At 51.7% G+C, this 56,570-nt stretch carries 57 protein-coding genes and 1 other annotated feature (2 of these 58 cut by a window edge); of the genes, 38 read left to right on the top strand and 19 right to left on the bottom strand.

Annotation, left to right across the window (positions count from 1 at the left end; genetic code table 11):
- From ACFSUF_RS00995 to ACFSUF_RS00975, 5 genes are all read left to right on the top strand, one after another.
- Positions 1 to 848, top strand: partial view of an ABC transporter permease gene (locus tag ACFSUF_RS00995; protein ID WP_377599228.1) — the 3' portion only. The gene continues 253 nt to the left of window position 1, outside the view; only the last 848 of its 1,101 coding nucleotides appear in the window; the start codon falls outside the window, past its left edge; the stop codon is at positions 846 to 848.
- Between the two features lie 87 nt (positions 849 to 935).
- Entirely contained in the window at positions 936 to 1,142 is a 207-nt protein-coding gene (locus ACFSUF_RS00990) for a hypothetical protein (RefSeq protein ID WP_377599225.1), read from the top strand.
- A gap of 193 nt (positions 1,143 to 1,335) precedes the next feature.
- Positions 1,336 to 3,102, top strand: coding sequence for a B12-binding domain-containing radical SAM protein (locus tag ACFSUF_RS00985; RefSeq protein ID WP_377600195.1), 1,767 nt, complete (start codon positions 1,336 to 1,338; stop codon positions 3,100 to 3,102).
- A 652-nt stretch (positions 3,103 to 3,754) separates the two neighbouring features.
- Positions 3,755 to 5,485 (top strand): outer membrane protein assembly factor BamB family protein, encoded by a 1,731-nt coding sequence (locus tag ACFSUF_RS00980; protein ID WP_377599224.1) that lies wholly within the window; start codon positions 3,755 to 3,757, stop codon positions 5,483 to 5,485.
- A gap of 80 nt (positions 5,486 to 5,565) precedes the next feature.
- Positions 5,566 to 5,817 carry a hypothetical protein gene (locus tag ACFSUF_RS00975; RefSeq protein WP_377599223.1) on the top strand — a complete coding sequence of 84 codons (252 nt, stop codon included), beginning with the start codon at positions 5,566 to 5,568 and terminating at the stop codon, positions 5,815 to 5,817.
- A gap of 67 nt (positions 5,818 to 5,884) precedes the next feature.
- On the opposite strand, the gene ACFSUF_RS00970 is transcribed toward ACFSUF_RS00975, so the two are convergent.
- Positions 5,885 to 6,208 carry a 2Fe-2S iron-sulfur cluster-binding protein gene (locus tag ACFSUF_RS00970; protein ID WP_377599221.1) on the bottom strand — a complete coding sequence of 108 codons (324 nt, stop codon included), beginning with the start codon at positions 6,206 to 6,208 and terminating at the stop codon, positions 5,885 to 5,887.
- 122 nt (positions 6,209 to 6,330) lie between these two features.
- Here ACFSUF_RS00970 and ACFSUF_RS00965 point away from each other — a divergent pair, with 122 nt between their 5' ends.
- On the top strand, positions 6,331 to 6,630 hold the full coding sequence (locus tag ACFSUF_RS00965) for a hypothetical protein (RefSeq protein ID WP_377599220.1): 300 nt from the start codon (positions 6,331 to 6,333) through the stop codon (positions 6,628 to 6,630).
- Between the two features lie 66 nt (positions 6,631 to 6,696).
- On the opposite strand, the gene ACFSUF_RS00960 is transcribed toward ACFSUF_RS00965, so the two are convergent.
- The 4 genes from ACFSUF_RS00960 to ACFSUF_RS00945 are packed head-to-tail and all read right to left on the bottom strand — an operon-like array spanning position 6,697 to position 9,701.
- The gene (locus ACFSUF_RS00960) at positions 6,697 to 7,662 is read right to left on the bottom strand and encodes a type I phosphomannose isomerase catalytic subunit (RefSeq protein ID WP_377599218.1); all 966 of its coding nucleotides are present in this window, start codon (positions 7,660 to 7,662) and stop codon (positions 6,697 to 6,699) included.
- 36 nt (positions 7,663 to 7,698) lie between these two features.
- The gene (locus ACFSUF_RS00955; protein WP_377599216.1) at positions 7,699 to 8,091 is read right to left on the bottom strand and encodes a VOC family protein; all 393 of its coding nucleotides are present in this window, start codon (positions 8,089 to 8,091) and stop codon (positions 7,699 to 7,701) included.
- A gap of 54 nt (positions 8,092 to 8,145) precedes the next feature.
- A complete protein-coding gene (locus tag ACFSUF_RS00950; RefSeq protein WP_377599213.1) occupies positions 8,146 to 8,742 on the bottom strand; it encodes a tRNA (mnm(5)s(2)U34)-methyltransferase in 597 nt (198 codons plus the stop codon).
- Positions 8,743 to 8,744: 2 nt separating this feature from the next.
- The gene (locus ACFSUF_RS00945) at positions 8,745 to 9,701 is read right to left on the bottom strand and encodes a TIGR01212 family radical SAM protein (RefSeq protein ID WP_377599211.1); all 957 of its coding nucleotides are present in this window, start codon (positions 9,699 to 9,701) and stop codon (positions 8,745 to 8,747) included.
- 263 nt (positions 9,702 to 9,964) lie between these two features.
- On the opposite strand from ACFSUF_RS00945, the gene ACFSUF_RS00940 reads away from it, so the two are divergent.
- Both ACFSUF_RS00940 and trmB read left to right on the top strand, forming a co-directional pair.
- Positions 9,965 to 10,135, top strand: coding sequence for a hypothetical protein (locus ACFSUF_RS00940; protein WP_377599209.1), 171 nt, complete (start codon positions 9,965 to 9,967; stop codon positions 10,133 to 10,135).
- 192 nt (positions 10,136 to 10,327) lie between these two features.
- Positions 10,328 to 11,032, top strand: coding sequence for a tRNA (guanosine(46)-N7)-methyltransferase TrmB (trmB, locus tag ACFSUF_RS00935; RefSeq protein WP_377599208.1), 705 nt, complete (start codon positions 10,328 to 10,330; stop codon positions 11,030 to 11,032).
- 689 nt (positions 11,033 to 11,721) lie between these two features.
- On the opposite strand, the gene ACFSUF_RS00930 is transcribed toward trmB, so the two are convergent.
- Both ACFSUF_RS00930 and ACFSUF_RS00925 read right to left on the bottom strand, forming a co-directional pair.
- Complete coding sequence (locus ACFSUF_RS00930) at positions 11,722 to 12,867, bottom strand: MGDG synthase family glycosyltransferase (RefSeq protein WP_377599206.1); 1,146 nt, start codon at positions 12,865 to 12,867, stop codon at positions 11,722 to 11,724.
- A 61-nt stretch (positions 12,868 to 12,928) separates the two neighbouring features.
- Entirely contained in the window at positions 12,929 to 13,456 is a 528-nt protein-coding gene (locus ACFSUF_RS00925) for a phosphatase PAP2 family protein (RefSeq protein ID WP_377599204.1), read from the bottom strand.
- A 163-nt stretch (positions 13,457 to 13,619) separates the two neighbouring features.
- Here ACFSUF_RS00925 and ACFSUF_RS00920 point away from each other — a divergent pair, with 163 nt between their 5' ends.
- From ACFSUF_RS00920 to ACFSUF_RS00895, 6 genes are all read left to right on the top strand, one after another.
- Complete coding sequence (locus ACFSUF_RS00920; protein ID WP_377599202.1) at positions 13,620 to 14,798, top strand: glycosyltransferase family 4 protein; 1,179 nt, start codon at positions 13,620 to 13,622, stop codon at positions 14,796 to 14,798.
- Between the two features lie 155 nt (positions 14,799 to 14,953).
- On the top strand, positions 14,954 to 16,189 hold the full coding sequence (locus ACFSUF_RS00915) for a glycosyltransferase family 2 protein (RefSeq protein ID WP_377599201.1): 1,236 nt from the start codon (positions 14,954 to 14,956) through the stop codon (positions 16,187 to 16,189).
- 59 nt (positions 16,190 to 16,248) lie between these two features.
- Positions 16,249 to 16,374, top strand: a sequence feature (ribosomal protein L20 leader region).
- Between the two features lie 55 nt (positions 16,375 to 16,429).
- Positions 16,430 to 16,948 carry a translation initiation factor IF-3 gene (infC, locus tag ACFSUF_RS00910; RefSeq protein WP_377600194.1) on the top strand — a complete coding sequence of 173 codons (519 nt, stop codon included), beginning with the start codon at positions 16,430 to 16,432 and terminating at the stop codon, positions 16,946 to 16,948.
- Between the two features lie 25 nt (positions 16,949 to 16,973).
- Positions 16,974 to 17,171: a 50S ribosomal protein L35 gene (gene rpmI, locus ACFSUF_RS00905; protein ID WP_377599199.1), complete on the top strand. Its 198-nt coding sequence runs from the start codon at positions 16,974 to 16,976 to the stop codon at positions 17,169 to 17,171.
- Between the two features lie 31 nt (positions 17,172 to 17,202).
- Positions 17,203 to 17,562 (top strand): 50S ribosomal protein L20, encoded by a 360-nt coding sequence (gene rplT / locus ACFSUF_RS00900; RefSeq protein ID WP_377599196.1) that lies wholly within the window; start codon positions 17,203 to 17,205, stop codon positions 17,560 to 17,562.
- 175 nt (positions 17,563 to 17,737) lie between these two features.
- The gene (locus tag ACFSUF_RS00895; protein WP_377599193.1) at positions 17,738 to 18,034 is read left to right on the top strand and encodes a hypothetical protein; all 297 of its coding nucleotides are present in this window, start codon (positions 17,738 to 17,740) and stop codon (positions 18,032 to 18,034) included.
- Here the strand turns inward: ACFSUF_RS00895 and ACFSUF_RS00890 are convergent.
- Positions 18,031 to 18,483 (bottom strand): GNAT family N-acetyltransferase, encoded by a 453-nt coding sequence (locus ACFSUF_RS00890; protein ID WP_377599190.1) that lies wholly within the window; start codon positions 18,481 to 18,483, stop codon positions 18,031 to 18,033. The two genes, ACFSUF_RS00895 and ACFSUF_RS00890, sit on opposite strands and share 4 nt — an antisense overlap.
- Positions 18,484 to 19,097: 614 nt before the next feature.
- On the opposite strand from ACFSUF_RS00890, the gene ilvB reads away from it, so the two are divergent.
- The 6 genes from ilvB to ACFSUF_RS00860 all read left to right on the top strand — a co-directional run bounded on the left by ilvB (position 19,098) and on the right by ACFSUF_RS00860 (position 26,123).
- On the top strand, positions 19,098 to 20,846 hold the full coding sequence (gene ilvB / locus ACFSUF_RS00885) for a biosynthetic-type acetolactate synthase large subunit (RefSeq protein WP_377599188.1): 1,749 nt from the start codon (positions 19,098 to 19,100) through the stop codon (positions 20,844 to 20,846).
- Position 20,847: 1 nt separating this feature from the next.
- Positions 20,848 to 21,339: an acetolactate synthase small subunit gene (gene ilvN / locus ACFSUF_RS00880; protein WP_377599187.1), complete on the top strand. Its 492-nt coding sequence runs from the start codon at positions 20,848 to 20,850 to the stop codon at positions 21,337 to 21,339.
- Between the two features lie 116 nt (positions 21,340 to 21,455).
- Positions 21,456 to 22,448 (top strand): ketol-acid reductoisomerase, encoded by a 993-nt coding sequence (gene ilvC, locus ACFSUF_RS00875; RefSeq protein WP_377599185.1) that lies wholly within the window; start codon positions 21,456 to 21,458, stop codon positions 22,446 to 22,448.
- A gap of 111 nt (positions 22,449 to 22,559) precedes the next feature.
- On the top strand, positions 22,560 to 24,107 hold the full coding sequence (locus ACFSUF_RS00870; RefSeq protein ID WP_377599183.1) for a 2-isopropylmalate synthase: 1,548 nt from the start codon (positions 22,560 to 22,562) through the stop codon (positions 24,105 to 24,107).
- 213 nt (positions 24,108 to 24,320) lie between these two features.
- Positions 24,321 to 25,397: a 3-isopropylmalate dehydrogenase gene (gene leuB, locus ACFSUF_RS00865; RefSeq protein WP_377599181.1), complete on the top strand. Its 1,077-nt coding sequence runs from the start codon at positions 24,321 to 24,323 to the stop codon at positions 25,395 to 25,397.
- 177 nt (positions 25,398 to 25,574) lie between these two features.
- Complete coding sequence (locus ACFSUF_RS00860; RefSeq protein WP_377599179.1) at positions 25,575 to 26,123, top strand: peroxiredoxin; 549 nt, start codon at positions 25,575 to 25,577, stop codon at positions 26,121 to 26,123.
- A gap of 39 nt (positions 26,124 to 26,162) precedes the next feature.
- Here the strand turns inward: ACFSUF_RS00860 and ACFSUF_RS00855 are convergent, their stop codons facing one another.
- Positions 26,163 to 26,831 (bottom strand): helix-turn-helix domain-containing protein, encoded by a 669-nt coding sequence (locus ACFSUF_RS00855; protein WP_377599177.1) that lies wholly within the window; start codon positions 26,829 to 26,831, stop codon positions 26,163 to 26,165.
- Positions 26,832 to 27,000: 169 nt separating this feature from the next.
- Between ACFSUF_RS00855 and ACFSUF_RS00850 the strand changes: the two genes are divergently transcribed.
- A complete protein-coding gene (locus tag ACFSUF_RS00850) occupies positions 27,001 to 27,219 on the top strand; it encodes a hypothetical protein (protein WP_377599176.1) in 219 nt (72 codons plus the stop codon).
- A 32-nt stretch (positions 27,220 to 27,251) separates the two neighbouring features.
- Here the strand turns inward: ACFSUF_RS00850 and ACFSUF_RS00845 are convergent, their stop codons facing one another.
- The 3 genes from ACFSUF_RS00845 to ACFSUF_RS00835 form a co-directional block, all read right to left on the bottom strand.
- The gene (locus tag ACFSUF_RS00845) at positions 27,252 to 29,222 is read right to left on the bottom strand and encodes a glycoside hydrolase family 15 protein (protein ID WP_377599175.1); all 1,971 of its coding nucleotides are present in this window, start codon (positions 29,220 to 29,222) and stop codon (positions 27,252 to 27,254) included.
- 260 nt (positions 29,223 to 29,482) lie between these two features.
- On the bottom strand, positions 29,483 to 31,357 hold the full coding sequence (locus tag ACFSUF_RS00840; RefSeq protein ID WP_377599173.1) for a glycosyltransferase: 1,875 nt from the start codon (positions 31,355 to 31,357) through the stop codon (positions 29,483 to 29,485).
- Between the two features lie 112 nt (positions 31,358 to 31,469).
- A complete protein-coding gene (locus ACFSUF_RS00835) occupies positions 31,470 to 31,676 on the bottom strand; it encodes a hypothetical protein (protein WP_377599170.1) in 207 nt (68 codons plus the stop codon).
- A 389-nt stretch (positions 31,677 to 32,065) separates the two neighbouring features.
- On the opposite strand from ACFSUF_RS00835, the gene ACFSUF_RS00830 reads away from it, so the two are divergent.
- From ACFSUF_RS00830 to ACFSUF_RS00810, 5 genes are all read left to right on the top strand, one after another.
- Complete coding sequence (locus ACFSUF_RS00830) at positions 32,066 to 32,494, top strand: hypothetical protein (protein ID WP_377599168.1); 429 nt, start codon at positions 32,066 to 32,068, stop codon at positions 32,492 to 32,494.
- Positions 32,495 to 32,730: 236 nt separating this feature from the next.
- Positions 32,731 to 33,540: an RNA polymerase sigma factor SigI gene (sigI, locus tag ACFSUF_RS00825; RefSeq protein WP_377599166.1), complete on the top strand. Its 810-nt coding sequence runs from the start codon at positions 32,731 to 32,733 to the stop codon at positions 33,538 to 33,540.
- Positions 33,533 to 35,242 carry an anti-sigma-I factor RsgI family protein gene (locus tag ACFSUF_RS00820; protein WP_377599164.1) on the top strand — a complete coding sequence of 570 codons (1,710 nt, stop codon included), beginning with the start codon at positions 33,533 to 33,535 and terminating at the stop codon, positions 35,240 to 35,242. Before sigI ends, ACFSUF_RS00820 begins: the two co-directional genes overlap by 8 nt.
- A gap of 205 nt (positions 35,243 to 35,447) precedes the next feature.
- Positions 35,448 to 36,989 (top strand): leucyl aminopeptidase, encoded by a 1,542-nt coding sequence (locus ACFSUF_RS00815; RefSeq protein ID WP_377599162.1) that lies wholly within the window; start codon positions 35,448 to 35,450, stop codon positions 36,987 to 36,989.
- Positions 36,990 to 37,066: 77 nt separating this feature from the next.
- Positions 37,067 to 37,651 carry a sulfite oxidase-like oxidoreductase gene (locus tag ACFSUF_RS00810; protein WP_377599160.1) on the top strand — a complete coding sequence of 195 codons (585 nt, stop codon included), beginning with the start codon at positions 37,067 to 37,069 and terminating at the stop codon, positions 37,649 to 37,651.
- A gap of 68 nt (positions 37,652 to 37,719) precedes the next feature.
- Here ACFSUF_RS00810 and ACFSUF_RS00805 read toward each other — a convergent pair whose 3' ends face one another.
- Positions 37,720 to 37,884 carry a helix-turn-helix domain-containing protein gene (locus ACFSUF_RS00805; protein WP_377599158.1) on the bottom strand — a complete coding sequence of 55 codons (165 nt, stop codon included), beginning with the start codon at positions 37,882 to 37,884 and terminating at the stop codon, positions 37,720 to 37,722.
- Positions 37,885 to 38,036: 152 nt separating this feature from the next.
- The gene (locus ACFSUF_RS00800) at positions 38,037 to 38,909 is read right to left on the bottom strand and encodes an AraC family transcriptional regulator (protein ID WP_377599156.1); all 873 of its coding nucleotides are present in this window, start codon (positions 38,907 to 38,909) and stop codon (positions 38,037 to 38,039) included.
- 134 nt (positions 38,910 to 39,043) lie between these two features.
- On the opposite strand from ACFSUF_RS00800, the gene ACFSUF_RS00795 reads away from it, so the two are divergent.
- The 7 genes from ACFSUF_RS00795 (at position 39,044) to ACFSUF_RS00765 (ending at position 45,227) form a co-directional block, all read left to right on the top strand.
- Positions 39,044 to 39,868 (top strand): phytanoyl-CoA dioxygenase family protein, encoded by an 825-nt coding sequence (locus ACFSUF_RS00795; RefSeq protein ID WP_377599154.1) that lies wholly within the window; start codon positions 39,044 to 39,046, stop codon positions 39,866 to 39,868.
- Between the two features lie 116 nt (positions 39,869 to 39,984).
- Entirely contained in the window at positions 39,985 to 40,908 is a 924-nt protein-coding gene (gene phnD / locus ACFSUF_RS00790; RefSeq protein ID WP_377599152.1) for a phosphate/phosphite/phosphonate ABC transporter substrate-binding protein, read from the top strand.
- Complete coding sequence (phnE, locus tag ACFSUF_RS00785; protein WP_377599150.1) at positions 40,909 to 41,661, top strand: phosphonate ABC transporter, permease protein PhnE; 753 nt, start codon at positions 40,909 to 40,911, stop codon at positions 41,659 to 41,661.
- Position 41,662: 1 nt separating this feature from the next.
- Positions 41,663 to 42,436, top strand: a complete 774-nt coding sequence (gene phnC, locus ACFSUF_RS00780) for a phosphonate ABC transporter ATP-binding protein (protein ID WP_377599149.1) — start codon at positions 41,663 to 41,665, stop codon at positions 42,434 to 42,436.
- 16 nt (positions 42,437 to 42,452) lie between these two features.
- On the top strand, positions 42,453 to 43,508 hold the full coding sequence (gene selD, locus ACFSUF_RS00775) for a selenide, water dikinase SelD (RefSeq protein ID WP_377599147.1): 1,056 nt from the start codon (positions 42,453 to 42,455) through the stop codon (positions 43,506 to 43,508).
- Between the two features lie 39 nt (positions 43,509 to 43,547).
- Entirely contained in the window at positions 43,548 to 44,594 is a 1,047-nt protein-coding gene (gene mnmH / locus ACFSUF_RS00770; protein ID WP_377599145.1) for a tRNA 2-selenouridine(34) synthase MnmH, read from the top strand.
- Between the two features lie 117 nt (positions 44,595 to 44,711).
- On the top strand, positions 44,712 to 45,227 hold the full coding sequence (locus tag ACFSUF_RS00765; protein ID WP_377599143.1) for a DUF2179 domain-containing protein: 516 nt from the start codon (positions 44,712 to 44,714) through the stop codon (positions 45,225 to 45,227).
- Positions 45,228 to 45,301: 74 nt separating this feature from the next.
- On the opposite strand, the gene hxlB is transcribed toward ACFSUF_RS00765, so the two are convergent.
- Positions 45,302 to 45,859 carry a 6-phospho-3-hexuloisomerase gene (gene hxlB, locus ACFSUF_RS00760; RefSeq protein WP_377599141.1) on the bottom strand — a complete coding sequence of 186 codons (558 nt, stop codon included), beginning with the start codon at positions 45,857 to 45,859 and terminating at the stop codon, positions 45,302 to 45,304.
- 7 nt (positions 45,860 to 45,866) lie between these two features.
- A complete protein-coding gene (gene hxlA, locus ACFSUF_RS00755) occupies positions 45,867 to 46,499 on the bottom strand; it encodes a 3-hexulose-6-phosphate synthase (protein ID WP_377599139.1) in 633 nt (210 codons plus the stop codon).
- Between the two features lie 149 nt (positions 46,500 to 46,648).
- Between hxlA and ACFSUF_RS00750 the strand changes: the two genes are divergently transcribed.
- The gene (locus ACFSUF_RS00750) at positions 46,649 to 47,002 is read left to right on the top strand and encodes a winged helix-turn-helix transcriptional regulator (RefSeq protein WP_377599137.1); all 354 of its coding nucleotides are present in this window, start codon (positions 46,649 to 46,651) and stop codon (positions 47,000 to 47,002) included.
- 70 nt (positions 47,003 to 47,072) lie between these two features.
- On the opposite strand, the gene ACFSUF_RS00745 is transcribed toward ACFSUF_RS00750, so the two are convergent.
- Positions 47,073 to 48,347, bottom strand: a complete 1,275-nt coding sequence (locus tag ACFSUF_RS00745; RefSeq protein WP_377599136.1) for an erythromycin esterase family protein — start codon at positions 48,345 to 48,347, stop codon at positions 47,073 to 47,075.
- Positions 48,348 to 48,542: 195 nt separating this feature from the next.
- Between ACFSUF_RS00745 and ACFSUF_RS00740 the strand changes: the two genes are divergently transcribed.
- A complete protein-coding gene (locus ACFSUF_RS00740) occupies positions 48,543 to 50,168 on the top strand; it encodes an HD-GYP domain-containing protein (RefSeq protein ID WP_377599134.1) in 1,626 nt (541 codons plus the stop codon).
- 65 nt (positions 50,169 to 50,233) lie between these two features.
- Here ACFSUF_RS00740 and ACFSUF_RS00735 read toward each other — a convergent pair whose 3' ends face one another.
- Positions 50,234 to 51,103 (bottom strand): helix-turn-helix domain-containing protein, encoded by an 870-nt coding sequence (locus tag ACFSUF_RS00735; RefSeq protein WP_377599132.1) that lies wholly within the window; start codon positions 51,101 to 51,103, stop codon positions 50,234 to 50,236.
- A gap of 226 nt (positions 51,104 to 51,329) precedes the next feature.
- Between ACFSUF_RS00735 and ACFSUF_RS00730 the strand changes: the two genes are divergently transcribed.
- The 3 genes from ACFSUF_RS00730 (at position 51,330) to ACFSUF_RS00720 (ending at position 55,983) form a co-directional block, all read left to right on the top strand.
- Positions 51,330 to 53,522: an alpha-galactosidase gene (locus tag ACFSUF_RS00730; protein WP_377599130.1), complete on the top strand. Its 2,193-nt coding sequence runs from the start codon at positions 51,330 to 51,332 to the stop codon at positions 53,520 to 53,522.
- Positions 53,523 to 54,048: 526 nt separating this feature from the next.
- Entirely contained in the window at positions 54,049 to 55,035 is a 987-nt protein-coding gene (locus ACFSUF_RS00725) for a Gfo/Idh/MocA family protein (protein WP_377599128.1), read from the top strand.
- A 15-nt stretch (positions 55,036 to 55,050) separates the two neighbouring features.
- Positions 55,051 to 55,983, top strand: coding sequence for an aldo/keto reductase (locus ACFSUF_RS00720; protein ID WP_377599126.1), 933 nt, complete (start codon positions 55,051 to 55,053; stop codon positions 55,981 to 55,983).
- An 84-nt stretch (positions 55,984 to 56,067) separates the two neighbouring features.
- Here ACFSUF_RS00720 and ACFSUF_RS00715 read toward each other — a convergent pair whose 3' ends face one another.
- Positions 56,068 to 56,570 carry the 3' portion of a choice-of-anchor J domain-containing protein gene (locus tag ACFSUF_RS00715; RefSeq protein WP_377599124.1) on the bottom strand. 1,534 nt of this gene lie beyond the right edge of the window, so the window shows 503 of its 2,037 coding nt (coding positions 1,535–2,037); its start codon lies off the right edge, out of view; the stop codon is at positions 56,068 to 56,070.

Here is a 56,570-nt window from a genome sequence, read left to right as displayed (position 1 = left end):
AAGCGCTTGAAATGTTGAAGCAGGGAGACCTGCAGACCGTTATCATGATTCCCAAAGGGTACGGCGAACAACTGGGCCGCAAAGATCCGTCGGCCCCTGCGGAAATTACTGTCTATTATGATCAGACGAATGTAACGGAATCGCAGCTGGGTTTAACCGTGATTCAACAGTCCATTGACGGAGTCAGCAAAAGCATTTTGAATTACAAGCCCGTTACATCGTTGAAAACGGAAGGTGTGCAGTCGCTGAACCTGAAGTATATTGATTTCCTGGTGCCGGGTATCGTAGCCATGATGATTATGAATAATAATCTGAACGGTGTCGCCGGCCAGATCGCTGCTTGGAGGGAACGGGGCATTTTGCGCAGAATGCAAAGCACGACTCTGCAATCCGGGACATTCATTGCGGCTCAAATTACAGCGAGGTTAGTGCTGAACGGTCTGCAGGCTGTCATCGTGCTGCTGATCGGCAATTTGGCGTTCGGGACGCAGGTTAACGGTTCTTGGCTCTTATTACTAGCTTTCGTTATTCTTGGGACACTTGCTTTCATGTCCATCGGTTTTATTATCGCCGGATTGGCCAAAACACCGGAAAGCGCCGGTCCTATCGCGGGCTTTATTTCCTTTCCGATGCTGTTTCTTGGCGGTGTGTTCTTCCCGATCCGAAGCATGCCGGATTGGCTGCAAGGTTTTGTGAAGCTGCTCCCGATTTCACATCTGTCTACGGCGCTGCGGCAGGTGATGAACGTGGGGGCAGGCGCTGCCGAACTTTGGGGAGAGCTCGCGCTTCTCGGAGGCTGGATGCTCGCAGCCTTTATTATTGCCAGCTTTACTTTTAAGTGGGAATAAGATGAAATGCCGGCGGCTGCATACATGTTTCAGGTGAAATATGGGAATACAGAGGATAGGCGCATATTCGTAAAGGGGCGACTATCCTTGATTCTATATCAACTGACTTTGTGGATGGAAGAGTATAAGACGGTAAGCAAAGCGATCCGTTTGACCGATGGGGACACCGGACTGTTGGAACATCGGCGGGAGGAAGTGCTGGGTTCCATGCTGGAACAGACTTACAGGTGGCTCCACCCGGGGAAGCCGGTGCTTTCCGAACCGGAAGAGCGCTACAGCCAGACCGCCAATTAAAAGATTCCGTTTAGCGGGATCTTTTTTTTCGTATGATGCTCGGTAAAGAGTGTTTTGCTGGAAGTTGAGGAGAGCTCTTTGTCTAATCGAAAGTTTCCATGTAGAATGGGTAATACCAAGTCTCACTATCTAAACAGAAAAGGAATTTTATATGCATATGCCGAGCACACACAACCAAATGGAAACGAGACAGCTGAAAACCGTACTTGCGACATTGAACGCTAAATATATTCATACTTCCCTGGCTCTGCGCTTTTTGAAAGCGTTCAGCGAGAAGGATTTCGATATGGAGATTGCCGAGTATACGATCAAGGATCCGATCATGAATATAGTGTCCGACCTGTTTCAGCGGGATCCGGATGTCATCGGGTTTTCCTGTTATATATGGAATATCGAAGAAACGATAAAAGTGATCGAGATGATCAAAAAAGTGAAGCCGGAGATCACGGTTATTTTGGGCGGACCAGAGGTATCTTACGATACGGAGTATTGGATGCAGCGGATTCCGCAAGTAGATTTTATCGTCATGGGAGAAGGGGAGGAAACGCTCCATCATTTGCTGTCGGAGTTGTCATCTACCCGCAAATTCCACTTTGTGTACGGCATTGCATACCGCAAAGGGGAAGAGATTGTGCTTATGCCGGGACGCCCTAAGCTGAACTTAGCGGAGCTGCCGTCGCCGCACCGGTTTCAGGAGGACATTCCGAGTTTAGCCAACAGGGTCGTGTACTTTGAGACGAGCCGCGGCTGTCCGTTCTCCTGCCAGTTCTGCTTGTCCAGTATTGAGGTGGGGGTCCGTTATTTTGACATTGAGCGTACGAAGGAAGATATTCTATATCTCATCGCCAACGGGGCTAAGTTGATCAAGTTCGTGGACCGGACTTTTAATATCAAAAGAGATTACGCGTTGGAAATCTTCGAATTTCTGATTGCCAATCACCAGGGCTGTGTGTTCCAGTTTGAGATCACGGCTGACATTATGCGTCCTGAAGTACTGGATTATCTGGCGGAGCATGCTCCACCCGGTGTCTTCCGATTCGAGATCGGGGTCCAGTCTACGAACGATCCGACCAATGCTATCATTCAGCGGAAACAGAACTTTACCAAGCTGTCCCGTACGGTGAATAAGATCAAGGAGAGCGGCAAAATCGATCAGCATTTGGATCTGATCGCGGGCCTGCCTTTGGAGGACTACGCCACCTTCCGCAAAACGTTCAACGACGTCTTCGCCCTGCGTCCTGAGGAGCTGCAGCTGGGCTTCCTGAAGATGCTGCGCGGAACGGGGATGCGGAATGACGCGCCTAAGTATAACTATATTTACATGGACCACGCTCCTTATGAAATTTTGGGCAATGATCTTCTTCCATTCTCGGATATTGTGCGGATCAAACGGGTTGAGGACGTACTGGAGAAATACTGGAATGCGCACCGGATGGACCGGACGCTGGAATATTTGATGGAGCGGGAGTTCGAATCTGCCTTTGACTTTTTCCAGGAGTTCGGGGATTACTGGGAGGGACGGGGCTGGCAGAAGATCGGGCATCAGCTGGAGGACCTGTTCCTTCGTCTCGTCGCGTTCCTGGAAGATCGGGAAACGTCGAACATGGATGTGGTCATGGGTCTGATGAAGTTGGACTACTACATGAACCATAAGTATAAGCCGCGCAAAATCTGGTGGGACTTCACGATGGAGAAATCCGACTGGGCCCGGTATATGAAGCAGCTTGCAGCCCGGCCGGAGCTGGCTTCGGAAGGCTTTACCGCGCTCGGCGCGGATGAGAAGGAGCTGCAAAAACATGCCGTGCTTGAGGTGCTTCCGTTTGATCTCGGGCGCTACCTTGCGGACGGTACAGTGGACCGCTCCACGCCGGTCCTGCTGATCGCCTACTATCAAGGAGATGAGAAGCGGGCGGCACAGTACTTCACTGCCCCCGCCGAGCTGGCGGAAGCGTCGGTGTAATTGCAGAGGGAACAGGAAAGAGCTGCTGATGCGGCTCTTTTTCTTTTTTTGGTAGCTATTCCGCTGCATTTCGCCCCAAACCCCGCTAAACGAACCAAATAGCGTGTCTGTAGTTCGTTACATTCCAAGAGTACCCAAAACAGAGCAAATAGCGTGTCCTGGACTCGTTAGGGCAGGGTTCACTATGGAATTTGTATGCGTAAGAGTCACTCGGTGGTAACACATTGGTTTGTTTCGTATTAGAGGTTACTTGGGCAATTTCGGGTTGAATTGTTTGCGTAAGAGTCACTCGGTGGTAACACATTGGTTTGTTTTGGATTAGAGGTTACTTGGCGATATCAGGTTAATTGTTGCAGTTTACTGTTTGGTAATGATTTACCTTATTCGGTTGTGAGATTACTATAAACATGGGATTTGTTGGAGTTCAGGCATATGAAACGACCATGGATTTCCTTAAACTTACATTAGGACAACACAATAAGGAAAATCAAGGTTGATTTGTTACTGAGTGTAGCCGAAATAGGCGGAATTAGCATAATGAGGCAACGGTATAAGGTAATCTGTTACCATCTTGCACACCGTGGAATTTCACAATCTAACGATGCACAAATTTCATCCTATCCGTGAATACACTTTACGGGAGGGGTTGGATATGAATTGGAGAGCGGCGGGGCTAGTGGTAATGATGATTGTTGGCGGCTGTTCGGAGAGTTACGGAGAGAGCACCGCTGCAACGGAAGCTGGACGGGAGCAAGTGAAGCAAGAGGCAGAAAACCAGGCGAAGAACCAGGAAAAGAACCAGGCAAAGAACCAGGCAAAGAACCAGACAGGGGACCAACCAGGGGACCAGTCAACAGCAAACCATGTCGAGGTGCCAAGGAAAGAAAACACCTCCGCTTCCCAAAAGGATGCGGGCCAATTGCAGGAAACCTGGCTGCCTCTCAAGCCTGCCGTGCGGCCGGGACGCATCCAAACGGAACGCTCAGGCACGGTAACACCGCAGCTGTTTCCGGAAAAATACACACATGTCCCCGGGGTGCTCACGTTTCGAGGGAATGCGCTTAGGGATACTCCTGCATACGGTACAAGGGTGATCCGTCAACGGAAACTGGAAACCGTCTGGTCGTTCACGACGAGCAGCAGCTCTTGGGGCGGGGGAGCGGGATGGACCGGGCAGCCGGTGCTGGTGCAATGGAGCGAGGAAACGAAGCTGGCGATGAACCTGAAGGCAGTGTATAAAAGCCAAAAGAACTTCGTAGAAGCGATTTACGCTTCTTTGGACGGGAATGTTTATTTTCTGGATCTCGAGACCGGCCGGCAAACCCGATCACCCATTCGCACCGGGAACCCGATTAAAGGCAGTCCATCACTTGATTCGAGAGGCTTTCCTCTGCTTTATGTAGGTGAAGGAATTCCGGAAAAAGGGACCATCGGATTTGGCTTATACAGCCTCCTGGACGGGAAGCGCCTTTATTACCAAAAAGGGATCGACCCTTTCGCCCCCCGGAAATGGGGAGCTTTCGACTCCTCGGCTTTGTTTAACCGCAGCGCGGATACGCTGACTGTAGGCGGGGAGAACGGCTTGCTTTACACTCTAAAGCTGAATACACGCTACGATCCCGGGAACAAGGTTTTAAGCATATCCCCTCAGCCCGTAAAGTACAAATATGCGATCGACGGCAAAAAGGGAAATCCGTACCAAGGCATCGAGAACTCTGTGGCCGCCTATAAAAACCTCGCTTTTTTCAGTGACAATATGGGCTCCTTACAGGCGGTCAATCTGCAGACGATGACACCGGTCTGGTCCAACAACCATACGGACGATACGGATTCTACGATCGCGGTGGAGGTGGAACAAGAACATCCTTACCTGTACACAGGAACGGAAGTCGATAAGCAGGGCAGCAAAGGGGACGCACAGCTGCGCAAAGTGGATGGCATAACGGGGGAAACGCTGTGGCGCCTGCACGTTCCCGCTCTAACCGTGAAAGGGGAGCATCCGGTAAATGGAGGGCTTTTGGCAACGCCGGCCTTCGGGAAGGGGAAGACAGGGCATCTCATCTTTTTTACGGTGGCACGATACAAAACCTTAAACGGCGGGCTCCTGCTTGCAATAGATAAGCGGACGGGCAAAGAAGTGTGGCGGTGGAATATGCCGAGCTATGCCTGGTCTTCGCCTGTTGCAGTTACCGACAAATCAGGAACAGCGTATCTGATCCAGTCCGATTCTGCAGGCAGCATGTATTTACTGGACGCTCTTCAGGGGAAAGTTTTGCATAAAATTAATCTCGGGGCCAACATCGAAGCATCTCCGGCAGTTTTTGACGACATGCTGGTTGTAGCTACACGGGGAGGTAAAATGTACGGAGTACGGATGAAATAAGAGGACTTGGGCGGATAATGCGAAACCTTTGGATTGTTGCGAACGTTTATAGAGGAAAAGCTGTTGTGGAGGGATCATCCATGGTCATTGTCCTGGCCGTTCTTCTAGTTGTGTTTCCTGTATTGGCTGCCTGGAAAAGGCAATGGGTCGCTGCCGGTTTGTTCGCGGCGGGATATGTCGTGTTCGGCTATTACTTTTTTAAGGATTGGGAATCGATGGAGGATTTGGCGGCCGTTGCGGCGTTTCTAGTGCTGGTCGTTCCTCTGTATGTGCTTGGTCTCGCTGCCAGTGTCATTACCTATCTGCTCGGGAAACGTAAAAAGGTTGGATGAACCGGCAGCAGGACAAGAAGAAAGCCCCGGAGCACACCAGATGGCAGTGCTCACGGGGCTTTTGCTGTTAGTCCTGGGGACGGGTTCCCGGTTCCAGTCCGGACGAGGAAGCTGTCATCAGCGGTTGTACCGTCAAATCGGACTCTACGCGGATTTGGCAGGACAAGCGTACGTTCGGCTCTGTAATACCTTTGGCTGCCAGAAGTGTGGCTTCCGCTTCACCTACGGCTCCGGCATCGCCCTCCAGCACCTCTACGCGGCAGGTCGTGCATCTGGCGTTACCGCCGCAGCGGTGAAGAATGTCCACCCCATGGTCTTCTAATGCGAGCACCAGCTTTGTTCCGGCTTCCGCTTCAAACGGGTTTTGTCCGGGTACTTGAATTGTTGGCATAATGATTCCTCCTTTTTCCTGACTACTAGTAGTTTACCTTATTTCGGCTTTGTGAAACGTATTTTGTTGGATGTATAATAAAAAGAACTTTTACTATTAAACATAGATGGGAAGCGGCAGACATGGCATTCGGTATCGACCGGGAGGAATTGGCACGATGGAAACAGGCCGTCAGCAGAGGAGAACTTGCGTATTTGACGCACTATTGGCATGATCCGCGGATGCCTCATATCAAAACGGTCACCAAGGTGGGCTGTTCCAATCTCACTCTGCTCCGGCAATGGTGTGAGCGACATGGGCTTCCGTCCCGGTATATTCATCATCGGCCGCCTTACCCGCATTTTGATCTGCTAGGCGACAAGCAAAAAGAGATTCTTCTCAACGAAGGCCAACGGGAACAAATTGAGAGATTCCGCTTGTAACCACAGTTACGGAATAAGTAAAGCTAAGACCTCGTGGAGACGACGGCCTTAGCTTTTTGTGCTGATTTAGGGTACCATGCTGCGAAGCACGGTAAAGCTGCCTTCCAGGGCATAACCGCCCAGGCTGGCAGGCAGCAGGAAGCAGTCTCCCGGTTTCACCTCAAGGCTTCCTTCGTCCCACGTCAACGCTCCGGTTCCCTCGCAAGCGATCAGGATCACAAAGCTGTCCGCCGACGTCTGCAGACTCCAGCGGCCCTCCACGCGCCCTTTGTCCGTAATGAAGTACGGGGAAGAGGCGAGGCGCAGCCATTCGTTGTGCGCTTGCAAATCGGTTTTCATCCGGGTCGCGGATTTGCCTTCGTAATCTGTCACGTTGAGAGAATCCTCTACATGGAGTTCACGAAGTTTTCCGTCCAGGCCGGGTCTTTTGTAATCATATAAACGGTAGGTAGTATCTGAGTTTTGCTGAATTTCCGCTACGAGCACGCCTGCGCCAAGGGCATGAACGGTTCCGGCAGGAATGTAAAAAGAGTCTCCAGCTTCGACAGTCACTTCCTGAAGCGTGTCCATAATGCGGTCTTCCTCGATGGAAGCTTGAAAAGCTGCTTCGTCCGTGCCCGGCTTCAGGCCGTACACGATTTTTGCGCCCGGTTTGGCGTCCAGGATGTACCACATCTCGGTTTTGCCCAGTTCGCCTGCAGGCAGTCCGGCATAATCATCGCTCGGATGAACCTGAACGGACAAATCATCATTACAGTCTAGCAGTTTGATCAGGAGCGGGAAACGTCCGGATTTTTCCGAAAATCCCTTGCTTCCGAAAAGCTCCGCACCAAATCGTTCCCGGACTTCATCCAGGCCCAGCCCGGCAAGCTCCCCGTTCATTACTTTTGTCGTTCCGTTCGGGTGGTCTCCGATCATCCAGCCTTCGCCGATCGAGCCGTCAGGCAGCTCCAGACCGAATTGCTCCAAGGCTCTGCCGCCCCATACACGTTCTTTCATCTCCGGTTTAAACTGCAGCGGATAAGGTTTCATTTGTTATAGGTACCTTCTTTCATTTCCGAATAGGATTTAAAGAGTGCCGGGCTGGAACATTTCGATCCGCTCGCCGTCCGGGCCGTAAAAGAAGAAATAACGCGCGCCGTTGGACAGCGTCGTAATCTCCGTATCTAGGAAACGGACGTCCAAGCCTTTCAGCCGATCCCATTCTTCCTGAATGTCATCCACCGTAAAAGCCAGATGATGCACTTTGCCCTCTTCCGGAAGGCCGGCGTTGTACCCTTCGATCAGCTCGACCTGTGTCTCCGGATAGCCCGGAAACGAGAGAAACGCCAGCTTGATCTTCTCATTGTTATGTACCAGAAAACCTGCCTGCTCGAGACCGATCACTTCCTTGTAAAAAGCCGTCGAAGCCTCGATATCCTTGACCATAATGCCGACATGCTCCATTTTTCTTACAGCCATGAATTTCTCCTCCACTTCCACCAAAAGAGTTATGTATAAAATCTATCAGCTCTATTATACCTTTTCGACGGCGATAAGGTAGGGGGCGGATGCGGTTTGGTTCATAAATTGGTACTTTAGTACCCGTCCCCGAGTTTGGGGTACCGCCGCGGCCCAGGCGGCCACCGCATCGCCTTCGGCCGCACCGCCCGCATGCCCCGTGTACACCGCCACGGTCAGCACGCCGCCAGGCCGAAGCAGCGCCAGCGCAGCCTCGAGCGCGGGCAGCGTCGATGAAGGCGTGGTCACCACGCCTTCATCGGCGCCGGGCAAATACCCGAGATTGAACATGACGGCTCCCGCCGTGCCATGTTCCTCCTCGGGTATTGCCCGCAGCAGCTCCGCGTGGCTGCGCAAAAGCAGGTGCACATTGGTGCACCTGCTTGGTTTGGCGCCGGCCGCGCCCGGCGGGCCGGCGAGCCGCCGCTGCGCGTTCTCGAGCGCTTGCGGCTGAATATCGAAGCCGTAGACGGTCCCGCGGTGGCCGACCGTTTCGGCGAGAAACAGCGTATCGACGCCGTTGCCTACGGTGGCGTCGACCGCCATCTCCCCTGGCTGAACCCGCTCTTTCACAAGCCTGTGGGCAAACGACAGGATGGAGAGGAAGCCCATGGTTACTTCCCCCTCCAGTATTTGCCCTGCCAGGTATCGCGGTTCTTCAGCTCCGCATCGATGGCGTTGAGCACTTCCCATTTCTTGAGGCTCCACATGGGCCCGATCAGCAGATCGCGCGGGGCGTCGCCCGTCAGCCGGTGAACGATCATCTCCGGCGGCAGAAACTCCAGCGTATCGACGACCAGCTTGATGTACTCGTCCATTTCGAGGAAGCGGAGCAAGCCGGCCTCATACTGTTTCACCATCGGCGTTTTGCGCATCAAATGAAGCAGGTGGATTTTGATGCCCTGCACATCCATTTGAGCAACAGCGCGGCCGGTATCCAGCATCATTTCATGCGACTCCTGCGGCAGCCCGTAAATGATGTGCGCGCAGACGCGAATGTTGTGCTTGCGCAGCTTTTCAACCGCCTCCAGGTAACACTGCGTATCATGGGCGCGGTTGATCAGAGTGGACGTGCTCTCGTGAACGGTCTGCAAGCCCATCTCGATCCAAAGATAGGTGCGCTGGTTGAGCTCGGCAAGATACTCCACAACATCATCAGGAAGGCAGTCCGGCCGCGTGGCGATAGATAAACCGACAACACCAGGCTGCTGCAGAATCGCCTCAAAATACTCTCTTAACTCCTCAACAGGCGCGTACGTGTTGGTGTAAGCCTGGAAGTAGCCGATGTATTTGGCGTTCGGCCATTTCAGATGCTGCAGGTCCCGGATCGTGTTGAATTGAGTAACCAGATCGTCGCGGCGGCTGCCGGCAAAGTCCCCAGACCCCCTCGCACTGCAAAACGTACAGCCGCCTTTGGCAATGCTGCCGTCCCGGTTGGGGCAGGTGAACCCTGCGTCCAGCATGACCTTGAATACTTTTTCATTGAACTGGTCGCGCATTTCATAATTCCATGTATGGAAACGTTTATCCCCCCAAAGGAGAGGAGTACCGTTGTTTACTGCTGTAGACATGATTGACAATCTCCCTTCGTTGCATGTCTTTTTACCCGGAAAAAGGCACGCTGTCTCTATTGTATCCAAATATGCCGGGGATTGCGAACCGTTTTGCGAAGCTGAAAAAGAAATAAAATTAGGCTGAAAGGATATTGCTATACCTTACATGATGTGTTATATTAAAAACGAGGAATGATAACGCTTTCCGCCTTCGTCCCTGCCTTATAAAATAAGGAAATGCGGGGCACACTGAAGGTAAAACTACGGTGAGGTGATACCCAATGGCAATGCACGACAACAATACACAAGGCAACGAAACAATTAACGTGCAGTTAACCGTGAAAGAAGCGCTGGCGCTGACCGGCACGAGGTTCAACCATAACCACGAGATCGCGGTGGATGCTAAGAAGAAGCTGATGAAGAGTTTAGAGAAGAAGTTAATTTCCAACTAATTTCAATATATAAAGCTTGAGGGGTGTGAAGCCGTAACATGGCGGACCACTCCTTTTTTCAAAATATCTGAATGTACAACAGGCGTTCATCAAATGCTTTACTTTTCCGCGAATTGTTGGCACAATGAAAGATATTTTGCGTGGGACGGAAATTTCGTTGGCCGCAAGCACATGATGGAGGAATTGAGAAGCATGCGATTAAGAGGCCGAAAAGGCATTAAGGAAGAATTAGAGGCTCAAAAAGATCTTTGTCTGCTGGAGCCCCAAGAGTATAAAGGTGGCTGGAGAGAATTTTTCGGTAACGATAAGCCGATTCATGCTGAGTTGGGTATGGGAAAAGGCCGCTTTATCAGCCATATGAGCAAACGCAATCCCGATGTAAATTACATTGGCGTAGATATGTACGATGAATTGGTTCGCAGAGCTAGTGTAAAAGCCCGGGCGCTTTGGAGCGAAGAAGAGGATATGACGCCGCCGAATTTGGCTCTGGCCCGATTTAATATTGAGACGATCGAAGACATTTTTGCAGAAGGGGAACTGGAGCGCATTTATCTGAACTTCAGCGATCCTTGGCCGAAAGCCAAGCATGCCCGCCGCAGGCTGACGCATGCCAACTTCGTGAACAAGTATAAGAAAGTACTGAACGAGAACGGAGAGATTCACTTCAAAACGGACTCTGAGACGCTGTTTGAATTTTCCCTGAACTCGTTCTCCGAGATGCGCTTGCAGATGAAGAACATCAGCCTGAATCTGCATCGTGAAGGCGTAACCGAGGATATGCACGTCATGACGGAATACGAAACGAAGTTTACCAAACAGGGCATGCCGATCTTCCGCTGCGAAGTGCTGATTGGACAAGCTGCCTCCGAGAAGTACAACCGCTCTTTGAGCGAATAGATATGCACTCAGAACGCCGATTTCGGCGTTCTTTTCATTTTTCAGCACCCTGGTATCCTTTAAAAACTACTCAGTAATACCCTATGGTAACTCCAATAGCTCAAGTACCTTAATAACTACCTCCACGTTTCTCAGTAACTCCACGTTCCTCAGTAACTCCACGTTTCTCAGTAACCTCCAAGTTCTTCTGTAACGTACGTCCCCAGTATATTGATTAGTTTAAAGTAACTCCATGCTCTTATGGCACCGCACCCCCGGCTAACGAACTCAGGACACGCTATTTGGCCCGAAAACGGCAGTTTACCATTCTAACGAATCGAGGACACGCTATTTGACTGAAATACTCTGAATTTTACGATTTTCATAGCAAATAACGATATCACGATTCGTTAGTGCGAAAATCAGCCGATTTCCCCCGAAATAAGGCTCCTCCAGTTCGTTACAGCTTGGAGCAGCCACTTAGGCCGTTAAGCTCAGAGCAACGCCTGCAGCGGCATCCAACTAACCCCGAACGCTGCTGGAAATCCCAGCCACGCCCCTTACTAGTTACTCCGGTTCGTTAGCAATGAAAGCACCAGCGGCGACAGGTACTAAGCAGAGTGGACTAACCAACCAAACAACAAAAAAACCGGCCCAAGAGGGTCGGCTTTATTAATCCCGGTATCGAATCGATCCGGTTCATTTATTTTCTATGGCGCCAGGTTCATCACGGTGCTGCCGCGTTCCAGCAACTGCATAATCGCCAGGGCGGAGTCGCTCGGGTTGTAGCGGTTGATCGTGCGGATCATCTCGCTGCGGCGGGCGGCGACGGTGGCATAATCGTCACGCAATGTGTTCAACCAACGGTCAACGGTCACGAAGGAAGAAATCTGCTCTCCATAACCGAGCTGGGTGAAATACTGGGCGTTCTCTTCTTCCTGCCCGGGAAGCGGTTTATAGAACAGCATCGGGATGCCTTTGGCCATGCCTTCCGTACAGGTCATGCCACCCGGCTTCGTCACCAGGAGATCCGATACTTCCATAAGTTTGTCGACTTCCTTGGTAAAACCGAGCAGATGAATGTTCTCTTTGCGGAACACCGGATTCTGTTCCAGCTCCGCCCGGGCTTTCTCATTGCTGCCCAGACAAATAATCATCTGCACGTCTTGATTCCAGTTCGCCATATACTCGAGCAGTTCCTGGTTGCTGACGAGGCCCCAGCCTCCGCCCATTACCAGAACTGTGGGCATATTCTTTAACCCGAAGCGCTGCCGGATTTCTTCTTTGTTATGCTGCTCCCAAAAATTCGGATGCACCGGAATGCCGGTTATCTGAATTTTGCCGGAAGGGACGCCGCGTTGCAGCAGCTTCTGTTTCACCTCGGCGGTAGAAACAAGATATTTATTTACTTCCGGATACATCCAAGTACCGTGGGCGTCGTAATCGGTAATCACCGTCACCAAAGGAACGTTCAGCCCAAGACGCTTCAGTCTGGAAATCACGGCGTTCGGAATCGGATGAGTACATACGATCGCGTCGGGACGGAGCTGCCGGATGATCGTCGTAGCCTGGGTATAGAAAATACGATGAAGAGCCAGCTGCGTAAAACGGTTCAAAGACTTCTTATAATTGGACCTGTACATCATCCCGACAAGACGGGGCTGTGATGTTACGGTTTTCCGGTAAGCGGAAAGGATCCAAGGGCCGATCGTAGGATGAAGGAAACTGCCTAATTCGAAAACACGGGTTTGTATGCCCGGCGACAGTTTGCGTAGATTGACGGATAGGGCATGGGCGGCCTGCGTGTGTCCGGCACCGAAACCTTCAGAGAGCAACAGAACTCTTTTTTTTCTCACACAGCTCACCTGTCTTAATCTTGTATTATTAATTTGGCCTGTACTCTTAACAATATCCATTTTAATGAAAGAATGCAACTGTCAGGAAGGCAGTCAACGTACCTAAGGCACAGCCGGCAAGGACATCGGAAGGGTAGTGAAGGCCCAGGACCATCCGTGACAATCCTACTACTACTCCAAGTGGGACCAGGATAAAACCAAGAACAGGCAGTGCAATTACAAAAGGGATGATGACCGAAAAGATTGCCGTCGTGTGGCCTGAAGGAAACGAGTGGTCCGTCAGCCGGTTCGCGCCTGTTCTTGTCTGGGGCAGCACGAGGTAAGGGCGAAGACGCGGGTACTTCTTCTTGATAATTGCTACGGGTATGTGGCTCACGGCCAAGGCTGTCAAGCTTTCAGCACCCGTTACGTTCCATGGGGCAGGAGCGAATACAGCGATCAGCAGAGAGGCCGCGATGGTGAAGGTGGCTCCCCCAAGATGTGTAACTACAGCGAAGAGGTAGTCCAGTACCGTATGGTTCAGTCTATGATTAGCCCAGAAAAACATTCTATTTTCATGACGCTGCAACCAGGACACTACACGGCTCATTGTAGAACCCCCTCCGTACATGTTGTCGTTAGTATACCTTGCTAATGTTAATGGGGGATTAAAAAGAAACTGCACATGAAATTAATATTCAGATGACGTTCCATTAACATACAACGCGTAAACTTATGATTAGGTTTCATGCAAGCTAGAAGGAGGCCGGCTTATGAGAATAGCGTTGTTTACGGATACGTTTCTGCCCGACGTCAACGGGGTTGCCAAGACGCTTGGCCGTTGGGTGAAGTATTTGGAATCGCGCGGTATTGCCTGCAAGGTGTTTGCACCCGAAAGCCCGCAGAACGCCCGCACCGCAGATGTCGCGATGGTCGAGCGGTTTTACAGCATCCCGTTTCTTCTATATCCGGAATGCCGGATGGCGATTCCTAACCCCATCTCCTTGAAGCACGCACTGAAACAATTCAATCCTACCTTCATTCATGTTGCTACGCCTTTTAATCTTGGACTGCACGGCCTTCATTACGCCAAAAAACACCGGATCCCCCTCGCAGCCTCTTATCACACACATTTTGACCAGTACCTCGCTTACTATAAATTGCAATGGATGGAAACCGTCCTTTGGAAATACATGCTCTGGTTCCATCAGGAATGCCGCAAAATTTACGTCCCGTCCCAAACTGCGCTGACACATCTGCAAAGCAAAGGAATGAAGCGCCTGGAGGTTTGGGGCCGAGGCCTGGATCTCACCAAATTTTACCCAAGAAACCACAGAATAGACACATGCAGGACGTTCGGCCTTGATCCGGACAAACATATGATTTTATATGTAGGCAGGCTAGCTCCTGAGAAAAATGTAGAGATTGCAATCAAGGTGTTTCAAAATCTTCCCGAAAGGGTAAAGAGCAATAGCTGTCTGTGTATTGCCGGAGACGGCCCTCTTTACAAAGAGCTTACAGCCCGCTATGAAAGCAGTCCGGACATACGTTTTACAGGCTTTGTCCAAGGGGATCTGCTGGCTGAATTGTACTCGGCTGCAGACGTGTTTCTGTTTCCATCGGCAACGGAAACATTCGGGAATGTAGTTCTCGAGTCTATGGGCTGCGGTACCCCTGTCATCGGCGCAAACAGCGGGGGAGTGCGCGACAATATCTCCCACGGGTCGACAGGCTTGCTGTGCCCTCCCGGGAACGTAGACGCATTTACAGAAGCGGTAACCCTGTTGTATGATAATACACTGCTGCGGGAAAGTTTGGCTGAGCGCGGCAAACAGTACAGCGCTTCGCAGTCATGGGACCGGATTTTCGGGAACCTGCTGACGAGTTTTCAAGAAGTCTCTGGAACGGAGGAACCGTATGCGATACAGGGGAGGCGGCTGCGGATCCGGTAGGCACTTTTTGCCAGAAAAGCGTTCCTTTGGGTGAAGTTGTAAGCTTGGAAGAAGTTGCGTATAATAATTAGGATTCATAATACAAGCCATATACGAACCATTACAGAGAGAGAAATTTTTTAAAAAAGGGATATGTAAACTAAGGGGGTCAAACCATGCTGAATGCACTCTTATTAAGTGTGCAGATTCTGTTCTTCGTCATAGGCGGCTATCAGCTGTTCTTATCGTTCTATGGCTGGTTCAGAGAGAAGAAGAAGGCTTCGCACGAACCTGAGAAGACCTTTGCCGTTCTGGTAGCGGCTCACAATGAGGAAGAGGTCGTCGGGGCTCTGATTGAGAACTTGCAGAACTTGAATTATCCGAAGGAACTATACGATATCTTCGTCATTGCCGACAACTGTACAGACCGTACAGCGGAAATTTCCAAAAGCATGGGCGTCCGCGCTATGGAACGCCACAATCTGAACCTCCGGGGGAAAGGTTATGCGATTGAATGGATGCTGAAGAAGCTGTGGGGCATGAAGCGTTCCTATGACGCCGTGGTGATGTTCGATGCCGATAACCTGGTCAGCAAGGACTTTCTTCGCGAGATGAACAACGATCTGATCGAAGGCAAGCGTGTAATCCAGGGTTATCTTGACACCAAGAACCCATACGATTCGTGGATTTCCGCAGCTAACGGGATTACTTACTGGTTCTGTAACCGCCTATGGCAGCTGCCAAGAACGAACCTGAAGCTCTCCAACTTTCTTGGCGGCACAGGGATGTGTTTTGAAACCAAGCTGCTTAAGGAGATGGGCTGGGGCGCTACAAGCCTGGTTGAAGACCTGGAGTTCACGATCCGCTGCATTCAGCGTAACGTTTATCCGCACTTCAACTACGACGCAAAAGTTTATGATGAGAAGCCGTTGACATTCCGTGCTTCTTCCCGCCAGCGCCTTCGCTGGATGCAGGGACACTTCGACGTTGTGCGCCGTTACTTCCTGCCGCTGCTTTGGCAAGGGCTTAAGGAACGCAGCTGGGTGAAGCTGGACGCGTCCCTGTATATTTTGAACGCATACAACTACCTTGCTGGCTTCCTGGTGACCATTATTTTATGGACTGACTCCATGATTCCGGGAGAGAATTACTTTACATCGCTGTATAATGAATTGCCGATCTGGTTTACGATTCCGATGATGATCTACGTATACGGACAGACTCCGCTGGCCATGATGATGGAGAAAGTGCACTGGAAGCTGTATCTGCGCCTGATTACGTTCCCGATCTTCTTCTTATCCTGGTGGCCGATCACGTTCTATGCTTTCTTCACGCAGAACAATAAGCAATGGAGCCATACGAAACATACAAGAGTAATCCGCCTGGAAGACATGCAGAGCAAGCAAATTTAGGCAGTATTCTCTTGCTTGACACTTGGAATCCGGAGTGATATATTATTTTAAGTGAATTCTTGTTAAAGCAGAAGCGCCCGCTTCTCACCTGACCGACTTTCGTTGGCTGGTTAACGATGAACGAAGTGTTGTACTTGACTTTGATCATGAAGATGTGGGCCTTAGGCCCGCATCTTTTTTTTGTTGGCACCATCGTAAAGGTTGTAGGTACCAGGCATTCACACATGGAGGTGGCAGGTTATTAGTAAAGATCATGTAGTCAACGAAGAAATTCGTGCCAAAGAAGTTCGTCTTGTCGGTGCAGATGGAGAGCAGCTCGGCATTAAGCCGTTTCGCGAAGCACTGCAACTAGCAATTGATCTGAATTTGGATCTCGTCAACGTGGCTCCTACGGCCAAACCGCCGGTATGCCGCATTATGGACTACGGTAAGTACCGTTACGAAATGCAGAAGAAAGAGAAAGAAGCGCGCAAGAACCAAAAAATCGTCGACCTTAAAGAAGTTCGTTTCAGCGCAACGATCGAGGAGCATGACTACCAGACGAAGCTGCGTAACGTGGTGAAATTCCTTAAAGACGGCGACAAGGTAAAATGCACGATTCGTTTCCGCGGACGCGAAATTACGCACTCGGACATCGGACGCAAAGTTCTTGAGAAGGCGGCTAGAGAAACAGAAGTGGAAGAGCTGTGCATCATTGAACGCGCTCCTAAGCTGGAAGGCCGCAGTATGATCATGATTCTTGCTCCGAAACCACAATAAATCTTAATCCAGGAGGAACCTTGAGATGCCAAAGATGAAAACACACAGCAGTCTGAAAGACCGCTTTAAAGTTACTGGTACAGGTAAAATCAAGAGACACAAAGCTTACAAGAACCATCTTCTTTCCGGAAAGTCCAACCGTGCTAAGCGCGTACTTTCCACTAGCCCGAACATGACTAAAGGCGATGCTAGCCGCTTGAAGCAAGGTCTGGCACAACTATAATTTCTTAATATAATCAGGAGGTTGAACAACAATGGCAAGAGTTAAAGGCGGGTTCGTTACACGTCGTCGTCATAAGAAAATCTTGAAATTGGCTAAAGGTTACTTTGGCTCTAAACATAGAATCTTCAGAACAGCAAACCAGCAGGTTATGAAATCCCTGCTTTACGCATACCGTGACCGCCGTCAGAAAAAACGCGATTTCCGCAAATTGTGGATCGTTCGTATCAACGCGGCTGCACGCACGAACGGTTTGTCTTACAGCAAATTCATGCACGGCTTGAAGCTTGCTGGCGTGGAAGTAAACCGCAAAATGCTGGCTGATCTGGCTGTAAACGACCTGAAAGCATTCAACGATCTTGCAGGCGTTGCTAAGCAGAAACTGAACGCGTAATATACGCTTCCTATTGAAATCCCCTTTAGGGTGAGCTTTCTCACCTTAAAGGGGATTTTTTTGCATTCCAAGGCAGGTCCCTAGTAACCTATCTTTTTCGTTATAGACGAATGTACAAGCGTCAAAAAGTGCTTATGCATAAGTTGTATAGTCACTACGAAAGGAGAGGAAAGGCATGCAAAAAGCAGTTACCAAACAGCAGGCCAGAAGCCTGATCGGTAAAGAAATCTATGCTGTGAAAAAAGACGGCACTGTAGTAACAGGGAAATTAGTCCGTATAAAGGGCGTAGAACTGATTCTTCAGAAAAAGGGGAAAAAGAACGTTAAGACCTCCGCAATTATACCTCTGGTCCTCTTTGATTTGCTGGCGATCGGAACAGGCCCTTATGGATACGGCGGCTTTGGCGGCTATCCATACGGCTATGGGGGCTATCCATACGGGGGCTACGGTCCGGGATCCTTCTTCTTCTAAAGAGGTTTCGTTAACAGGTAGCACTGGATATTCTGATGAAAGCTGTGCAGCCGGTACCCGTGCCGGGCATAGAAGCGCTGGGCTTTATCGTTCAGCATATCCACATATAGGCTGGCGGATGCCAATCCCTTGCTGCGGCCGTGACGTTCGGCGAGCTGCAGGAGCCTGGCTCCCCAGCCTTTATTTTGCTTTGAGCTGTTGACTGCCAGCATATCGATATAAAGCGTATCGTTTCTGGGAATCAAGTGGATGAAAGCGTGAAGCGGTTCATGGCGGCCGGCTGCCACAAACGTGGTTCCCTTATAAAGGCGCTCTTTGACATCCTTACGGATGAGCCGGTAATCGAGGTGCTGAAATTCGCGGACTTTATAGGATCTGGGGAGGAGTTCCTTGATAACCAGATTGCATATGGCCCGATCATCCTTTAGAGGCTGCCGGTATCGGATCATGGAGGCGGACTCCCTTCTGGGAAAAATGTATATGACAGCATATGTACCTTGGAGACAGATGTTTATAGGATGGTATAAAAATAGGCAGGCCGGGGAGATGATACATAGTAATGCAGAGTTATAACCGCCTGCGTTACAAATGTCCAATATATTTAGATTATTAAGACAATTACATTTATTTATTGCAAATCCTATTGACTAAAGACAAGGGACTGCATATAATTAACTCTAAATTACAATACTTGATCGGCTATGAAGAGGACGAAGTTTTAAGGGCCCTTAAGCTCAGAGAGTGTCGGAACAGCTGAAATCGACACCTTAATCCCTTATATACGAGCTCACCTCGGAGCTGTTTCTCTGAAAAGCGTGTCCGTCGGATACGGCTAGTAGGAGAAATCGGATTGGCATACGTTAACATGCTTACGGTTTGAACCGATACTTCGGTAACGGATTCTCAAACCTGCTAAGGTTGCTTATCGCGAGATAAGCGGCAAATTTGGGTGGTACCACGGAAGCGATAACCTCTTTCGTCCCGCATACGCTATGCGTTTGGGATGTGAGAGGTTTTTTTGTTGTTACTGCAGCCTGAACATTACTATTAAGGAGGATGACCTATGTGTGCTCAAGAAGCGAAGATACGATCCAAAGAAGAACTGCGTGAAAAGTGGATGAAGCCGGATGTGATTACCGGCTCTGAAGTTTTGCTGCGCAGCCTGCTTTTAGAAGGTGTGGACTGTGTGTTCGGCTATCCGGGCGGTGCAGTGCTTTATATTTATGACGCGATGCACGGTTTCTCGGATTTCAACCACTTGTTGACACGCCACGAACAAGGCGCCATCCATGCTGCCGACGGTTATGCAAGATCAACGGGCAGGCCGGGCGTATGTATCGCCACTTCCGGTCCGGGAGCGACGAACCTCGTGACAGGCATCGCCACTGCATTCATGGACTCGGTACCGCTGGTGGTTATTACCGGCAACGTGGCCCAAAACTTTATCGGAACGGATGCATTCCAGGAAGCGGACATCACCGGAATTACGATGCCGATTACCAAACACAGCTATCTGGTACGCGATGCAGCCGACTTGCCGAGGATCATCCACGAAGCGTTCCATATCGCCAACACGGGACGTAAGGGACCGGTACTCATCGATATTCCGAAAGATGTGTCCGCACAGATGACTACCTTCGTTCCGGCATTAGGCCCGGTACAGATCCGTGGGTATGAGCCTTACAAAGCTATCGATGAGAACCCGATCCGCGAGTTGATCGAAGCGATTGAGCAAGCGGAGCGTCCGGTCATTCTGGCAGGCGGGGGCGTGGTGTATTCCGGAGCGCACACGGAGCTTCTCGAATTCGTGTTGAAGACGGACATTCCGGTAACGACGACGCTGCTGGGATTAGGCGGGTTCCCAAGCGGTAACGCGTTGTGGATAGGCATGCCGGGCATGCACGGAACGTATACGGCTAACACGGCGATCCAGAATGCGGACCTGCTGATCAACATCGGCGCACGGTTTGACGACAGGGTGACCATGAAGCTCGATAAGTTCGCTCCTAAAGCGAAGAAGATCGTTCATATCGATATCGATCCGGCAGAAATCGGCAAGAACGTGAAGACGGATATTGCGATTATCGGCGATATCAAGTCCGTGCTTACGGCGGCCAATCTGCACGCGAAACCTGCCGGCAAGGCGGATGACTGGAGAAACGAGGTTCAGGCCAACAAGCGGAACTTCCCGCTGAGTTACCAGGATTCAGAAACCGAGCTGAAACCGCAGTGGGTTATCGAGATGATTCACGAGACAACAAACGGTGAAGCAATCGTAACTACAGACGTAGGGCAGCATCAGATGTGGGCGGCTCAATATTACAAGTTCAACCAGCCAAGATCCTGGATCACGTCCGGCGGATTAGGCACGATGGGCTTCGGATTCCCGTCCGCGATCGGTGCTCAAATGGCTCACCCGGAACGGCTGGTAGTGTCGATCAACGGCGACGGCGGCATGCAGATGTGCGCCCAGGAGCTCGCGATCTGCGCAATCAACAACATTCCGGTCAAGGTGGTTATCATCAACAACCAGGTATTGGGTATGGTTCGGCAGTGGCAGGAAATTATCTACGACAACCGTTTCAGCCATATTGACCTGGCAGGCAGCCCCGATTTCGTGAAACTGGCGGAAGCCTACGGAGTTAAGGGATTCCGTGCCACCAACAAGCAGGAAGCGGAGAGCGCATGGCAGGAAGCATTGAACACGCCGGGACCGGCTGTAGTGGAATTCGTTGTCCGTAGAGGGGAGAACGTGTTCCCGATGGTAAAAGCAGGAGATTCCATCAGCGATATGATCATGGGGGATGCGTAACATGACTACAACAAAGCATACGATCGCCGTTATTGTGAACGACCAGCCGGGCGTGCTGCAGCGCGTCTCGGGGTTGTTCGGCCGCAGAGGTTTTAATATCGAAAGCATTACCGTAGGACAGTCGGAAGAGGCGGGCCTTTCCCGGATGGTCATCGTGACCACCGGGGACGGCACGACGCTGGAACAGGTAACTAAGCAATTATACAAATTAATCGACGTCATCAAGGTGAACGACATCAGCTCAAACCCGATGGTTGCAAGAGAGCTGGCTTTGATCAAGGTAAGCGCTCTGCCGGCGAAGCGTCCGGAAATTATGGGGATCGTAGACACGTTCCGTGCCGCCGTAGTGGATATCGGCACCGAAACGCTGATGGTACAGGCCGTAGGCGATACCGAGAAAATCGACGCCATGATCGAATTGATGCAGCCTTACGGCATCCATGAACTCAGCCGGACTGGTGTTACGGCAATGGTCCGCGGAAACGCCAAATAACGAAGCTCTACATTTGTACCCATTCATACCGCCTTTAAATGGGGGGTTGAGCGGATTTTACCCAAAGTCCATTGAATCCCCCATTTAAGGGTTAAAATCTAAGGAGGAATTATTCCATGCCAGTTACTATGTTCTATGAAAAAGACGCTGATCTGAACGTACTTAAAGGTAAAACTATCGCCGTGATCGGTTACGGCAGCCAAGGCCATGCGCAAGCGCAAAATCTGCGTGACAGCGGGTTGAACGTAATTATTGGTCTTCGTGAAGGCCGTTCTTTCGAAAAAGCTAAAAACGACGGTTTCGAAGTAGTATCCGTTTCCGAAGCAGCGAGCCGCGCGGATGTAGTACAAATCCTGATGCCGGATGAAACTCAGGCAAAAGTGTACAACGAAGAAGTTGCGCCTAACCTGAAGAAGGGTGCTGCCCTGATGTTCTCTCACGGCTTCAACATCCACTTCGGCCAAATCGTAGCGCCTAAAGATGCGGATGTGCTTCTGGTAGCTCCGAAATCTCCGGGACACATGGTTCGCCGTACTTATGTGGAAGGCTTTGGCGTTCCCGGCCTGATCGCGATTCACCAAGACGGAACCGGCAACGCGCAAGCGATCGGTCTGGCTTATGCTAAAGGGATCGGCTGTACCCGCGCAGGGGTAATTGAGACTTCCTTCCGTGAAGAAACCGAAACGGATCTGTTCGGGGAGCAAGCGGTACTTTGCGGCGGCGTAAGCGCACTTGTGAAAGCAGGTTTCGAAACGCTGACAGAAGCAGGCTACGCGCCTGAAATGGCTTACTTCGAGTGCTTGCATGAGCTGAAGCTGATCGTGGATATGATCTATGAAGGCGGACTGGCGAGCATGCGCGATTCCATCTCCAACACAGCTGAATACGGCGACTATGTAACTGGACCCCGTATTGTAACCGAAGAAACGAAGAAAGAAATGAAGCGCGTTCTTTCCGATATCCAACAAGGTAAATTTGCACGTGACTTTATCCTTGAAAACCAATCGAACCGCGCCTTCCTGACGGCTACCCGACGCAACGAAGCAGAGCATCCGATCGAGCAAGTCGGCGGACAGCTGCGTGAAATGATGCATTGGATCAAAAAGTAATCATAACATGATCTTATAAACGTTTTATCCGGGAAGTTACCGCCTCGCCCTAGGGTTGCGGGGCTTCCCTTTTTATTGCTAGAGAGTGAGACTGACAAGGAGGTGGATTGCATGCGTAAGATTTATATTTTTGATACAACCTTGCGTGACGGCGAACAGTCCCCGGGTGTGAACCTCAATACAAAGGAAAAGGTCGAGATTGCCCTGCAGCTGGAAAAGCTGGGTGTTGACCGTATGGAAGCGGGCTTCCCGGCTGCATCCCCCGGAGACTTGGCCGCTGTGAACGCAGTAGCCCGGGCAGTAAAAAATTCAACCGTAATCGGTTTGTCCCGTTCCCGGGAACAAGATATTGACGCCGTCCGCGAAGCGCTGATCGGTGCGCAGGACCCTTGCCTGCACCTGTTCCTCGCAACGTCGCCTATCCACCGACAGCATAAGCTGCGGATGGATAAAGGGCAGGTACTGGAAACGGCGGAGGCTGCAATCCGGTATGCGAAGAAATATTTTGATAAGATTGAATTCTCACTTGAGGATGCCGGACGGACGGAACTGGATTTCATCTGCGAAGTGACGGCCATGGCGATCCGTGCGGGCGCAAAAGTTGTAAATCTGCCGGATACGGTAGGGTATTTAACACCATATGAGTACGGGAATATTTTCAAAACAGTGAAAGAAAATGTGCCTGGGGTAGAACATATTCAGCTGAGCGCCCACTGCCACGACGATTTGGGCATGGCGACGGCTAACGCGCTGGCGGCTATCCTCAACGGAGCCGATCAAATCGAGGGAACGATTAACGGCATCGGGGAACGCGCAGGCAATACGGCCATCGAGGAAGTGGTAATGGCACTGGAGACACGCCAGGATTTCTTCCAGGCGAAGACATCGCTTGTGCTTAGCGAGATTTACCGAACCAGCCGCCTCGTAAGCAAACTGACAGGGATGCCTGTTCCAGGAAATAAGGCGATTATCGGGGCGAATGCATTTGCTCATGAGTCCGGTATTCACCAGGATGGTATGCTGAAAGAGAAGACAACATACGAGATTATGTCGCCTGAGATGATCGGTGTCAAAGAAAGCAAGCTGGTTCTGGGCAAACACTCGGGCCGTCATGCGTTCCGCGAGAACTTGACGGAGCTGGGCTACGATCAGTTGAGCGAAGAGCAGTTGAACACGGCTTTTGCCAAGTTCAAAGAGCTTGCGGATAAGAAGAAGAACGTAACGGAAGACGATCTGCGCGCCATTATCGAGGAAAAGCTGGTCGACACGCTGGAAGTGTTCGCTTTGGATTTCATTCATGTCTCGTACGGGAACCAGTCCGTTCCAACGGCTACCGTCCGCATTCATACGCATGAAGGGGAAGCGATTGAAGAAGTGGCGCTGGGCAACGGCTCGGTAGACGCGATCTACAAAGCGCTGGACCGTGCTACCAAAGAGGAAGTCGAGCTGGCGGATTACTCGATCAAGTCGGTTACCCAAGGCAAAGACGCACTTGGCGAGGTGCATGTCGTCCTGAAGCAAGCAGGGCTTTCTGTACAGGGCCGCGGCGTCAGCACGGACATTCTGGAAGCAAGTGCGAGAGCTTACCTGGATGCTGTGAACCGCCTGATTGAAAAAAGAAAATTGACAAAAACCGGCGGCGAAGTGACACTGACCTAGAATTCATGAATTAGAATCGGTGACGATCTTAGAACTCCTGAACAAGGAGTTCTTTTTGTTTTGTAAAAAAGCAGAGTGTCGTATTCTCTTCATCCTGTTGAAGCCGTTATAGTTAATACCTATAGCTTTCATAGATTTTATATCTTTCCCCTGATGCACAACGTATGCCACAATGAAAGTATATTGAACTTGTGCGAATGGGAGTGTATGAACATGGCAGATGTGAAGAAAATTGCAGTTCTGGCCGGTGACGGCATCGGACCCGAAGTGGTGGCGGAAGCGGAGAAAGTGCTGAAGAAGACGGAGGAACTGTTCGGCTATCAGTTTGAAACGGCCCATGGTTTATTCGGCGGTATTGCGATTGATGAGAAAGGCACGCCGTTGCCGCAGGAAACGCTGGATCTGTGTAAGAATGCAGATGCGGTATTATTAGGGGCAGTTGGGGGACCGAAGTGGGACAACAACGCCAAGGAACTTCGTCCGGAGACCGGTTTGCTTGGAATCCGTAAAGCACTGGGGCTGTTCTCAAACATTCGTCCTGCGACTGTTTTTGACTGCTTGAAGGAAGCTTCCACCCTGAAACCGGAAGTGCTGGAAGGAACAGACCTGATCGTTGTCCGGGAATTGACCGGGGGCATTTACTTCGGCGAGAAATTCCGCCGCGAGGGCGCAAACGGACAGGAAGCAGTCGATACTTGCGTGTATAATGTGACGGAAGTAGAGCGTATTGTAAGACAAGCTTTCGATATCGCCAGAACCCGCCGCAAGAAGCTGGCGTCTGTCGACAAAGCGAACGTGTTGGAAACTTCCCGCCTGTGGCGCGAAGTGGTCAACCGGATTGCTCCGGAATATCCGGATGTTGAGGTGGAGCATGTCCTTGTCGATAACTGCGCGATGCAGCTGCTCCGCCGCCCGTCAAGCTTCGACGTTATTGTAACGGAGAATATGTTCGGTGATATTCTTAGCGATGAAGCTGCGATGCTGACCGGATCGATCGGCATGCTGTCATCCGCATCGCTGGGAGAAGGAAGCTTTGGGCTTTACGAGCCGGTCCACGGTTCCGCTCCTGACATTGCAGGACAAGGAATCTCGAATCCGATTGCAACCGTTCTTTCCGTTGCATTGATGTTCCGTCTGACTTTCGGTTATGAGGATGCTGCAGCCTCCATCGAGAATGCGGTGAAAGAGGTTCTGGACGCGGGACACCGTACCGGCGACATTGCAGTCGATAAGAGCAAAGCGATTGGCACTACGGCTATGGGTGATTTGATCATTGCCGCTATGAAATAGAAGGAAGGGGACCCGGTACTAGATGTGCCGGGTTTTTCTGTTGTAAATGATAAGGAAGAAAATACATTAGAATAATTCTTATTTAATATTTCTTATAATCTTGACAATCGGAATTTGGGATGATAACATTTCTCATGTACAGATATATATGTAGATTTGAAGGAGGCAAAGTTCACAATGGCTCAAACTCTAGTAGGTAAACAAGCACCAGATTTCACAATGGAAACGGCACTTGGAAACGGCCAGGAATTCGGTAAAGTATCCCTTTCCGATTACAAAGGCAAATGGTTGGTGCTGTTCTTCTATCCATTGGACTTCACTTTCGTATGCCCGACTGAAATCACATCGATGAGCGCAGCGGCTGAAACTTTCAAAGGCCTGGACGCTGAAATTCTGGGCGTAAGCACAGACAGCATTCACTCTCACCGCGCATGGATCAACACGCCGGTAGAAGAGAACGGTCTTGGCAAGCTGAACTTCCCGCTTGCAGCTGACATTCATAAAACAGTAGCTCGCGATTACGGCGTTCTGATTGAAGAAGAAGGCATTGCGCTTCGCGGCCTGTTCATCATCAGCCCTGAAGGCGAACTGCAGTATCAAGTAGTTAATCACAACAACATCGGACGCAGTGTAGATGAAACGCTTCGTGTTCTTCAAGCTCTGCAATCCGGCGGATTGTGCCCAATGAACTGGAAGCCAGGAGACAAGCATCTGGTTGCAAAGTAATATAACAGTTATGAGAAGCCCCGGGAAACCGGGGCTTCTTTATTTGTTCACTTGCTGCAGATCGATTATGACTTGAACAGCCCGCCCTACAACGGTAATTGCCTCTCGAGTAGTTACTATGGGGATAATCAAGGGATCGTCAGTAAGGAGCAGCAAATGACCTTCGACTTCGCGTAATCTGCGAAGCTCTGCGTCATGGGTTCCGATATGGACTAAGACGATATCCCCGTCCCGATATTCCGTTCCAGGTTCTATTAGAACCATGTCACCGGAAAGGATTCTAGAGCCGCTCAGCCGGTCATCGTCAGCCTTATAGCGGAATGAAGAAGCAGGTAGCGCGTAGTTGCCTGCTTCCAACCGTTCAAAAACGGGTATGTAATGGGAGGTATATGAAGAAGGAGGATTTTCAGCTATCAAGTGGGTTTGATCCGACCGATTGCCGCCGACAGGATAGGTGAAGCTGCTGAATTCGGCATTCCCCAGATGGCCGGCAGCGAGCATAAACTGCTCATATGTGACCGTACCATTAGCTGCTGCGGCAATCTTCCGTAAAGTCCCGGCTTCCGGCGGGGAAGCTACCAGGCCCCGCATCAGTCTCGAAAGATAGGAACCTGAAACGCCCGCCTCTTGCGCGAAGGCGTTAAGGGAGCGGGTGCCTTTCGCGATCCGAAGATAGTCCGCTAATTGATTCTGATGGTAAGCGAGCATGAAACCGCCTCTTTCTGGTTTCGTATCATGTAATGTAGTGTCTGATTCAGTATAACGGAAGTGTTATCTGCATGCAACGGAATTTCAAAATTAGAATTGACAAAAGTTTACACATATCGTTAAATAAAGGTATAGTTCCGTTATCTATAGATAATAGGAGGCGGTCAATATGACGAAGTGGAACCTGGCTCAGGAAATCCTCAATCGCCCCAGCGGAGTAAGCAGAGTGCTGTATATAAGTCAATTGATGAAAGGCTATGACGCAGCTAGAATGATTGCCGATTTCCGCGCACAAGAGACGATACGGGCTATGACGCAGCATATTTTGGACAGCCATGCTGTGAAGAACGATGGAGGGGCGGCGGTTTCTGAAGATTATACGGCATAAAGAAGGAGCCCTGGTAAAGGGCTCCCGGAAGATTACGCTATCTCTGTATTCAGCTGTTTGTATTTGTTCATATATTTGATGACGGTTAAGACGAATGTAGCATGTGACCAAGTCAGGGGTGCAACGGAAACAGGGCTTCCATCGAATGGATCGAGCTGTTCCGAGAGAACACCGCTTTCCATGGCATGGCTCATGACCCATTGAATCGTTGCCTTCGGAGAAGCCAGATCTTCTAAGGACAGGGCGGCCTCGATCTCGTACTCCGCCATCCACAGCGTACAGATAATCCATGGATTTCCCGGCACTTGTTCGATATCCGAAGAACGCTGAAAGTAATAGTCGTGGTAATAACGGGCAATCCCACCGACCTGTGTCTTTACTGACAGCTTTTCTTTGATGGATTTCATCGTACGTGCGACACGTTCGTCAGAAGCCGGCAGTACACCGAATTCAAAGATGCCGTATACGCTGCTCTCAGGAGTCATATCCTTCTCCCAGCGTCCCTCATTCAAGAACAGTCCGCGGGCGAATCGGCCTTCTTCCTCATTCCACAGATGCTTTAACATCCCTTCCTTAATCCACTCTGCCGTAGTACGGTATTGTTCGCTCCTCTTATCGTCGCCGAACAGGCTCGAGAAGTTCGAAGCGGCAATAAGGCCGCCGTAAACTGCGGATGTTGTGAAAGTGTAAATTCCGTATCTTTCTTCCCATAAGTCATAGCTTGGTTTAGGAAGCTGTAAGGAAGGCTCCACATAATCCTGCAGGAATTTAGCGGCTTTCCGAATTAACGTGCGGTACAGCGACTGGGGCAGCTCAAGTTCGCCATGCTGCAGGTAATCCTGCCACAAGGTGAACAAGACGAGCGCTGTTTCGTCTTCCTGAATAGGCAGCTGTTCCACGCCGTTATAGAGATAAGGATGCCATGATGAGCCTACCGTGCCGTCGGGATTATACTTGTGATGGAGGTAGCCTTCGGGCGTCAGTGCCTCCGCACAGAAATGAAAGAAGGGCTCAATCATACCTTGATAGCCTGCTACCGTCATGGCATAAGCTACCAAAGCGCCGTCTCTAGGCCACATATAACTGTAGTGATCCCGGTTGTACTGAAGAATGTCGGTATCGTTAGCTGCGATAATCGCGCCGTTCTGATCGATCTGTGTCCGCACGATCAACAAGCTCTGTTTAAACAGGGCTTCTACTCCGGAGCCCAAATCCGCGAAATCACGCTCCGTTTTGTTCACCCACCGCTGCCAGTAAATCCGGATCCGGTTCAGCAGGTTGCCCGGCTGGCTGTCTTTTACATACGCATCCAGTTTCTTTACTTCCTCGAGGCTTCTGCCCGCAGTCATCCAATAATAGGCATCCTGTTCTTCTCCAGCGCCAAGGACCAGCCTTAGGGAAAGGGTGCTGTCTACGGAGCCCTGTGCAATCGGATTTCCCATCAGATGGCCGTCTTCTGCGTCTTTCCAGGTGCCTTCGGCATTGTGAAAACGTTTGACCCCTGTCGTGTACTGATAGATGCCGCTGCCGGGGGTGAGGCCGTTGAACATGAAGTATTTATCTTTTTTATAATGAAAGATCGTATTGTTGTCCGGATAATAACAGGAGGTGTCTCCGACTTCCGTTTCATTAATGACCAGATCCTGATTGAAGAAGAGGCGGACTTCCCTTGCATTGCCCGCGTTGTTGCGGATGGAAATCCGTTTCAGATAGATGCTGTCGCGCTGGTGCACGCCGTCATTCATTAGCAGGGAGATTCCAAGTTCCTCGTGTACAGCAGATACTTCCGTGACTAGAGATTCTTCGGCATAGGCGAGCTTGAACTGCCATCCGGCGTCACTCAGCCAGCTGAACCTGCCGTCAACCCATAGGCCAACCCTGCATTTGTAGCCGCTAACGTGATTCAGCTGCCCTACAGAAGGATAATAAATATCTCTTATATAGCTGTTCTGATCTAAATTTACAAGAAATTTGCCGTTTCCTACTACTAAATGTCTTGGCACTACGTCACTTCCTTATCCTGGGGGTGGTAATCTTTGTATTTAGAACATTTTAGCAAACGGCAGGGCTCTTGCCTACACGTAATTCAATTCTTTACAAAAAATTTCAGGGGGAGCAGCATAAAGATCAAGGATTAATATTCTATGCCTCAAGGAGAGCGGCAAGGAGCGCCGGATGCGTGAACAGAGCGGGAGAGGCAGGCTCGATATAACGATACGTCAAGCCGCCTTGTAAAGCGTGAGCACAGCTGGCCGGGTTAGGCCTAGCTGCGCTCACGCCGCAGCAGCCGCGCATACACCGCGGCTGTCGCCACAGCCGCTTCGGCCCAGCCGAAGCGCCGCGCCTTGCGCCGGCCGGCGGCCCCGAGCCGCGCCGCCAGCGCGCCGTCGCCGAGCACGGCGGCCAGCGCAGCCGCCAGCGCCTCCGCGCTGTGCGGCTGTGCCAGGAGCCCGTCGACGCCATGCTCGACGAGCTCCGGCAGGCCGCCGCTGGCGCAGGCGACGAGCGGCCGCCCGGCCGCCATCGCCTCGAGCGCTGCGAGCCCGAAGGGCTCGTAGAGGCTCGGCACGGCGACGGCGTCGGCGGCCGCGAGCAGCGCGGCGCGCTCGGCCGGGCCCGCGAAGCCGGCGAAGCGCACGCGGCCGGCGAGGCCGAGCGACGCGGCGAGCTCGCGCAGCTGCGGCTCATAAGGGCCGCGGCCGGCGATCGTCAGCTCGGCGCGCGGGAAGCGGCTCAGCAGCGCGGGCCAGGCGCGCAGCAGGTACTGGATGCCTTTCTCGTAGACGAGTCGGCCTAAGAACAAGACATGTTGAATCTCCCCGCCGGGGAACTGCGTGCTGCCGGGGACATCGTCTCTTTCACCGTACGGCAGTCGTTCGTTAGAGGCATCTATTTCCAAACTTTTGTTACCCGGTATCCCGGAAATTGAAGCAGGATGTACCCCGTTCGGGATCCGAAACACTTTCGATGCCGCTATCCGGGATTGAGCCGTCACTTGCTCCTCCATATACCGGCTGCAGACAATCACGGCCTCGGCTTCGTACATCAGCACATTTTCGGTCTCTTGAATTGGGGATCCCTGCCGGAAGTGCGGAGGCTGCAAAGTGCGTCCGCTCTCCGTAGAGTGAATTGTCGCGGCAAGGGGGACATTCCACAGCTGTTTCAGGATGGAGGCCGCTGAACCGGTCAGCCAGTCATGGGCATGGATGAGATCGAACATTAAGCCTTGTGCGGTAAGAGTTTCAGCTGTCCGAATAAAAGCGGCGTTCATCTGGCCGACCCATTCCATAAAATCAAGCGGTTCAACAGACTGCAGGATCGAGGCGCGGTGAAGGTAAACGCCTTCCCGTTTCTCGCAGGCCGGCAAGTCTGCGGCAGAGCAAGTCAGGACATGCACCTCTACACCCAGACCGGCCAGTTCACGCGAAAGTCCTTCTACAGCTGCCGCCAATCCGCCTACTGTATTCGGGGGGAACTCCCAAGAAAGCATTAACACTCTTGTGCCGGGCAAAGACTGACCTGGTAAGACAAGCCTTGTTTGCCAGACAGGAACATCCGCCGTTATAGCCGAATTTATCTGTATATGATCAGGCTCCCGGTAAGCGCGCCCAAGTTCGATCAGATCAGAACAAAGCGTCAAGCTGTTATCATAAGTTAAACCATAGCCGTCAAAGAGGCTGTAACGGTCAGGTTCCATATTTGCATCAAGAATGCTAAAAATGTGGAGGTCCGTTTCCGATAAAGGAGATACGGGTTCAGTAAATATCAGTTGGGAACGGGCTTGCGGAATAAAGGAACCCGCCGGGCCGGTACAGCCAAGATCCGCCATATAAACGGCCCCGGATTCCACAGCAAGCAGGCAGCTGGAGGAAGAACCGTTTAGCGGAAAATCCGCATGATGAACAGCTGCGCTTTCCTCGAAAGGCAGCCGGACTTTTGGCATTTTGTACAAACGTAACTGGAGCTTGATCTGTGTCCACTCCTGACGCAGGCGCCGGACTATGAGAGACCTGATTCCCGCAGAAAGATTCCATTCCGCCTTGAGTGTGTCTGATTTAACTGCCGTTATACTCAGGAATGTAATACCCTGTTTCGCACTATTCCGGTTCAGAAACCGGTCTTCCGCTTGATAAGTCATAGGTTGTGCACTTCCGATCGCAGTTCCCACAAGTTTCTGGGTTTATCCTTTTATTTTACCATTGGGAAACCGCGGATGCACGGGATTGCATATCGGAGAATATCGACGGAGGTTAGCCTGGCAGTGTGCTGTGGATGGCGGTAATGTTCACGAAGGTGTCGTACTTGTTGGCAGAGTGGGCGATCTGTTCGTATTCTTTTTCCGAAATAAACCGGTAAATCCGAGTCTCCCCGGTATGATAGTGCGCCACCAGTTCCGATGTAACGGCGTTGTACCGGATAAAGCTGACTTGTTTTGAACCGATGGGAATCATGTCCATGCGTTCATCCCCCTAATCTGAATTCAGAATGCTTTCCTCTTCGGAATACTTGGTATAAGCGTATGTACAGCGGGATTTTTTTAGAATTTGTACATGGGGCGGGACGTCTTGTAAAATTTTGTGGGTTTTCTTGCGTGCTTAAACAAGGTAAGGTGGAAAAAGGAATGTTGCATCCCTGCGGAGAATAACTTCTAAATAGATGCTGTGTGTAACTTTTTAAACGGCATTGCGTATGTATAAGTAAGCTGACCAAGCCTGCCGGTGATGAAAATTGACGGGGTGGTTTGTAACTCAGCCTATGCTTACGAAGAAAGTTTTTACTCCGTAAAAACTCAGCTGATGCTAACGAAGATAGTTTTCCTACAGAAAACTTTGAGGAGGTCAAGAATATGAGCTTTTGCTGCGGCGCCAGTATGATCGGTACCAAAGGAACGCTGAAACAGATGCGTACCCATATTCACAACGTTCCGCTATTGTTTTGCCCTGTGTGCCACAAGATTGAAGTTCATTATTTGGCCGAGAACGAGTATGAAATTCTAGCTGAATATGCAATCGGTGACGGCGCTCCGGAAGTTGATTTCGACGACTATATTGATCCCAAAGCGGATCATGAATTATATGAAAACTGCGTCAACCACGAGCAGGAAGATCCGATGGAAGTGGTGCGCAGCCAAATTGATATGGCGCTGGATTTGCTCAGCGTCGCGCAATCTCTGCAGGATGCGGAGTGGGAAGCGCAGTTGAAAGAACGACTGGGGATTTTAAGCTCACGCCGGGCGAAACTGCGGAACAAGAAGAAGATGGGCGGCATTCGATAATTTACACCCAAAACGTCCCCGATCCGGGGGCGTTTTTCTTTTTTGAAATTTCAGAAGGTATAAGTTTCACATTATACTTAGTTCTGACATTTCTCCGGAATGAAACGATCTTTTCGCCTAAAGGTCGGCGTAAACCGTTTCACCTTGTTTAGGCAGAATGTTATTTCTTACTATTTCTGCTGTACCCCTCCATCCGATAAACAGGATACGAATTCATATAGTGTGAGGTGGAAAGTTTGTTACTAGTACTCTTTAAGAAATTTCTTGGGAAGCGCCAATCTCACAATGCTTTGCAGGAAGCCTTTCAGGAGTCGCCGGAAGAGCTGGTAATCCGGATACAGGAAGGCGATTTGCGCCTGCGCAATCAGTTTATTACAGACTATCAGCCATATGTTGCCAAAGCGACAAGCAGGTTTAGCAAAAGATACATCGATCCATCCAAAGACGACGAGTACAGCATAGCTCTCAGCGCTTTCAACGAGGCCATTAACCAATTCGTGCCGGGCACGGGCAGGTCGTTTATCGGATTTGCCGAGACGGTTATCAGGCGAAGGCTGATCGATTATGTCAGGAAAGAGCAGCGTTTCGCTCAGCAGGTTCCTTACAGCGCCTTTGAATCGGAAGACGACGAAGAAGGACTGGTGCACCCCGTAGAGGTCCATCAGGCGATAGAACAGTACGAGCAGGAGAAGACTTCGGAGGAACGCAGGCAAGAAATTCTGGATTTCACGGCAAAACTGGGGGAATTCGGAATCACGTTTCCTGACCTGGCCGAAAATTCGCCCAAGCATACCGACTCCAGGCAGATGTTCTTCCGGATCGGAAAGCTGCTGGCTGAAGATGAGAACTTGAACAATATTTTACGCAAAAAAAAGACGCTGCCAATAAAGGAGCTTCTGGAAAAGGTCGAAGTCTCACGCAAAACGCTGGAGCGCAACCGCAAATACATCATTGCGATCTCTATCATTTTTGACGGCCATTACCCGTTCTTAAGAGATTACTTACATATATCGGAGCCTGCGGAAAGGAGTACGGAGCATGAATAAAGGCATCGTAATGCAAATGGGCAAGAAGAGCGTGGTCGTCATGACACCGGACGGGCAATTTAAAAAGGTGAGAAGATCGCCTCATAACTTACAGATCGGTGAAGAGATCGATACAACGCCTGCCGCCGCATGGCGCCATCGCCCGATGCAAGCTCTGTTCAGCGCCGCAGCGGCTGCTGTCATCCTGTTCGTGGTTATATTTACAGCGGTTGGAGGCTTCGGCTCGAATAGCACTATGCCTATGGTTGCTGCTTACGTTACGATGGATATCAATCCGAGCATTGAGCTTGGAATCGACAGCCGGCAGAACGTAGTAGAAGCACGCGGTGTGAATGACGACGGTAATCGAATTTTGCATTCTATATCCGTAATGGGACTTAGTCTTGATGAAGCGGCTGACCGGATTGTCGACCAGCTTGATAAAACCGGCTACCTGGCCAAAGCGGATGGGGATATCGTCATCTCCAGTACGCTCATGAAGGATGATACGAAACTTGAAAAAGTTCATTTGGCGGAGAAAGTGAAGCGCAAGGTTTCGGATTCCATCCGGAAGAAACATCCTCTAAAGTCGTCCGATTTCCCGGTAACTGCCATGGAAACGCCGAAGGAGCTCCGACAGGAAGCCCTTGATTACGGGGTGTCACCTGCTAAACTTGCTTTTTATCTGCAGGCCAAACATACAGGGACCGCCGTGGCATGGGATGAGATTAAGACGAAGTCCATTCACAAAATCGTGCAGGAGAATGAAACGCTGCGTCCGATATTGACGACGCCTGCGAAGCAGGAAGAGTTGAAACAATGGCTGCAGGATGGGCCTGAAACCTTGCCAATATCTAAATCCGGAGCTAAACAAACGGAACAAGACAAGGCGGATTCAGGAAAAGGGAAACCCGTCCCTTCGAAACCGGATAAACCCGGTTCTGCGGATTCCCAAGGAAAAAGCGGCCAAGGAAATCAACACTCTTTGAAGGACGACAGCAAAGAGGATAAGTTGGATAAGGCCGAAGAGGAAAAGCCGGGGAACAAAGGGAAAGACGGAAAACATACAAGTTTGAAGGATGAGGAAGATCAGAACCCTTGGAAACAGAAGCTGGAGAAGCTGGCCGGCCGTCTGCTCGGCAAGGATTCTAAGAAACCTGATAAAGAAGAGAAGGAGAAGATAAAGCCTTCCGGCAGGCCAGCGGAACAGCACGGCAATAAAGGCCGTGAGGCGGATTCACCTTCAGGAAATCATACGGATGATTCTTCGGATCAAGCAGATCGGGACACGAAAAAAGATACGCAGGAAAACAAAGGGAAAAGCAAGGGCAAGTACGAAGATGACAAAGGCCCTCGGAACGAAGAAGATTCCAATGGGAACCCGGATGATTCCAAGCAACCGGACAATGACAACGATACTGGATCCAGCGGCGATAAGGACGATTCCAAAAACGATGTGAAGGGCCAGGGAGGCTCATCCGCCGTGGAAGGGGATCGTCCCGTTCGCGGGGATTCAGGGAATTCAGGAAAGAACGGCAATAACGGAAACGGTTCGAAACACACACCTCATACAAACAACCAAGACAAGGGCGTATCCAAGCCCGACAACCAAGACGAGCTCAAGCCCCGCAATAAAGAGGGGAACATGGAGCTTATTTCTGTTCCTGGAGAAACTGGCGACAAAGAACCGCCAGGCAAGGGGAAACCCAAAAAGAATAAGTAATTTGCACTGGTACCCATAGATCGGACACTTGAAGAAAGTGTTCAGTCCAGGGTACCTGTTTTTTTGCTGCGGTTAATAATACTTGGGGACCGGACTTTCGAAGCAATAGGAGTTCAGTTGAGGGTGCTTTTTTGTGCGCTTCCAGGAATATGATACAATCAGAAACGATATGATCGACTTTACCAAAAAGGCAGGAGACGAAAACATGTACAGAACATCGACCGATTTTCAACGGGTTCAGGCCGAGACGTTTGTTTCAGCAGGCGTGGAAGCCGAGGCTGTTATCCTTTACATATCTAAAGAAGAGCTGGAACAGGAAGCGTGGATTAACGACGGCGTCGACCATGCGATCCGCCAGCTTCGGGACAGGAAGCTGTTTAAAGCCGAGCCTCATGAAGCTTACGTCCTCCCGACGCTAGGCTTGCTCCCGCAGCCCTATGTAATCTTAATTGGAATCGGCGGAGCCCCCTATGACCTTGACACTTTCCGTGATGGAGCCATCTTTGCGGCAAAGGCGGCCCGCAAGCATCGCATCGGCAGCGCAGCGGTTTCATTTACGCGCTTGCCGGCTCACGCAGGCGCAGAAAAGGTGATATCCGGGGCAGCCGCTGCTGCGGTAAGGGAATCCGCATCCATAGTGCGCAAGGCGGCAGAAGGGTTCGTACTTGGCGAGTACACGCTGCCTTCCTATGCAGAGGGTGGAAAAGCAGCAACGAAGCTGAAGCAGGTGACGTTTATCCTTGCCCAGCCGCCGGAAGACTACGCCGTTTCTGAACTCCAGAAAGGCGTTATCAATGCAGAGTCAACGAATTATGCAAGAGACTTAACCAATCTGCCGGGAAATATGCTGACTCCTCAAGGGCTGGCCGAAGAAGCGGTCCGGGTGGCTCAAGCGCACGGCATGAAGTACGAAATACTGGATGAAACCTCGATTGAAGAAAAAGGCATGGGCGGACTGCTGGCTGTCGGAAAAGGCAGCGTACATCCGCCTCGCATGATCACGGTAACCTATCAGGGGAAAGAGGCGTGGACGGACGTTCTCGGTCTGGTGGGCAAAGGCGTTACGTTCGATACAGGCGGGATCTCCCTGAAGAAGGGCGAAGGTATGGAAGAGATGATCAGCGATATGGGCGGGGCTGCTACGCTGCTGGGGATGCTGGATGCGGTAGGCCGGTTGAAACCAGAAGTCAATCTGGTCGTTGTCATTCCGGCAGCGGAAAATATGCCAGCAGGCAATGCGTTCAAGCCTGGAGATATTATTACATCCCTGAGCGGAAGGACGATCGAGGTGTTGAACACGGACGCCGAAGGGCGGATCGTACTTGCTGATGGAATGACCTACGCCAAACAGCTTGGTGCCGCCAAGCTGATTGATGTAGCCACGTTAACGGGAGCGATTTTGGTCAACTTTGCTGATGTTGCTACGGGAGCGGTGACCAATGACGAAACGTTCCTGCAGGATATTCTCACGGCGTCGAGGAGGGCGGGCGAAAAAGTATGGCCGCTTCCATCGTATCCGGAATACTGGAATATGCTGAAAAGCGATGTAGCCGACTTGAAGAATGCTGCGGGGCGCCACGCGGCTGCGATCACAGGGGGGCTGTTTATCGGCACGTTCGCGGACGGATTGCCTTGGGTTCATTTGGACACCGGCGGTACGGCCTGGCTGTGGAGCGAGAAAGGGACAGAGCCCAAGGGTGCCACGGGCAGCATGGTGCGGACGCTGATCGAGATGCTGACAGATTAATTCTGCTCAGTGGATCATTTTGTATAATTATGGTTATATATAGCTACAGAACAATGTGAAGGAGGATCTATTCAACCATGAATACGTATGAAGGCGTTCAAGACCGCGTGCCGCCCGGCCAGCGGCTTACAGACGGATTTCCTGTATTGCATCACGGCTCGGTTCCTTATTACAACGATATGAGCAAGTGGAATTTGCGTGTTTTCGGGCTGGTGGAAGAGGAAGTGACCTTTTCTTATAAACAATTTTTGGCGCTTCCCAAGCAGGAATTCAAGAACGATATCCATTGTGTAACTACCTGGTCCAAACTCGCTAACGTTTGGGAAGGCGTCGCTGTCCGTACGATTATGGAAAAGGTGAAACTTAAGCCTGAAGCCAAGTATGTCATGCTGCACGCGGAAGAAGGCTGGACTACGAATCTTCCGGTTGAGGATTTTCTGGCGGAAACGTCGTTTCTGGGCTTTCGCCATAACGGCCAGCTGCTGACGCCGGAACACGGTTACCCGGTACGTATGGTGGTGCCGCATCTATATTTTTGGAAAAGCGCCAAATGGCTGCGGGGTATCGAATTTATGCCGAAAGATAAACCCGGGTTTTGGGAGCGGAACGGGTATCACATGTACGGAGACCCTTGGAAGGAAGAAAGATACGATTTTGAATGAAGTTGGAGGCTGTCCCGTCGGGGCAGCCTTTTTGGTTTTATCGCGGCCAAAACCTTTTAAGATAAGCCTCACAACTGCTCCGTTTCGGCCGAATTCCGATAAAGGTTAGGCGCGACTCCCACAACTTTTTTGAAAGCTTTGGAGAAGGTGAACAGGTCGTTGTATCCAACCGAATCCGCAATTTCGGATAATTTGTATGTGGTCTGTCTCAGCAGCAGTTTGGCCTGGTTCATACGCAGCTGCTGGAGATATTTGCACCGGGGACAGGCCGTAGGCCGCTTTGAACTTTTTGGCGAAATGAGTCCGGTCTACTCCGGCATATGCAGCCATTTCTTCTACGGTGATGCCTTCGGCGTAGGTTGCTTGCAACGTCCCAGCTGTATGGCTATTCACGCCCGTACATGCGGAATTGCAATGGTGTTAAGCCTGTGAACTGCTTGAATTGGCGGCTGAAATGATGCACGCTGGCAAAACCGAGTCTCTCGGCGATGCCGGCTGTTTTTTCTCCGCGGAGAAGAGAGGTTTTGGCTAATTTCATTCTTTGCTGAATGACATATTGTTTCGGCAGGAGACCGACTTCCTCTTTAAACAATTTAGCAAAATGCACCGGATGATAACCGCATAAACCGGCCAGCTCGGACACGGTCCAATTCAGTTCCGGGCGCTCCTGCATTGCATACAGCGCGGCCCCGATCCGGGGGTGCTGCGCCAAAGGCCGATCCAGACCGGCTAACCCCTGTACGACATGGACCAGCATCTCTGAAAGCAAACCCCTCAACAGAAGACCGTGCCCCGGCAATTCTCCCTCATAAGCTTTGACCATCCGAACAAAATACGGTTCCAGACCAGGCAGGTTGATCACGGCAGGGAGGGAGACCGGCGCAAAAGGCGGAAGCTCGACAAAGTCCGGTTCGATCTTCCCAGCAAGCGCAAGCGCCGCCAGGTTCCTTTCCACGATGTTGTGGGCAGGATGGACGGGAAGGGAGGATGACGAATTCCATACATAGTGCAAGCTGTAGAAAGCCGTATGTTCCAACATTACCAATTGATGCGGCGCGCCCGGTCCATAATACGCACATTCGCCGGAGCTGATCGTATATTCCCGGCTTCCGATCTTGACGAGCGCTTTACCTGTAATGACATAAAACAACTGATAGTCCGGAATCGTCCGCGGTCCCCATATCGAACCTGCCTGAGCCTGGGACCGGCTGGCGAAATTTACGGCAGGGGCAAGTTCATATAAGCTGCCTAAATCCATAATCGGGTTTCCTCTCCCACTACCTTAAAAAAGTGCAAAAGATAGATCGCTTTTGTGAAAATACGAAACCTTGTTTATTCATTACAATAAGCTCATGAACCTATCATACTTAAGAATAAAGGAGAGTTGCAATCATGTTGAGCCCGGAAAAGGCAGCGGAATTTAAAAAGAACGGTTTTGTAAAAGGAGAGGTCGTGCTGTCGGAAGAAGAGGTGGAAAAGCTTCGTGAAGAACTGGATGCAGTGATGGAAGGAAAATCCGTCAAGAAACCGGTGTTAAACCGTAACATGCTAGAGGAAGATGACAGCTCCCTATATGAAGGGATGAAAATGACGGCGAATGAGAAAGTAGTTCAAATCGTAAATATATGGATGGCCAGCGAAGCTTTCTTCGAACATGCGGCACACCGTACGATTTGCGAAGAGGTCGCCCGACTATGCGAAACGGATACGCTGAGGATCTGGCACGATCAGGTGCAATATAAACCGCCTGTTACGGGAGGGCCAACGGCATGGCATCAAGACCATCCGCTATGGCCTGTCATTCAGCCAGCCGATCTGGTCAGTGCCTGGGTAGCGCTGGATGATGCCGTGATCGAGAATGGGTGTATGTGGATGGTTCCGGGCAGCCATACTTGGGGCGATCACCAGAAGTACTTGTCCAGCACGGCCGACTTTATGCCGTTTCACCGCAAACCGGAACTGCTGCCGCCGGATGCGGAGGTGAAGGCGGTGCCTTTTGAAATTAAAAAAGGGCAGGTCGGTTACCATCACAGCCTTACCTGGCACGGCAGTCCGCATAACCGGTCGCAGCGGAAGCGCAGAGCCATTGCCGTCCATTATATGCCGGGGCATACCCGCTATGAGCCGACCGGAGGGCATCCCCTGATTCCGTATGTTTCGGTCGGTAAAGGCGAAATTTTGACAGGGGATCATTTTCCGGTCGTATACAACAGGTAACAAAAATTCAGTAAGCCGCTTCCGGCTCAAGGAGGCGGCTGTTTTGTTATACAGGCAATTTGTGATAATCTGAATACTTGATAAGCTATTTTACGGTACAGAAGGAGAGATGAAGCATGTTCCGGAAAAGACAGTCCTTTCTGGTATTAACATTGCTGCTAATCGCGAGCTTAACCTTGGCCGCGTGCGGTTCGTCAACTAAGCAAGGGGAGCAGGGCAATTCAGGGGAAAAAGATCAGGAGCTGCTCATCGGCGTCATCCCGGCGCAAGGCAGCAATCAGATGAAACTGGGAGCGGACAAGCTGGCCGCCGTCCTTGCAGAGAAGCTCGGACGTCCCGTGAAAGCGGAAGTATACCCGGATTACAACGGGGTTGTAGAGGCGATGGGGGCAGGAAAAGTGCAAATGGCTTACCTGGGGCCCTTAACGTATGTCGAAGCCCATGAACGTTATGACGTCCAGGCGATCGTCACGCAGCTGATCGATGGAAAGCCTTTTTATCATTCGTACTTGATTGCTCCATCCGATTCGCCTTACCAGTCTATAGAAGACGTCGTGAAGCAGTCCAAAGAGATCCGGTTCGCTTTCGGCGATATTAACTCCACTTCAGGAAGCCTGATTCCAGGGATCGCACTGAAGAAAGCCGGTGTATTCAAAAGCCAGGAGGATCACCAGTTTAAAAGCGTTACTTATACTGGAGACCACACGGCTACAGCGCTGGCGATCCAGAACAAACAGCAGGATGTCGGTGCCATCGACAGCGCGTATTATAACAATCTGGTGAAGCAGGGGAAGGTCGACGGCAGCAAAATCAAAACGATCTGGCAGTCGGAAGATCTGTTCCAATATCCTTGGGCCGTGATTAACAGCGTTTCGGAGAAAGACCGCAAAACGATCCAGGATGCCATGCTCGCGATCAAAGACGAGGACATTCTCAGCGCTTTCGGCGGCGCCAGCGGCTTCACCTTGGCATCCGACAAGGACTATGCTTCGATCCGCCAGGCAGCTATTGAAGACGGCCGACTGAAAGTGAAGCAGTAAATGATGGCAAGGAAAGCAGCTTACGCGGTTCTGATTCTCGCCCTTCTGGTCTGGGCCGGGGCCGGAGTCGGCTTTGCTCCTTCCGCGCTTAGGGATATCGGGAATACGGTCCGGTTTATAAGCGGACATTGGTTTCCGATGGACCTTGCGGATTGGCGGCTTGCCGTCAGGGCGATGAGCGATACGCTGGAGATTGCCGTGTTCAGCACGTTAACGGCGCTTTTGTTATCAGTTCCGCTCAGCTTCCTGGCGGCCCGGAATACCGCGCCTTCCTTATGGATGTACAACAGTGCCCGGTTCGTATTCAACTTGATCCGTTCCATTCCCGAACTGGTTCTTGCCCTTGTTTTTATTCCTACCTTGGGACTGGGACCGATGCCCGCGGTGATGGCGTTGTTTCTGCATAATTTGGGGGTCTTCGGAAAACTGCTGTCAGAGCTGATTGAAGCTGCGGATGACGGTCCCCAGGAAGCGGTGAAGGCGTTGGGCGGTACGCGGGTGCTAGTTGCGTTGTACGGGATTCTGCCTCAGATTGTGCCTTTAGTGCTGTCCCAGTATTTTTACCGGTTGGAAGCTGCCATCCGGACCAGTTTGATTCTAGGGATTGTCGGTGCCGGGGGACTCGGGCAGATGCTTTATAATGATTTTAAACAGTTTATGTATCAAAAGGTGACGTTCGAGGTGCTGCTGATGATGGCCCTGGTCACGGCGGTGGACCTGCTCGGCGCCTTTGTCCGGAAGCGGGTGAAATGACATGCTGGAGATCAAGGGGCTAAGGAAACATTACCGGGGCGGCGGCGGCGCGGGGACGCCCGCTTTGGACGGGATCAGCCTCCGGATCGCGGAAGGCGAGTTCACGGCCGTGCTCGGACCGAGCGGGGCCGGCAAATCGACGCTGATCCGCTGCATCAACCGGCTGGTGGAACCCGACGCCGGGGAAGTCATCTGGAACGGCAAGCCGGTCACCGGCTCGCCGCCGGAAGAGCTGAGGAACATCCGGGCCGAGATCGGCATGGTGTTCCAGCAGATGCAGCTGCTGTCCAGGCTGTCCGTGATGACGAATGTCATCGCCGGTCAGTTCGCGCGTATGCCGCGATGGCGCAGCTTGCTGGGGGTGTTCCCCGCTGAGGCGGCGAGGCAGGCCCGCAGCGCGCTGGCCGAGGTAGGCTTAAGCGGCTTGGAAGGCCGCCGCGTAGACGCTTTAAGCGGCGGGCAGCAGCAGCGCGCAGCGATTGCGCGCGTGATCATGCAGCAGCCGAAGCTGCTGCTGGGGGACGAGCCGATCTCGAGCCTCGATGCGGTCAACGCGGAGCGGGTCTTGGCGCTCATCGCCAGGCTGCACCGGGAAAAGGGCATGACTGTAGTACTGAACCTGCACAACGTTGCCATGGCGAAGCGGTACGCATCGCGAATCATCGGGCTCACGGCCGGGCGGATTACTTTTGACGGGCCTCCCGAGCAGCTGGGCGAGCATGAATTGAAGCGGATTTATCCGCCGGACCCGGTAGGGGCCGATCATTCACTATAGAAGGGAAGAGTTCCGAATGGCGGATTCTAATGCAAACATTAAATTAACAAGCCTCTCCAGCAAAGGAGGCTGCGGCTGTAAGATTGGCCCTGCGGATTTGGCACAGGTGCTGCGCAATCTGCCAGCCGCCGAACCGAACCCGAACCTGCTGGTAGGATTGGATACAAGTGACGATGCCGGAGTTTACAAGCTGAGCGATGAGCTGGCTTTGGTGCAGACGCTTGATTTTTTCACTGCGATTGTAGATGATCCTTATTCTTTCGGCCAAGTGGCTGCCGCGAATGCCATCAGCGATATTTATGCAATGGGCGGAAAGCCTTTGACTGTACTTAACATCGTGGCGTTTCCGATCCATACTTTGGAGAAACAGGTGCTGACCGATATATTGCGCGGAGCGGCGGATAAAGTGAAAGAAGCCGGCGCAACTCTCGTCGGGGGCCATTCGATTGACGACAAAGAGCCGAAATTCGGTCTGGCCGTAACCGGTCTGGTTCATCCTGATAAAGTAAGGACGAATGCGGGAGCTAAACCGGGGGACAAGCTGATCTTGACAAAACCGATCGGTGTGGGCATCCTGACGACTTCCATCAAGAAGGACCAGCTGAATGAAGAAGAAATTGCCGGAGTCACCAAGGTGATGGCGACGCTGAACAAAACGGCGGCGGAAACGATGGAGCCGTTTCAGGTCCATGCCTGTACGGACGTTACCGGCTTTGGCCTGCTGGGGCACGCCTCTGAAATGGCCAAAGGCAGTGCGGCCGGCATCCGCATTGCGAGGTCGCGCGTACCGCTGCTGCCTCGTGTCAGGGAGCTGGCGGAAGCCGGATTCGTACCAGGGGGAACCAAGAATAACTTTGCGCATTTGGAGGGCTCGGTTACGTTTGATCCGGCATTGGACCAGATCGATCAATGGATTCTGTGCGACGCCGTAACTTCCGGCGGCCTGCTCATTTCCGTCAGCGGTCCGGAAGCGGAAACCTTGCTCTCCAAACTTCGCGGGGCCGGTGTGGATGCACATCTGATCGGTGAAGTGACCGAAGAGCAGCCTGGACAGATCATCGTTACTCCTTAACATCGAAGTGACTGACGCATACGAAGGAGAGGACCGTCCGTGATACATGAGATTACAGTAGAAGAGCTGCTGGAGCTGCAGCGTAAAGGCGAGGCAGCCTTTATTGATGTCCGTTCTCCGTCGGAATTCCAGGAATCTACCATTCCTGACAGTGTGAATATTCCTATTTTCACCGATGAGGAAAGAGCGGAGATCGGAACGTTATATAAGCAAGTGAGCGTGGATGCGGCTAAAGACCGGGGACTCGAGATCGTGTCCGCCAAATTGCCTTCCTTTGTGCGCTCGATCAGCGGAACCGAGCATCGCCGCAAAGTAGTGTTCTGCTGGCGGGGAGGCATGCGCAGCCGCACTTCTGCGACACTGGCTTCTTTAATGGGGCTGCAGATGTATAAGCTGAACGGAGGTTTCCGGGCTTACCGCAAGTGGGTAGTGGAGACGCTGGAGTCCTTCGGCGAGCTCCCTCCCTGCTACGTTATCAACGGGTATACCGGGACCGGAAAGACGGAGCTGCTGCAACGGCTGGAGAAGCTGGGTTATCCCGTACTTAATTTTGAGGAGATGGCTCAGCACCGCGGATCGATTTTCGGCCATATCGGCTTGGCGCCGAGCAATCAGAAATCGTTCGAATCCGCTCTTGTGCATCAGCTGCTGCGTTGGAAAGAGGCGCCCTATCTCATCATGGAGGCTGAAAGCAAACGGGTGGGTAAAGCGGTTTTGCCGGAATTCGTGGTGCGGGGGAAAGAGCAGGGGAAGGCGTTGTTTATAGAGATGCCGGTTGCTCAAAGGGTCGCCAATATTATGGCTGATTACAAACCGGAGGAGCATAAGGACGATTGCCTGAACTCATTTAAGCATATTGAAAAAAGAATCCACACGCCCGTGGCAGCCGAAATCCGCCAAGCGCTGGAACAGGGCCGTTACGAAACGGCGGTCGAGCTGCTGCTTACTTATTATTACGATTCACGGTATCAGCATGCTACAGATCGTTATGAGAATGACCGTGTTACGATCCAGGCCAAGGACGTGGATGACGCTTTGCAGCAGCTTGTAAAACAGCTTCCGCCGCCTCCGGGTAGGTACCAATAAGGAAGAAGTCCGGGTCTCTTGACCCGGACTTTGTTTCATATTCAGCCCCCGACGGTAATGGTTAGCATAAACTCCGCACCGCTGCCGCATTCTAAACGGAGGGAGGAAAAGATTGCTATGGGTAAAATCCTGCTGCTTATATTTGTGATCCAGATCATCTACGTTTCCGCGTTTACACTGCGCATGATACTGACCTTGAAAGGCCAAAAATACATAGCTGCCGCAATCAGCACCGCTGAAATTACGATTTATGTACTGGGGCTGAATCTTGTGCTGCAATACTTAAATCAGGCGTCCAGTCTGATTGTCTATGCGGTCGGATATGCGCTGGGCATTTTGGCGGGGGCATGGATCGAAGAAAAGCTGGCACTGGGTTATGTCACCTTGCAGGTTATATGCAATCGTCCCGATGCCAATATGGCCGCTTCCCTCAGGGAGCAGGGATACGGTGTAACCACCTGGCTTGGCCAGGGACGGGATGGCGACCGGCTTGTACTGCAGATTCTATCTAAGCGGAAAAGCCAGAAATCGCTGCACAAGTCCATACTCGCGCTGGATCCGAAAGCGTTCGTTATCACGCTTGAGCCCAAACAATTTCATGGCGGATTTTGGGCAAGCGCTTTGCGTAAATAGAGAATCGATACCGCTTTGGAAACAAGGCAAGCCCTTGCCGGTTGGACCGGCGAAGGGCTTGTTTGAGGTATATCTCATTCCAAGTTGGCATGGTTTCCGAACATCGCAGCTCCATCGGTCTTTCGCTGATCCATCAGGGCAAGCACCAGACTGTCCAGGAGCAGCAGCAGCGCCTGTTCAAAAAGAGACCCCATCGGCTGAACGGATAAGGTGTGACTGCCGTTCTGTTCTTTGGGCGCAGCAGGAATGGCCACTACTGCGTCGGAGAGCGAGCCGATCGTGGATTCCGGTGCTGTGGTAATCGCAATGACCGAAGCGCCTATCGCTTTGGCCTTAGCCGCCATAGTTGTCAAGGTTTTGGTTTCACCGGATCCGGAACCGACGATCAGCAGATCGCGGGGGGTGATGCCCGGCGTGACGGTTTCACCGACCACATAAGCCCGGAAGCCCATGTGGTGCAGCCTCATAGCGCCTGCCCGGAGCATCAGCCCGGAACGGCCGGCGCCGGCTACAAAAATCTGCTCGGCGTCGAGTATCCGTGCCGCCAGCTCATCGATCCGGCTGCCCGGCACCGCCTTCAAAACCCGCTGAAGCTCGGCGATGACGCTGTCCGTATAATCAGCAACCTGCATCGCCGGCTTACCTTAGTTTCACAAGCTCACGCATACGGGATGCGGTCGCTTGACGGTTTTCCTGTCCGGTAATGCCGCCGCCTACGATGACCAGATCGGGACCGGCTGCGATGACTTCCGGCAGGGTGTCCAGCTTAATTCCGCCGGCGATAGCCGTTTTGGCTTGGCGTACTACCTTCTGAATCGTGTTTAATTCAGCGAAGGAGTTTTTGCCTTCAGCCTGATGATCGTAGCCGGAATGGACGCAAATATAATCTACTCCCATGGCGTCGACTTCTTTGGCCCGCTGTTCCATGTCTTTTACATTAATCATATCGACCATGATCTGTTTGTTATGCTTCTTGGCCTCGGCCACGGCTCCCCGGATCGTGCTGTCGTCCGATACCCCAAGTACGGTGATGATGTCTGCCCCCGCCTCGGAAGCTTTCATCACTTCATAACCCCCCGCATCCATAATTTTCAGGTCGGCGAGGACAGTGAGGGACGGAAATGCCTGCTTGATTTCTTTTACGGCGCGCAGCCCTTCATTGATAACTACCGGTGTACCGATCTCCACGATGTCGATGTATGCTTCCACTTCCTGTACTAACGCTTTAGCCTGCGGAATATCCACCAAGTCTAGTGCCAACTGTAATTTCATCGTTACCTCTCCTTTGTTGTTCTGTTTATGGTTGTCATACGTTTTGTTGAGGTTTATTCTAGTTAGAGACCGTGAAAAAGGGAAGTACGCACTTTAAAGTGGTGTAGTTACCTGCAGGATACTAATAGTACGGATAGAGGAGGCATCTCATGGCCAACGAACTCAAAGAACGTATCAACCTAAAGCAGATCAATTGTGAGAAGGAACTGACTTTGGCGGTGATCGGAGGGAAATGGAAGCTGATCATTCTGTGGCATCTTGGTTTGGAGGGCACGAAAAGATTTAGCGAGCTGAAAAAACGGATTCCTTCGATTACGCAAAAAATGCTGACAAACCAGCTGAGGGAATTGGAGGAAGATTTGCTTGTCGAGAGGAAAGTTTACGCAGAGGTGCCTCCGCGTGTGGAGTACTCCATGACACCTTATGGGGAGAGCCTGATGCCGATTCTCCGCTTGATGTACGATTGGGGTAAAGATTACGGGGAGAAAGTAGTTTGGAAATAAAAAGGAAAAAGCCCCTGTTCCGTCGCCGGATCGGGGGCCCGCTTAAGTCTGTTTACTTCTGCTGCTGCGGTTACACGTATACTTCCTGCTCCAACGGTTCCAGCGCTTTGCTCTCATCCACATAGATAAATGCATCGTAGCGGAAAGCCATCAGAGAAGGGACGTAATTACCGCGTTCATACTGAGGATGATACACTACCCCGATCGCCCGGTGGCCAAATGTGTCCATAAACAGATCGTTCTTTCCTTGAAAAAAGAGCATTTTATCGTAAGGGCCTGCCTGGTGCATTAAGTCTTCCCAACTGCCCTTCATCGCTTTCGGCACCTGCTTAACCTGGACCTCGCCGCCCCAGTCATCGGCTGCGATGACCGTGCCTCTGTGTGTTCCGAAGCCGACTGCGAATACCCTTTCGCGGCCTTGCTGCTCGCGGACGAGCTGCCCGACGTTTACCATGCCGTCATCCGCCATGTCCGTAGCCCGCGCGTCTCCGATATGCGTGTTGTGTTCCCATATGATCGCTTTGGCACCTTGGCCGTGGAATTTCATCAGCCGGTCCAGAGTTTCTGTCATATGGCGGTCCCGTACGTTCCACGATTCATTCCCGCCGCGGACCATCGTCCTGTAATATTTCTCTGCATTTACGGCTACCAGCGCGTTAATCTCGTCGCTTAGGGCCGCTTCGCTGCCTTGCGCCCCGGAGCTGCGCTTTGCATGGAGCTCGTGCAGCAGCTTCACTACTTCCTCTTCGCAGCTTTCGGATAAGAAAGCCGCGGCCACCCCGTAGGATTGGCCTTCGCGCCCATACGGATCAAAGCAGGAGAAGGCTTTCTTGGCCGTTTCCAGCTCCGGTGAACCGGTCTCTTTCAAATGCTGCAGCACCGCTTCCATCGATTCCCACAAACTGTAGACATCGAGGCCGTAAAAGCCTACCTGGTGCTGCGTACCCGCCGGCTTCAGGCTCCCCGCGGCGTTATGGCTTTTGAGCCATTCTGCAAATTCCGTGATTTCCCGGTTAGCCCACATCCAAGCGGGCCAGCGGTTGAAGCTGTACTGCGCTTCCCGGGCGTCCGGTGCTGCGCCGGGGTCATTTTTCACATAGCGGTTCAACGTATAGCAGCTGGGCCAGTCGCCCTCGACGGCAAGGAAGGAAAAGCCTTTCTTCTCGATTAGTCTCCGCGAGAGCTCCGCCCTTATCGTATAAAATTCCGAGGTGCCGTGCGAAGCTTCGCCGAGCAGAACGTAGTCTGCATCTCCAGCCGCTTCCACAATTGCGTCCAGATCGTCGTACGAGTCGAAACGGATTTCCCGTCTTCGAATCTCTTCGATATAAGGGGTAACATTCACTTGAGTGTCCTCCTTGGAGTCATTTTGCCAACAATTAGCATCCCCTTTCTCCCCCAAAACATTCGCACTAATCCAGAACCAGGGAATTGACGATATAGAAAAAGGAGGCGAGCGAACTATGCACTCAGGTCTCCCGACATATAGACATACGGCTTCAACTTTATTAGGCATGCGATTGCAAAGGCAGGGAATAAGATGACATTATTTACGTTATTTATTAAAAGGCTTGTCCGCAATTACCTGTTCGGCTCATCGGCGGCAGTGTTGGGTGTGGGCAGTGTGCTTCTTTTTTCCACCTTGGAGGTGTCCGTCCGGGAAACTTGGATTTTGCTCGGGGTGATGATATCCTCGCTGATGATCATGTTTAGTTTTGAGCTTGCGCTCTTTTACCGGCATATCGGACCTATCCGCAGAGCTTTCTCGGAAGGGGAGCCCGGTATTTTGGTACTTAAGCAGGCCTATATCCAGACACACCGGTTTCCGATCTTGTCGGTACAACGGATTTTCGGACCGCATTTGTTCGGCTTGGCCGTCCCTTCGGGGACGATGCTGTATCTGCTGATCCGGAAGGGCACGGTATCCATTCCGATGGATTACTTGTGGCTTGGGGCCGCGGGGGCACTGCTTGTGGCAAGCATGCATGCTCTGATCGAGTTTTTTCTTACAAATCATGCGATCCGGCCGGTCTTGGTTCATCTAAGGCAGCAGTCGGCTGTGTTGCACCAAACCGATCTTTCCCTTGACGGCCAGGTACTGGTGTCGATCCAACGGAAATTCCAGCTTAGCGCGTTCCTCATTGGAACCTTTCCTCTATTCCTGTTCATGCTGGCATCGCAAATTAGATTAAGCGACTTGCCGGAGGGGTACACAGCGGATTATTACAAATGGGCGGCAATTATCCTTGCCGTCTGTGTAGCATTCTCCTCTCTTGGCGCCTGGCTTCTGTCCAGAGATGTAAAGGAGCCGATCCGGGATTTGTACGCGTCATTGGACCAGGTAAGAAACGGGGATTTCGAGACTGCCGCACCGGATATATATACTGATGAATTCTCACAGCTTGTGGCGGGCTTTAACCACATGGTGCGCGGGCTCAAGTTCAGGGAGCAAATGAATAACCAGCTGATTTCCAGTTACTTCACGACCCTTGCGGCAGCCCTGGATGCTAGAGATCCTTACACGGCGGGGCATTCCGAACGAGTGGCGCGTTATTCGGTGCTGATTGGAACGGAGGCCGGCCTGCCGGAGGCGGAGATGGAGCTGCTTCAGAAAGCGGCGCTGCTGCATGATATCGGCAAAATCGGGGTAAGGGATACGGTTCTGCTGAAAGAAGGAAGATTGACGGACGAGGAGTTTGAACTGATTAAACTGCATCCGGTGCTGGGCGAGAACATTCTGAAGCAGATTGAGCCGGCCGAAGCGTTGGCAGCGATTCTGCCGGGTGTGCGGTCCCACCATGAACAGTATAACGGCAGGGGATATCCTGACCGGCTGGCCGGAGAAGACATCCCGCTGCTCGGACGTATTATCGCCATCGCGGATGCCTATGACGCCATGACGTCGGACCGGCCGTACCGGAAAGGCATGCCGGTGGAGAAGGCGCTTGGCATCCTGGAGGAAGGCAGCGGTACGCAGTGGGACCCCGCATTTACGCCGCTGTTCATACGGCAGATGCGGGCTTCGGCAACGCCGCTTGAAGCGGCAGGGCGAGAAGGGCGCTCCGCTATGCAGGCTGCTGCGGGGTCAGAGAGTGGCCCAGCGGTCCCGGCAGGATCCGGTTCGGAGCAGCGCTCTCTAGCCTCAGCCGCCTCCGACGCAGGGTAGGTACCAGCCTGCTGTACTAGTATAAACCTGCCTGGCAACGGCAGGTTTTTCTATGTGAACACCGCCTAAGACGAACCCTTACTCTCCAAATCAGACTGCGATACGGCAAGTTTCCTGTGCCGCTTGCGGTAGGAGCTGGGGTTTTCGCCCATGATTTTTGTGAATTGTTCCGTGAAATAAAACGGGCTGGAAAAGCCCACATCCTCCGCGATTTCCTGCACCTGACGGTCGGTGTAGGCCAGCAGGCGGGCGGCTTGGCGGACGCGCATTTTCAGCAGCACTTCCATGACCGGCTCGCCGACTTGCATTTTGAACAAGTGAGACAGGCGGGAAGGAGACAAACTGACCTGTTTGGCTAAGTCCGCTATGCGGCGGGATGTCCGCAAATCTTCTCCAAGGCGGAGCAATACTTCCTGGACCCGGCGGTCGATCCCGTCTTTCGTCCGAAGGTTATGCTGCCGCGCGGTCAGCATGAGTACCTCCTTGAGCGCATGCAGCGCAAGAGGCTCGCTGAACTCGCCTTCCTGCGCGCTGTCCTCGCGCATGCGCTTGAATGCCCCGCAAATACGGTCCCAAATCTCCGGGACATCGATCTGCGCAAACAGCAAGCCCGGCAAAGCCTCAGGCCACTGCAAATAGTGGGGCCAATCCGGCTGCTGCAGGAAATGCGCCCAGTAAAAATGCCAATGTCCCTCAGGAGAGGTGCGGTAATGATGCATGGTCCCCGGTTTCAATATGGCGATGTCACCGGGACGACAAGTAAAGCTTTGGCCGCCGACGCTGTAGGTTCCGCTTCCGGAAACCGTTGCGGTTATGAGCCAGTCGCGGGTGCCGTAGGGACGCAGCATCTCATAGCTGCTTTTTTCCTCGAAATAGCCGCAGATCAGCAGCCCCGCAGGGGGAATAATTTCAACTGGCGCCTGTCCTTTGTTCATGGCTTCTCCTCGTTTGCTGTTATCGTTCCGTTCCTTTATTTTAACAAAACCTTGTAAACATACCTATCCTCCTTTACAAGTTTGAGAGAAACCTAAACAAAACTACATTTGTCCATATGCCCACTCCATCCATCCATAGGAATTCAGGATGTAAATTTGTATGATAATATATTAGATAACAATTCATTGCAATTACCAATATCTATTTACTTAGGGGGACACCACTGTGGCTATCCACATAAATAAAGAGCAGCAGCTTTCGTTCCATTTGCAATCCGCCGGAACCAGCTATATCCTTCAAATTCACCCTATGGGATTCCTTTCCCATGTATATTGGGGAAAACGCCTCAACTCGGCGGATCCGAGTCAGATATTGACGTACGCTCAACGGTGCTCATTTCATCCGAATCCGGATGTCAATGACGTGATGACACTGGATACGCTGCCGCAGGAATACCCGGCTTACGGAACTTCCGATTTCCGCCAGCCGGCTTATCAGGTTCAACTGGAGAACGGTTCGACGATCAGCGAGCTGTTATATGAATCGCATAGCATTAAGCAAGGCAAACCCGCATTAGAGGGACTTCCTTCTACGTATGTAGAGCAGGAGGAGGAAGCGCAGACGCTGGAGATCGTAACGGTAGATAAGGTAACGGGCCTGAAAGTGATTCTGTCCTACACCGTCTTCGAACAGCTCGACAGCATTACCCGTTCCGTGCGCTTTGTGAACGAGGGACAAGAAAATTTGAATATTTTGCGTGCCCTGAGCGCCAACGTGGATTTTTACCATAAAGATTTCGATTTGCTTCACCTGGCCGGAGCATGGGCCAAAGAGCGCAGTGTAGAACGCCGGCCGCTGACAACCGGAACCCAGTCCATTGAAAGCCGCCGCGGATCGAGCAGCCATCAGCACAATCCGTTCATCGCTCTGATGAGCAAAGGGGCGGGAGAGGAACATGGAGAAGTGTACGGCTTCAGCCTGGTTTACAGCGGAAATTTTCTGGCCAGCGTAGAGGTCGACGCATATGACACGTCACGTGTATCTATGGGACTGAATCCGTTTGATTTCAACTGGCTGCTGGAACCGGGGCAATCGTTCCAGACCCCGGAAGCCGTAATGGTGTATTCTGATCAAGGGCTTGGAGGCATGTCCCGCAAATATCACAAACTGTACCGCACTCGCCTGTGCCGCGGACTGTATCGGGACGAGGTTCGTCCAGTGCTTGTGAATAACTGGGAAGCGACATACTTTGACTTTACTGCAGAGAAAATCGAGTCCATCGCCGAATCGGGCAGAGAACTGGGCATTGAGCTGTTCGTCCTGGATGACGGCTGGTTCGGTAAGCGCGATTCCGATAACAGCTCCCTTGGCGATTGGATTGTAGACCGCAAGAAGCTTCCGAACGGGCTGGAAGACTTGGTTGAGCGGGTTCGCAACTTAGAGATGCAGTTCGGGTTATGGTTTGAGCCTGAAATGGTCTCCCCGGACAGCGAGCTTTACCGCGCGCATCCGGACTGGTGCCTCCATGTGCCTGACCGCAGACGTACAGAGGGCCGGAATCAGCTGATTTTGGACTTCTCGCGCCAGGATGTGTGCGACTACATTACCGAAGCGTTAACCAAGGTATTGTCCAGTGCGCCGATTACGTATGTAAAATGGGATATGAACCGCAACATGACGGAGATCGGCTCCGCCTTGCTGCCTGCTGAACGGCAGCGTGAGACCGCTCACCGTTATATGCTCGGATTGTACCGGGTACTTGAAGACATTACGTCCAAGTTCCCGCATATTCTGTTTGAAAGCTGCTCCGGCGGCGGCGGCCGGTTCGATCCGGGGATGCTGTATTACATGCCGCAGACGTGGACCAGCGACAACACAGATGCGGTCAGCCGTTTGAAAATCCAGTACGGAACCAGCATTGTTTATCCGATCAGCTCGATGGGAGCGCATGTATCCGCCGTTCCGAATCATCAGGTTCACCGGATGACATCGCTGGAAATGCGCGGCAATGTCGCTATGTCGGGTAACTTCGGTTATGAGCTGGATTTGACGAAATTTACGGATGAAGAGAAACAAACGGTAAAAGCCCAAGTGCAGATGTACAAGGAGATCCGCTCTTTGGTACAGCAGGGGGATTTCTACCGTCTTCTGAGCCCGTTTGAAGGCAACCAGACGGCATGGATGTTTGTATCCGAAGACCAGAATGAAGCGTTCGCCGCTTACTTCCGGGTGCTGGCTGAGCCGAATGACGCCATCCGCCGGGTGCGTCTGAAAGGGCTGCATCCAGAGAAACTATATAAGCTGCACGGCACGGAACAAGTTTACTCCGGCAGCCAGCTGATGTATGCAGGCCTCGTACTGCCTCAGCTGCATGGCGATTATCAAAGCGCAGTCTGGAGATTTGAGGCAGCGGAATAGAGTAGCAGACGAGCTGGAGCGTTGGCGGATACCGCCGGTGCTCCAGCTTTTTTTGAACAGGCTTGTGATATACTGAGCATTGGATTCTCATCACAATTCCGGCGGATTATGATATCGATGAATCCAGGCTCGACGAACTGGTAAAGAAATCGTTCATGAAAGATCAGGCAGGTTCTACAAGATTATGGATAGGGATAGTGTCAGGGATATTCTTAAGAGGTCAATGTAAGCAGCAAAGCTAATGCTGGCTGCAGCATAATAGAAATACCTTCAGGTCCGCAGCTCATGCTGCGGGCTTTTTTTCAGAGGTTATTACCCTATTCCGATACTTTTCCGGAATGAAATGAACCGCTCCGCCTAGAGACGGCGGAAGCCGTTTCACCGTGTTCCGGCTTGAATCGCAATTTTCTTATATCCTACCGCATTAATATGCTATATCAAGGTGCCGGGATTTCCTCTATACTAGGGGCAAAACTGATTTCTCTATCCTGCTTTTACCAACTCAATATGAAAAGGTGGTACTCCTATGACGAACAAATTACGCTGGGGTGTAATCGGCTGTGCGGGGATTGCGGTGAACTCTGTCATTCCAGGCATACGGCAGTCGGCAACCGGAGAAGTGACAGCGATTGCAAGCCGGGGCCTCCAAAAAGCGGAGGAGACAGCGGCCAAACTGGATATTCCTAAAGCATACGGAAGCTATGAAGAGTTGATAGAGGACCCGAACATCGACGCTGTCTATATTCCGTTGCCGAATCATCTTCATATGGAATGGTCCATCCGCGCAATGGAAGCGGGCAAGCATGTGCTCTGCGAGAAACCGATCGCGCTGAATGAGGCGGAAGCGCAGCGGATGGCGGACGTTAGCCGGAGAACCGGCAAGCATCTGGCGGAAGCGTTCATGTACCGCCACCATCCCCGCTATGAACGGATTGCCGAGATTATCCGCTCCGGCGAGATCGGGGAGCTGCGGGCGATCCACAGCGCATTCACATTTAATAATGCAGGTGATAAGACCAACGTGCGTTACCGTAAAGAGTGGGGCGGCGGATCGCTTTATGACGTAGGCTGCTACCCGCTTAGCGCTGCCCGCCTGCTGCTCGGCACAGAACCGGAGGCGGCTACGGTACACGCGCTTCTGTCTCCAGAGCATGACCATGTGGATATGATGGCTTCCGGGGTGGTAGAGTTCCCGGGCAGTATCGCCCTTACGTTCGACTGCGGCATGTGGGCAGCGTTCCGCAATACGCTGGAAGTACTGGGAACGGAAGGACGGATTGAGGTGCCATCCGCGTTCATCGGCGAGGCGAGCTTCCTTGTCCACACGAGCGGAGGTACCCGCAAAGAAGAACAGCCGGCGTTAAATCAATATGCCCTGCAGGCCGATGTGTTTGCCCGTACGGTTTGGGGAGAGCAGCAGGAACGGTTTACGCCGGATGATGCCGTTGCAAACATGAAATTGCTGGATGCCTGCTTGAAATCTGCGGAAACCCGCACAAGAGTCGTACTTTAAAGGAGGAATGGACAGATGAAACAGATACAAATTCCAGGCTTGCGTCAAGGCGTTTCCCAATTGATTATGGGTTCGGATTATTTTACGCCGGATAACTTCGATCAGGTTCGTGCGAACATGGCTGCTTATGAAGCCATAGGAGGAAATACGATTGATACAGCTTTTATTTATTGGGGCGGACAAAGTGAGAAGGCCATCGGGATGTGGCTGGAGGAGCGGGGGAACCGCGGCACTTTCAATGTGTGGACCAAAGGCGGCCATCCGAACCAAAACGGGCCACAGGTAAACCGCACGGCAATTTATAACGAGCTAATGACCAGCCTGGAGCGGCTGCGGACGGATTACGTTGATTTATATGCATTGCACCGCGATGATGTGAACGTTCCAGTTGGGCACATTATGGAAGCGCTCAACGAGCATATGGAAGCGGGACGCGTATTGGCGATCGGCGCTTCCAACTGGACCAAAGAACGGTTGGAGGAGGCGAACCGCTATGCGGCGGATCACGGGCTGCGCGGATTCGATTTCAACAGCCCGAACCTCAGCCTGGCGAAGGCGCAGGACCCTTACTGGGCGGACTGCATCAGCGTGGACGAGGAACTGCTGAACTGGCATGAGCGTACGGAACTGCCGTTGTTTTCCTGGTCTGCCCAGGCGCGCGGTTTCTTCACTGGACGTTTCACCCCGGAGGACAGGTCAGATGCCGATCTCGTGCGTGTATTCTATAACGATGACAACTGGGAAAGGTATTATCGGGCAGAGAAATTAGGGCGCGAGAAGGGAGTTTCCACAATTCAGATCGCTCTGGCTTACGTGCTGAACCAGTCATTCCCAACCGCCGCTATTATCGGCGCCCGGAACGAAGCGGAATTCCAATCCTGCCGTGAGGGAGCGGACATCCGGTTGACGGATGAAGATATTCGGTGGCTGGATCTTCGGACCCGTTAAACAATTCATTGTATTTGAAAAAGGAGCTGTCCTTAAGGTATAAGTTACCTTTCGGGACAGCTCCTTTGAATTCCACGCAGACTCCTATTTATTCTTCTTATTCGATTTCAATCCGACGCTGTAATCGTAAGTGACACTGCCGTTCTTTCCTTCCGGCGCGGCATAAGTCGTCATCATAACGATGCGCTCATATTGAGTATTGTGAAGCATCGTACGGAGGTCTAACCGGTCCTGCGCGGACATATTGACCGGATCCGCGATGCGGATCACTTTCACGCCGCTGTCAGAGCCTTTATCCGCGTTCTTCTTGTATCCGATAAATTGGATTTGATAATTGACATAATCTTTCGTAGCCTGTTCCAGACTCATGAATCCGGAAGTGGAGACAGCCGGGTCAACGACTTTCCCGTCCAGTTTCAAATTGGACAAATACCAGCCGCTTTCGGTATAACCCCAGTCCGTGAGATAACGGAATGCGACAAGAACCTTTTGTCCGGCGTACTTGCTGAGATCGAAGGTTTCCGTTACCCATCCGTCGGTTGCACCCGTGAAGCCCGGCAGATTGGACGTAATTTTCGGATATCCGT

This window comes from Paenibacillus gansuensis, assembly GCF_042684925.1.
GTDB classification, from domain to species: Bacteria; Bacillota; Bacilli; order Paenibacillales; family DY6; genus Paenibacillus_N; species Paenibacillus_N gansuensis.
This window is presented reverse-complemented; position numbering and strand designations above follow the sequence as displayed.

Bases quoted from the DNA above. Each gene is read 5' to 3' on its own strand.
- ACFSUF_RS00980 (WP_377599224.1), top strand. From the start codon at position 3,755: ATGAATTGGAGAGCGGCGGGGCTAGTGGTAATGATGATTGTTGGCGGC.
- ACFSUF_RS00975 (WP_377599223.1), top strand. From the start codon at position 5,566: ATGGTCATTGTCCTGGCCGTTCTTCTAGTTGTGTTTCCTGTATTGGCT.
- ACFSUF_RS00970 (WP_377599221.1), bottom strand. From the start codon at position 6,208: ATGCCAACAATTCAAGTACCCGGACAAAACCCGTTTGAAGCGGAAGCC.
- ACFSUF_RS00965 (WP_377599220.1), top strand. From the start codon at position 6,331: ATGGCATTCGGTATCGACCGGGAGGAATTGGCACGATGGAAACAGGCC.
- ACFSUF_RS00960 (WP_377599218.1), bottom strand. From the start codon at position 7,662: ATGAAACCTTATCCGCTGCAGTTTAAACCGGAGATGAAAGAACGTGTA.
- ACFSUF_RS00955 (WP_377599216.1), bottom strand. From the start codon at position 8,091: ATGGCTGTAAGAAAAATGGAGCATGTCGGCATTATGGTCAAGGATATC.
- ACFSUF_RS00950 (WP_377599213.1), bottom strand. From the start codon at position 8,742: ATGGGCTTCCTCTCCATCCTGTCGTTTGCCCACAGGCTTGTGAAAGAG.
- ACFSUF_RS00945 (WP_377599211.1), bottom strand. From the start codon at position 9,701: ATGTCTACAGCAGTAAACAACGGTACTCCTCTCCTTTGGGGGGATAAA.
- ACFSUF_RS00940 (WP_377599209.1), top strand. From the start codon at position 9,965: ATGGCAATGCACGACAACAATACACAAGGCAACGAAACAATTAACGTG.
- trmB (WP_377599208.1), top strand. From the start codon at position 10,328: ATGCGATTAAGAGGCCGAAAAGGCATTAAGGAAGAATTAGAGGCTCAA.
- ACFSUF_RS00925 (WP_377599204.1), bottom strand. From the start codon at position 13,456: ATGAGCCGTGTAGTGTCCTGGTTGCAGCGTCATGAAAATAGAATGTTT.
- ACFSUF_RS00920 (WP_377599202.1), top strand. From the start codon at position 13,620: ATGAGAATAGCGTTGTTTACGGATACGTTTCTGCCCGACGTCAACGGG.
- ACFSUF_RS00915 (WP_377599201.1), top strand. From the start codon at position 14,954: ATGCTGAATGCACTCTTATTAAGTGTGCAGATTCTGTTCTTCGTCATA.
- rpmI (WP_377599199.1), top strand. From the start codon at position 16,974: ATGCCAAAGATGAAAACACACAGCAGTCTGAAAGACCGCTTTAAAGTT.
- rplT (WP_377599196.1), top strand. From the start codon at position 17,203: ATGGCAAGAGTTAAAGGCGGGTTCGTTACACGTCGTCGTCATAAGAAA.
- ACFSUF_RS00895 (WP_377599193.1), top strand. From the start codon at position 17,738: ATGCAAAAAGCAGTTACCAAACAGCAGGCCAGAAGCCTGATCGGTAAA.
- ACFSUF_RS00890 (WP_377599190.1), bottom strand. From the start codon at position 18,483: ATGATCCGATACCGGCAGCCTCTAAAGGATGATCGGGCCATATGCAAT.
- ilvB (WP_377599188.1), top strand. From the start codon at position 19,098: ATGTGTGCTCAAGAAGCGAAGATACGATCCAAAGAAGAACTGCGTGAA.
- ilvN (WP_377599187.1), top strand. From the start codon at position 20,848: ATGACTACAACAAAGCATACGATCGCCGTTATTGTGAACGACCAGCCG.
- ilvC (WP_377599185.1), top strand. From the start codon at position 21,456: ATGCCAGTTACTATGTTCTATGAAAAAGACGCTGATCTGAACGTACTT.
- ACFSUF_RS00870 (WP_377599183.1), top strand. From the start codon at position 22,560: ATGCGTAAGATTTATATTTTTGATACAACCTTGCGTGACGGCGAACAG.
- leuB (WP_377599181.1), top strand. From the start codon at position 24,321: ATGGCAGATGTGAAGAAAATTGCAGTTCTGGCCGGTGACGGCATCGGA.
- ACFSUF_RS00860 (WP_377599179.1), top strand. From the start codon at position 25,575: ATGGCTCAAACTCTAGTAGGTAAACAAGCACCAGATTTCACAATGGAA.
- ACFSUF_RS00855 (WP_377599177.1), bottom strand. From the start codon at position 26,831: ATGCTCGCTTACCATCAGAATCAATTAGCGGACTATCTTCGGATCGCG.
- ACFSUF_RS00850 (WP_377599176.1), top strand. From the start codon at position 27,001: ATGACGAAGTGGAACCTGGCTCAGGAAATCCTCAATCGCCCCAGCGGA.
- ACFSUF_RS00840 (WP_377599173.1), bottom strand. From the start codon at position 31,357: ATGACTTATCAAGCGGAAGACCGGTTTCTGAACCGGAATAGTGCGAAA.
- ACFSUF_RS00835 (WP_377599170.1), bottom strand. From the start codon at position 31,676: ATGGACATGATTCCCATCGGTTCAAAACAAGTCAGCTTTATCCGGTAC.
- ACFSUF_RS00830 (WP_377599168.1), top strand. From the start codon at position 32,066: ATGAGCTTTTGCTGCGGCGCCAGTATGATCGGTACCAAAGGAACGCTG.
- ACFSUF_RS00820 (WP_377599164.1), top strand. From the start codon at position 33,533: ATGAATAAAGGCATCGTAATGCAAATGGGCAAGAAGAGCGTGGTCGTC.
- ACFSUF_RS00815 (WP_377599162.1), top strand. From the start codon at position 35,448: ATGTACAGAACATCGACCGATTTTCAACGGGTTCAGGCCGAGACGTTT.
- ACFSUF_RS00810 (WP_377599160.1), top strand. From the start codon at position 37,067: ATGAATACGTATGAAGGCGTTCAAGACCGCGTGCCGCCCGGCCAGCGG.
- ACFSUF_RS00805 (WP_377599158.1), bottom strand. From the start codon at position 37,884: ATGAACCAGGCCAAACTGCTGCTGAGACAGACCACATACAAATTATCC.
- ACFSUF_RS00800 (WP_377599156.1), bottom strand. From the start codon at position 38,909: ATGGATTTAGGCAGCTTATATGAACTTGCCCCTGCCGTAAATTTCGCC.
- ACFSUF_RS00795 (WP_377599154.1), top strand. From the start codon at position 39,044: ATGTTGAGCCCGGAAAAGGCAGCGGAATTTAAAAAGAACGGTTTTGTA.
- phnD (WP_377599152.1), top strand. From the start codon at position 39,985: ATGTTCCGGAAAAGACAGTCCTTTCTGGTATTAACATTGCTGCTAATC.
- phnE (WP_377599150.1), top strand. From the start codon at position 40,909: ATGATGGCAAGGAAAGCAGCTTACGCGGTTCTGATTCTCGCCCTTCTG.
- phnC (WP_377599149.1), top strand. From the start codon at position 41,663: ATGCTGGAGATCAAGGGGCTAAGGAAACATTACCGGGGCGGCGGCGGC.
- selD (WP_377599147.1), top strand. From the start codon at position 42,453: ATGGCGGATTCTAATGCAAACATTAAATTAACAAGCCTCTCCAGCAAA.
- ACFSUF_RS00765 (WP_377599143.1), top strand. From the start codon at position 44,712: ATGGGTAAAATCCTGCTGCTTATATTTGTGATCCAGATCATCTACGTT.
- hxlB (WP_377599141.1), bottom strand. From the start codon at position 45,859: ATGCAGGTTGCTGATTATACGGACAGCGTCATCGCCGAGCTTCAGCGG.
- hxlA (WP_377599139.1), bottom strand. From the start codon at position 46,499: ATGAAATTACAGTTGGCACTAGACTTGGTGGATATTCCGCAGGCTAAA.
- ACFSUF_RS00750 (WP_377599137.1), top strand. From the start codon at position 46,649: ATGGCCAACGAACTCAAAGAACGTATCAACCTAAAGCAGATCAATTGT.
- ACFSUF_RS00740 (WP_377599134.1), top strand. From the start codon at position 48,543: ATGACATTATTTACGTTATTTATTAAAAGGCTTGTCCGCAATTACCTG.
- ACFSUF_RS00735 (WP_377599132.1), bottom strand. From the start codon at position 51,103: ATGAACAAAGGACAGGCGCCAGTTGAAATTATTCCCCCTGCGGGGCTG.
- ACFSUF_RS00725 (WP_377599128.1), top strand. From the start codon at position 54,049: ATGACGAACAAATTACGCTGGGGTGTAATCGGCTGTGCGGGGATTGCG.
- ACFSUF_RS00720 (WP_377599126.1), top strand. From the start codon at position 55,051: ATGAAACAGATACAAATTCCAGGCTTGCGTCAAGGCGTTTCCCAATTG.